This window comes from Treponema porcinum (genome assembly GCF_900167145.1).
In the GTDB taxonomy this organism is placed as follows: Bacteria; Spirochaetota; Spirochaetia; order Treponematales; family Treponemataceae; genus Treponema_D; species Treponema_D porcinum.
The window spans coordinates 1-57671 of sequence record NZ_FUWG01000013.1; the positions used below are offsets into that span (position 1 = coordinate 1).

Below are 57671 nucleotides of genomic sequence, written 5' to 3' on the forward strand. Positions count from 1 at the left end.
ACTTTTGTTGTCCCTTCAGTTTTCGATTTAATTGTAATTACTTTGTTAGCGTCAGGCGATTATAACCATTACGAGTCAGGAGAAAATCGCCAAAATTAGTCAAAAAGAAACAGCCACTATTATAATCAAACAAAAGTTCCTAAAATATGTGCTGACCAATAATGCACAGAAAAGGAGCTTATGAATGAAAATAATAGTGACAAACTAAGTTTACCACAGACACTGGATCTTATAAAGGACAGAGAAAAAGAAAGTTTCTGTCTGGAAAAAGTTAATCTTGCAGAACTGCAAAGGCTGACAGGCATTACAAGAGCAAAATTAAGACGCCTGCATTATTGGTTATTTTTCTTTGACTAAAATTGGTTAATTCTGCCTGACTCTAAATGGCGATTTCCTCCCGACTCTAACAACTTTATTCACAAGAACTGCGGTGGCTACCTCTGGATTATTTGATATGACTGAAGTAGCATTTATTCCTAGATTTTCAATATCTGCAGTGATTTCTTTAGTTTGACTTGTAAAAATATCTTCGATTTTATTTGTTTCTTTATTGTCAGGATTCTCAGATGAACTCGGAGTATCACAACCTATAAAAGAAATTGTAGTAATAAGGACAAACAGCAATGTTTCCAGTTTTATAATTTTTTTCATAAAATTCTCCAACGATTTTATTTTTTGATTTTGGGCGAAGTCGAGCGAAGCAAGACTTTGCCCAAAGGACTTTTTCAAGTCCTTTGGGTAGTGTACACTACCCAAATTTTTAGAGAAAAATGTTGGAGGATTTTCTTATTAACAATAAGCGCCCCAGTGCGCCATCCTGTGCCGTATAGAAAACATGTTGTTCTTCTGTACGGCATTTTTATTCGTGCGGAGGGTTTAATAGCTTTTAAGAACCAACATACCTCGATGCTTGCGGCGAGGTATGTTGATTTTTACTTACAAGGGAGGTGAAGGGACTTTTTTTTCTGATATCATATAAATTGAAGAAAAATGGATATATTTATATTATCACTTTTTGTAATATACTGTTGTAATTAGCTACATTAAGGGTTTAAAACAAACCCTTAAAACGGCTGAGTCAAGGCCTTGAATGAGCCGAAGGCGAATATGCCTTGACCAGACGTATTCAAGGTTAACACTGAAAAATCCTCAATAGGATTTATTCAGTATTTCCTTAGATTTGTGCGGAAGTTTGATTTCTTCCGGGCATCAGATTGTTCCCGGTTCTTTTGCCGGAACTGTTAATTTTTATGCAGGAGATTTTTATGAAAAAATCCGTATGTATGCAGATTGCGCTGTGCGCGGCGATGCTTTTTGCGTTTTCTTCCTGTTCGCAGAAAAAACAGGAACTCCACGTGTATTCAATCATTCACGAGGAAGAAACTAAGGCTCTTACCGATTTATTTACGAAGAAGACCGGCATTCCTGTTTCCTATCTTCGCGCTACTACAGGCGAGCTTGTAAACCGCGTCATTACAGAAAAAGATGACCCTAAGGCTGACGTCCTGCTTGGCGGTGCAACTTCTTACCATATACAGGCTGCTAAAGCCGGCGCGCTGGAACAGTATGTTTCTCCGAATGCGCAGGGAATTCCAGAGTATGCTCGCTCTTCTGATGGTACGTATACCGGCTTTTGCGTTCTTACGCTTGGTATAGGAGTAAATGCTGGAAGATTTGCGCGGAAATATCCGGGAAAAGCCGTGCCGAAAACATGGGATGATTTGATTGATGCTGATTTTTCCGGTGAAATAGTGATGACTAACCCGGTTGCTTCTTCCACCGCATACCTTTTTGTACAGAATCAGCTTCAGCGGCTCGGATGGGATAAAGGCTGGAAATATTTAACGGCGCTCTCTCAACTGGTAGGACAGTTCCCTGACAGCGGAAGTGCTCCGCCGAAACTTATCGGCACGGGAGAATATGCGCTTGGCATAGCATATCTTCACGGGCTTGCAAAATACAAGTCAGACGGTTTTGATATTCAGCTTGTTGCTCCTCCGCAGTCGGTAGGCGATGTTGACTGCATTGCCATTATGAAAAATGCAAAAAATCTTGAGTCGGCGCAGAAATTCGTTGACTTTATACTTTCTGCAGAAGCGCAGGAACTTATGAGTTCAATAGATTTTACCGTTCCTGTAAATCCTTCTGCAAAAGGAGCTGACGGCTGCATTCCGCTTTCTGAAATTGACCTTATTTCTTACGATGCAAAAAAAGCTTCTTCCCAAAAAGATGAAGTTCTTGCAAAATGGCACGAAATCGTAAAGTAAAATAAAATGGTGTCTTACTTAAAAAAACAGGGCGCGTCGTTCTGCATTCTGTGGGGTGCGTGCGCTTTGTTTTTTATCGTATGCATTGTTTTTCCTCTTTTCTGTACGCTGCTTTCGCCGCGACTTTCTGATTTTGTCAGAGTGTTTTCTACCGGGCGATACCGTACGGTAATTGTCAATACGGCAGTCGAATGTATCTGTTCCACCGTGTTTTCTGTCCTTCTTGGCTATTTGTATGCGTATGCCGTTGTGCGCGGTGAAATTCCGTTCGTGCGCTTTTTTTCGGTAGTACCGGTCATCCACATGGTAACTCCGCCCTTTGTAGGAGGACTTTCGTTCATTCTCCTTCTTGGACGACAGGGCTTTATTACAAAAACTCTTCTTGGTCTTGACGTTTCGCTTTACGGGCTTCCCGGAATTGTCATTTCACAGGTGCTGTGCTTTTTTCCCCTTGCATATCTTATGTGTGCGCAGACTTTGCGCGGAATAAATCCTTTGTATGAGCGTGCGGCGCGAGGAATGGGGGCTGGCAGACTCAAGGTTTTTATTTCAGTTACGCTTCCGCTTTCATTTCCGGGAATTCTGTCGTCCTTTCTGTTTATTGCCGTTTCCGTCCTGAGCGACTTTGGAAATCCTATGATTGTTGGCGGAAGGTTTAAGGTTCTTGCCGTAGAAATTTATACGCAGCTTACAGGCTGGATGAACGTATCTGTAAGCGTGGTTCTGGGAATAATTCTTGTAGTTCCTTCTATTATATTGTTTATTCTTCAACATAAGATTTTAAAAGATACTTCCGTACGGAGTGCTACGGTAGGAGGAAAGGAAGCCGCTGTCAGTGCAGAAAGACTATGCCTTTCTGTGCGTATTTTTCTTACATTGTTCTGCGCTTTTCTTTCCGGTGCAGTTCTGCTTCAATTTGCAGCTGTTCTTACAGGGAGTTTTCAGAAATTGTGGGGAATAGACACGCGTTTTACGGCGGAACATATACTTTCCGTGCATCGATACGGCGCAGAACTTCTTGATTCTGTACTTTTCGCCCTTTGTTCAGCTGTTCTTACAACGGCGCTTGCTTCGGTGACTGCGTTTTTTGTGCAGAAAACAGACTCTCCCTTCAGAAAAACGTTCGACACGTTCGCGCAGATTCCCTCTGCAATTCCCGGTTCGCTTTTAGGACTTGCGCTTTCCTTTGCCGCAAACAAAACTGACTTTTCGTTTTCGCCGGCGCTTATTGTTGTGGCAATGATAGTGTCGTTCCTCCCTTTTTCCTACAGGATTATTACGTCGTCGTATCTTCAGCAGAAAAATACGCTTGTGTACGGAGCGCAGTCGCTTGGTGCAGGAAAAATAACTGTATTCCGTTCTGTAACGGTTCCGCTTGCCGGTTCTGCCCTGTTTTCGTCGTTCGTTTATGTGTTTGTCCGCAGTATTGGTACGATGAGTGCCGTGATTTTCCTTGTTTCGTTTAAAACAAAACTTGCATCGATTGCAATTTTAAATCTTGCGGAGCAGGGGGACTGGGGAAAAGCCGCCGCGCTGGCCTCTGTCCTTACGTGCATTGCTTTTCTCGTGCTTGGCATTGGGCGTTTTGCATTGCGCAGGTTTTCCCGCTGATTTTTAATTTGCAGCTTTCGCTGGACGGTTTTCAGGAAGTGAAAAATGAATGATAAGAATGATATTGACGTTAAAAAAAATGCGGCAGCTCTTACCCTCAAAAACGTGTCTTTTTCCTATAAAAATACGCGCGTAATAACTGATTTTTCCCTTTCCGTTGCTCCCGGAAGTTTTACGACTCTTCTTGGTGCTTCCGGTTGCGGAAAGACGACGCTTCTAAAACTGATTTCAGGTTTTCTAGAGCCGGACTCCGGAGAAATACTGATAGACGGACGGAATGTCTGCGGAATTCCTTCTGAAAAGCGGAATGTGGGAATGGTGTTTCAGGACTATGCGCTTTTTCCTCATCTGACTGTTGCGCAGAACATTATGTACGGACTAAAACTTCTTCCGCGGGAAAAAGGCGTAACCCGAAGTCAGTTTTTTGAAATGAACAATGCGCTTGTTCATCAGACCGCACGGATTTTGGGGCTGGAAGGACTTTTAGAGCGTTATCCGCACGAACTTTCCGGCGGACAGCAGCAGCGTGTTGCACTCGGACGTTCACTTGTCCTTAAGCCGGGAGTTCTTCTTATGGATGAACCGCTTTCTTCCTTAGATGCAAAACTCCGTGCGCAGGTGCGTGACGAACTTAGGGAAATTCAGCAGCGTCTTGGAATTACTACGGTGTACGTAACGCATGATCAGGAAGAAGCTCTTTCGCTATCTGATTATGTTGCCGTCATAAATAAAGGAATTCTTCTTCAGTGCGCTTCTCCGGAAGAAATGTATTTTAAGCCGCGCGATGCATTTACCGCCGGCTTTACTGGTTCTGCCAATTTTATTGATGCGCCGGATGGAAGCGGCTCGTTTATAATACGTCCTGAATGGACAAAACTTGAAGCTGCACCACAGGAATTTTCCGAAAATAATGCCGTTTCGTTCGATGGAAAACCTGGCATCGCCCTGTACGGAACTGTTGCTTCCCGTTCATTTTTCGGTACGTCCGTACGCTATAAAATACGCCTTACCGGTTCGGATAAATTTTTCATTTCAGCCGTTCCTGCGCTCAGTGACCCGTCATTTTCTGCTGGTTCTCCGGTAAAGATTACAGTCCTTCATTCGTGGAAACTTCCGTCCGTCTGAATGAACGAACCTCTCCTTGCTAAGGTTTTGTTTTAACAATTAATGCAGTAAATTGTCCGTAAGTTAATGACTTACGGACAATTTGACAGGAAGTGCTGAGTAATCGCTTCAAGTGTTAATCAGCACTTACCTAATCAATTGCATAAATGCAGTTTAACCTTTATATTGTAGGATGTAAGATTTTCACTTTTTTATAGGTGGGTTAATGAGCGGAACAAAACAGAATGGTGCAGATATGCTGCCAGTCAGAATTGGAATTGACGTAGGATCGACAACTGTAAAGATTGCGGTTCTGGATGATAATGATAAATTAATTTACGGCGACTACCAGCGCCATCGTGCAGATATACGGAGTACGATTATTTCAGTTGTGTCAAAGGCATTTGATGAACTTGAAAAGAAATTTCCGGCAGGAGCAGGGCAGACTCTGAGCGTAAAGGTAACTGGTTCAGGCGGATTTTCTGTAAGCCAGTGGCTGAACATTCCGTTTATTCAGGAAGTCGTCGCCGCTACTACAGCAGTAAAAAAACTCATTCCTCAGACAGACGTTGTAATTGAACTTGGCGGAGAGGATGCAAAGATTACGTATTTTACAGGCGGCGTTGAGCAGCGTATGAACGGTACTTGCGCCGGCGGAACAGGTGCGTTCATTGACCAGATGGCGGCACTTTTGGAAACAGATGCAGCCGGACTGAACGTTCTTGCCAAGGATGCAACGACTATTTATCCGATTGCAGCACGCTGCGGTGTTTTTGCAAAGACGGACGTTCAGCCTCTTATAAACGAAGGTGCGCGCCGTGAGGATATTGCAGCTTCCATTTATCAGGCTGTAGTAAACCAGACGATTTCCGGTCTTGCCTGCGGAAAGCCAATCCGCGGACACGTTGCTTTTCTTGGCGGACCTCTTCACTTTATGGATCAGCTTCGCCGCCGCTTTATCGAAACGCTTAAACTCAAGGACGATGAAATTATCGTTCCTGAAGATTCACAGCTGTTTGTGGCGACTGGTTCTGCGTTCAGTGCAGATAGGACAGTCTGCTGTGACGGAAAGAAATTTCCTACGATTGCAGAATTCCGCGAAAACCTTAAAAATCTTGTGGGTGCAGAACTCAGCGAAGTTCAGCGTCTTGAACCTCTTTTTAACAATGCTACGGAACTTGACGAATTCCGTAAGCGCCATGCGTCTGAAATTGCAGCACGAGGCGACTTGAGCTTAACTCGTGGACCTGTATTCCTTGGTCTTGATTCCGGCTCCACTACTACAAAGGCTGTTCTTATCGACCAGAAAGGACGGATTATTTGGGATTTCTACGCGAACAATCAGGGAAATCCTGTTGACCTTGCGGCAAAAGTCCTTAAAGATTTGTACAAAAAATTACCTGAAGATGTATATATTGCGCGCGCCGTTTCTACCGGTTACGGAGAGGCGCTTTTCCAGGCTGCGTTCGGCGTAGATGCCGGCGAAGTTGAAACGATTACGCACTTCCGTGCGGCAGATTTTTTTGTGCCGGGCGTAGAGTTCCTGCTTGACATAGGCGGTCAGGATATGAAGTGCCTTCGGATGAAGGACGGTGCTATTGTTTCAATTCAGCTGAACGAAGCGTGTTCTTCCGGTTGCGGTTCATTCCTTGATAATTTTGCACGCACGATGGGAATGGATGTACGTGAATTCAGTCGTATTGCACTTCTTGCAGATAAGCCTGTTGACTTGGGAAGCCGATGTACCGTCTTTATGAACAGCCGCGTTAAGCAGGCGCAGAAAGAAGGCGCATCCGTTGCAGACATTTCTGCCGGTCTTTCATATTCCGTAATAAAGAATGCACTTTTTAAAGTAATAAAACTTAGGAAAGCAAGCGACATCGGAACAAAAGTTGTAGTTCAGGGAGGTACGTTTTTCAACGATGCCGTACTCCGTGCTTTTGAAAAAATTGCCGGCGTAAATGTATTCCGCCCTGACGTAGCAGGTCTTATGGGTGCATACGGTTCTGCCCTTATTGCATACGACCAGTGGGTAGACTTAACGGCACCTAAACCTGGACAGCCGCCTGTAGATCCTGCGACAGTCCGTTCGGGAATTGCTACGCTTAAAGACCTTGAGAATTTCCACGTTGAACTTGAATCGCGGCGTTGCGGAAAGTGCCAGAATAACTGTCTTCTTACTATTAATACATTCAGCACCGGAAGCGAAAAGCGCGTTTTCATTACAGGAAACCGTTGTGAGCGCGGTGCGGAAATTGAAGGAACGGTTATTGACGCAAGCAACAAGAAGAATACCGGCATAGAAGATACCGGCGAAAAAATGCCGAACTTGTTTGACTGGAAATACAGGCGTCTTTTCCATTACGTTCCGCTTAAAAAAGAAGATGCTCCTATGGGCGATGTCGGAATTCCGCGCGTCCTGAATATGTATGAAAATTATCCGATGTGGTTTACGTTTTTTACAAAGCTCGGATTCCGCGTGCGGTTGAGCCAGCGTTCGTCACGAAGCGTTTATGAAAAAGGAATTGAAACTATCCCGTCTGAATCGGTGTGCTATCCGGGAAAAATAAGTCACGGTCACCTTGTTTCGCTTCTTGAGCAGGGAATAAAATTTATTTTCTATCCGTGTGCTCCGTATGAAAAACAGGAAGATTCCGGCGCAGGAAATCACTATAACTGTCCGATTGTAACAAGCTATCCTGAAGTTTTGCGGAATAATGTTGATGAACTCAGGCAGAACAAAGATATTCTTTATATGGATCCGTTCCTTCCGATTTATGATAAGAAACGTCTTGCAGAGCGCCTGTGTGAAGAGATGCTTCCGAAATTCCCGTCGCTTACGGAAAAGCAGATAAAAGAAGCTGTTGAAGATGCATGGAACGAGCAGGAAAAATTCCGCGAAGACGTAAAGAAAGCCGGAGAAGAAGCTCTTGAAACGATGATTCGTGCAGGCGGAAACGGAATTGTCCTTTCCGGTCGTCCGTATCATCTTGATCCAGAGATAAATCACGGAATTCCGGAAATGATAAATGCACTCGGTCTTGCCGTATTTACTGAAGACAGCGTTGCGCAGTTCGGAAGCATTGAACGTCCTCTCCGCATTATTGACCAGTGGGTATATCATAACCGCCTGTACCGTGCCGCAGCTTTTGTAAGCGAAATGCCTAATCTTGAAATGCTTCAGCTTACAAGTTTTGGCTGCGGACTTGATGCGGTTACCGCCGATCAGGTTGACGAAATTATGCGCTCTAAGGGGCGTATGTATACGCTCATTAAGATTGACGAAGGCTCTAACCTTGGTGCTGTAAGAATAAGAATACGTTCTCTGATTGCGGCGGTAAAGGAACGCCAGCGTCATCACAGAACTCCTGTAGTAAAATCCGCCGCATACCAGAGACAGGTGTTTACGAAAGAGATGAAGTACAGCCACACGATTATCGGTCCGCAGATGTCGCCGATTCATTTCAAGCTTTTGCAAAAAGCATTCCAGTATTGCGGCTACAATTTTGTCATTCTTGATGCGGTTGATCCTAAGGCTGTTGAAGCAGGATTAAAATACGTAAACAACGATGCGTGCTATCCGTCAATTCTTGTTGCCGGACAGATGATTGCGGCGCTTGAGTCAGGAAAGTACGACATAAACAAAGTTTCGCTCATCATTACGCAGACAGGCGGCGGATGCCGTGCAACAAACTATATCGGCTTTATCCGGCGTGCTTTGAACGATGCAGGATGGGGGCAGGTTCCTGTTCTTTCTTTGAGTGCACAGGGGTTTGAAAAAAATCCGGGCTTTAAGATTACTCCTGTTCTTCTGCACCGTCTTGTAATGGGAATTATGGTAGGCGACCTTCTTATGCGAGTACTTTACCGCACTCGCCCGTACGAAGCTGTGCCGGGTTCGGCGGATGCATTGTATGAAAAATGGAACGCCCGCGCGGAAAAACAGCTTAAGTCGCTTTCTGTTTCCGGCTACCACAAGCTTATGAAGGGAATAGTAAAGGATTTTGACGAACTTCCGCTCAAGCCTATAAAGAAGCCGCGCGTCGGTGTAGTAGGCGAAATCCTTGTAAAGTTCCATCCGACGGCGAACAACAAAATTGTAGAAACAATAGAGCGCGAGGGAGCGGAGTGCGTTATGCCTGACCTTGCAGACTTCTTCTTCTATACGTTCGCAACGGGCATTTTCCGTCACGAAGAACTTGCGTTCCCTAAGAAAACGGAGCGGAACGCGCGGCTTTTCGTGTGGTTCCTTGAACTGTACCGCGGAAAAATGAAAAAATATCTGAACAAAAGCCGCCGCTTCGATGCGCCTTCGTCAATCTATGAACTTATGAAAGGCGTTGACGACATCGTTCAACTTGGAAACATTACCGGTGAAGGCTGGTTCCTTACGGCAGAAATGGTCGAACTTATAAAAGAAGGCTGCCCTAGCATTGCGTGCGTACAGCCATTCGCCTGTCTTCCTAATCACGTAACCGGAAAAGGTATGATAAAAGAACTGCGTCGCCGTTTCCCGGGGGCAAATATAAGCGCAATTGACTATGATCCGGGCAGTTCTGAGGTAAACCAGCTGAACCGCCTTAAGCTTCTGCTTTCAAATGCGCCTGCCGGTCGTCATCCTGATGAGAACGACGACGGTTTTATCGTGGGAAAAGACGGTGCTCTTATAAAACCGGAAATAAGGCTTGCAGAGGGAAGTACTGCGCTTACTGATACAGAGCCGGTTTCCCTGTCTTCTATGCCTGCTGCCGGTACGGAGTAGAGAATGAAAAAGCGTTCTGCCGTATTTTTAGGACTTCTGGTTCTTGCTCTGCATTCTGTTTTTGCAGACTATAACAAATCGGGCGTTGCGGATTCTTCCGAAATCCGGCGGAATCTTGTGGAAACGTGGTTTGAAGCGCCGTTGTCAGCAGTTCGTATGAACAGACCGGAAATAAGGACGAACAGTATCGGGCAGAAATTTCAGGTGCGTCTTGAGGAATCGGAAGATTTTTTCAGTATTTTTGTAGCGCCGTATGCGCGTATGGAAATCGACGTATATTCCGACAAGGGAAAATCTACTGAGATGCAGGAAGTTTATCCCGGAGATGCGCCCGGAAGCTGGGTGCTTGTTCGCGACAAGAAAAGCGGCGCACCTCTTCGTATCCGTTATTATTTTGCAAGTGATAGTGATGTATTCGTTCAGTTTTCACCGGTGAATAAAACAGGATGTGCGGATTTTGTCTGCTATAACTGTTATGCCGCACGCGGAGTGCCTACGGGACTTCCATTTGAAAGATTTTATACGGCTTCTTTTGCAGACATTCAGAAGTGGACGGCAAACATTCTTCCATGGCAATATACTCAGGTTTATAAGGATAACTATCATTCGTCGCTTCAGATGATTGAAGTTATCCGCGCGGCACTCCCTGACATTGTTTTTACTGATGACGCGATGTATGATGAAGACGGCGAGCCGGTTTATATTTCTTCCGGAAAAAAACGCACTGTTGATGAGGAAGATGCAGGAAAAATTACCGTAAGCGGCGCAGGATTTCTTAAATGGATTGCAGACGGAATTGTCCAGCCGCTTACCGGAACCCGTCTAAAACGCATTCCGCTTCTTACAGAAACTGTGCAGTATAAGAATACCGGCTTTCAGGGAGTCCTTTCGCAAAGTTATTCGCTTTCTTTTTCCCTTGACTGGATACGCAATATTGCAAGCGCAGTAATATCTGTAAGAACCAGAAAAAATTATCTGTATAATGAGTCTGGCGTTGATGTTTCAATAGAACCGTTTTCTGCAGAATTTACGGAGCGCGGTCTTGAAAGTACAGCCGGCTTTGTGCAGAATTCAGGCTATTCAGTACGTACTTTTAAACCGCTTTTGTATGTGCTTGCTGCTTCTGAACCGGAAACGTTCTACTTTGCGGCGATACGCTCTACGGACAGAAGAAGTCCTGAAGTAAAAGTATTTAATGAATGTGCAGTTATTTTTCCGTATTTTGATAATGACGGTCATTTTAAGTGCGTTCTTTTTAAGGACGGCGCGGAAATGAGTTTTGATGAATTTTACAGCCGGTATTGTATGGATTCTGTGTTTCTTACAAGAGCCGGCTGCACCGAGCAGTTTTTTCCTGAATGATGAAGTATGAAGTTACTTCGGGAAAATTGTGCGGTATTTTTTGAGAAGGTTTGAATAAGGTTTGTTATGAAAAAAGTTTTCGGTATATGTTTGCTTCTTTTTTCGGCAGGAATTGCGTGTGCCGCGCCGTTAGAAACTGACGTTTCGCTGTTTGCAGAACTTTCTTCCGCCTATAATTCCGGGTTTTATCCTGGAGCTGTGCAGTATGCGGAGCGGCTTGAAAAACAGTTTCCTGACTCTGCGGCGCTGGGCGAGGCGCTTCTTATAAAGGGTGAAAGCCTTGTCCGCCTTAATTTGTTTTTTGAGGCGGAAAATACGCTCCGCGCTGCCCGGAAATCTACCGAAACGGATACCGTTCTTTTGAATGACTGTAGTTACTGGCTTGCAAGGGCGTATGAGGGTCTTGGAAACAGCACCGAGGCGCTGAACTGGTATTACGATTATTGCGCCCATACGGCAGAAACTGTTGCTTCTGACGGCGGAAAACTGTCTTCCCGTAAAAAATATTATGCCGCAGCCTTGTGTGATTCAGGACGGATTTTCTATAATAAAGGCGAATATTCACGCGCCGTTCCGTTTCTTGAGTATGCAGTGCAGAACGGAGAAAAATACGATGCTTCTGTCTATGTAGATGCGCTTTTCAAACTGATGGACTCATACAGTCAGTCCGGGAATCCGGAAAAAGCCGTTCATTTGTACAAAACGATTTCCAGAAGTGATTTTGATGCGCTTTCTCAGGCGCCGTATACGTATCAGGTTTTTACGCTGTATGCCGGCGATGCATATCTGAAAAACGGTGAATACAAAAAGGCGTATGACTTGTACTGCGCCGTCCTTAAAAGCGGCGAAAAATCGCTTGCGGCAAATGCGCTGAAAAAAGCTTATAACGTTTCTTCCGCACACCGCGCGGAAGTCAGCGCAGAGCCGGGAACTGTTCTTTCTGACGCACAGAAATATCTTGCTGATTCTCCGGAACTTCTCGGGGAATTCTGGACGCGCCTTGGAGCAGATGCGTATGAGGCTGGCGATTATAAAAAAGCGCTTTCGTATTTTGACGAGGCGGAAAAGAATGTTTCCGTTGATTTGTTTTTATTCGCCGCGCTTTATCGTGCGCAGATTGCGGCAGGAACCAGGCCTACAGTAAAATCTTCTGCTGTTGCCGAAAATATGATTTTGAAAAGCCGCGGCATTCTTAATGAAGAGAACAGTTATATCCTTCTTCGCGAAACCAATATTCTTCTGTGCCGGTACGCGGCAATTCAGGAGCACTGGGAGGACGTAAAAAAATACGCCGCCGCCGTAGTTCCGCTTGATTTTGACACGCGCGAATATCTTGCGCTTGCCGAATACAGAACAGGAAATTATGCAGAGGCTTCTTCTCTTCTAAAAGGCGCGTATACAAATCTTCACGCCCTTTCGTTTGCGCGTCAGCAGGATTTTAAGAATGCGGCGCTTATCTATGCAGGAATTGAGGAAGCGCGCGGCCTTACCGATGAAGAACGGCTGAACTATGCAAAAGTCCTTCTTTATTCCGGGCGTTACAGGGAATCCCAGATTGAATCTGCCCGTTGCAGTCTGAACGAAGCAAAATATGTTCTTGGACTTGCGCAGTTCAATACCTGGTCCTGGCCTTATGCGGAAGAGAGTTTCAGTTCCTATTTGAATTCTTCTGCAAAAAAGGACGAAAAAAGCGTTTCATACGCGCAGTTTTATCTTGGCTACGCACAGTACAGGCAGGGAAAATCAAAAAAGGCGTATGCCGCTCTTTCTGATTTTGTAAAGAAATATCCGGGACACGAACTTTTCTGGAATGCTCAGATGGCAGCCGCAAACGCCGCCGTTCAGAATAACGAGCCGGAAAAAGCTGCGCTTCACGCGGAATCTGCCGTGCAGAATGCGTCCGGAGATGCGGAAACTGAAGAAGCCGTGCTTTTGTGCGCAGAAATATACACTGATTCCAAAAAATATAAAAAGGCTCTTGATTTGCTTGCGCCATATACAAAGCGTTCCGGCGAATTCAGCATGAAAAGCATATACAAGACCGGTCAGATTTATGAAAAGCAGCTTGATTTATCAAGTGCCGACGCGGCTTACAAAAGCCTTGTGCAGAAATTTCCAGGAGAAAAACTTGCAGAAGAGGCTATGTACCGCCGCGGCGAGATGTTCTTTTCTGCGGAAATGTATGACGATGCAATCAGCCGGTTCAATGAGTATGCAAAAAAATATCCGGCAGGGAATTTTGTGGATGCCGCCTGGTATTTTACGGCAGAAAGCTATGCACTTACCGGCAATTCTGAACGTGCAGTCCTTCAAAATCTTGCGCTTGTCAAAAAATTCCCGGAAAGCACGTATCTTTACAGTTCCTGCAAAAATCTGATTGAACTGTACCGTGAAAAAGGCGATTATCCTGCTGCGCTTGAATACGCACGCTTTTTAATTGAAAAATACGGCGAACAGGCGAAAAACGACGGAATTTCTGAAGTTTCTGCCGATTTGGAGAAACTTCACTCCGGGAAATCAGAGGAAATCGTCCGTAAAGAAGCGGAATTCAAGAAAAACGGTGAATTGGAAACTTACGCAGGAAGGACTACGGGAACTGAACTTGTTGCACTCTATGCGTCAACTACGTCATTTTCCCGGAATGCGGCCGTTCTTGCGGAAAAACTGCTGCCGCTCCAGAAAAAACATCTTCAGGAAGAAAGCCTGTACGCCGCGCAGAACGCTATGTTTTTGGGAAAAACGTACCGCCGGAACGAGCGCAATAAGAATGCGGCAGAAATGTATCTTCTTGCGGCGGAATATTTCAGGATGAATAATAAGGATGACGAGGCGGCGGCGGCTTTGTACGGTGCGTACGATTCGTTCCGCGCGGCAGGACTGTCCGGTGATGCTGACGAAACGGCGCGTATGCTGAAATCGCTGTATCCGCAGAGCCGCCAGGCAAAAAATATAAGGATTTGAAACTAGTAACGGAAAGGTAAAAAATATGAAAGCAAACAGACTGATACTTATGCTGGCGGCGGCTTTTTCAGGAGCTGTCGTAACGGCACAAAACGTAAACGATTCGGAGAATGCAGAAATCACTCTGCCTGATGTTTCTACCGTCATTTCCGGCGGTGCGCCGAAAGTCGGAAAAAGCGCCGTCCCTGATTTTTCTGCGGTTCTTCCCAAAACTGAAGGCACTGAAATTGTGCCGCGTATGCCGGAGGCCGGTTCTGCCGAGCAGACGTCATCTTCCGTGCTTTTAGCCGCCGCTCCCCTTGAAAAAACTATATACGCAGAAGGTGTTGCGGGGCTCGGACTTCCGGGATTTTTCACCGGGAATTTTTCAATTTATCGGCAGACCGGTGCCAATCCGTTTAAAATTACATTCGGTCATGAAACTGTAAACGGCTATGCAAATCATTCGCTGAATTCCGGCTATTTTGACAAAAATACGCATATCGATGCGGAAAAAACGTTCTCAACCAGAAAGACAACCCTGTTTCTGTACGGAGCGTATCATTCCGAAGACAACGGACTTCAGAATAAATCTGATTTTATAAGCGACGTTACAAAAGACCAGCTTGGAGCCGGCATTTCGTTTGACGTCCGCTTTACGGATGATGTTTCGCTGAAAACGTCGCTTAAAGGAGACTGGTATAAGCGTTACGGAACTGTTGCCGGTGATGCTTTGCTTGATGATTATGAAAAAAAAGCAAGCATTCTTGATTTTAATCCTGAAATTTTGTTTGAATGGGGAACTTTCGGCATTTATTCTGAGCTCGGAGTTTCTTATGAACTTGAATATGATGCCGGAAAATCTTTTGATGAACATAATGCAAACCGAGTTGATTTTTCCGTACTGTTCGGCTGGAAAAACGAAAATATTAATGTCTATGCACAGGCGGCGGTTGTTGTCGGAAATCATATCGGCGACAACGATGTTGTAGTTCCGTTTGAAGCAGGAGTTGATTTTGATATTCCTGTGCCGTTTTCTTCACGTGCGGTACGTCTTTCTGCCGCTGGCGGAATTGACTCGTATCTTCCTAAGGTAAGCGCACTCGAAAAAGCGTATGCATTTTCTGCATTGAACGTGCTTCCGGAAGAAACGTCAGACTGGTTCGGAAGTCTGAATGTGAATGTTCCTGTAAAAGACATACTTACGGTTACGCTTGACGGCGTATTCTGCACTACGGCCTTTGGCAACGGAACTGTGCAGCCGGTCTATAAGGAAACGTATTTTAAAAACGGACAGTATTTTTATTCCTCTGAGGATATGACTCAGGTAAACACAGATGCTGGCATTTCTTTCAGAAAAGGAATTGCGACTTTCTCTCTGAACTGGAAGTCGTTCTGGGGTGATCTTCCTGCAACGGAAGTTCCGAATAAAATTTCAGGCGGCGTATCATTGCAGGATAAAAAAGCGCGCGTTAATTTCAGTTCCGTAATTGCGTTCGAACTTGGTGATGATGCGGACAGCGTTCCTGTTGTTGATTTTGACTGTTCCGTAAAAGTTTCTTATGCGGTACGTCTTGCTGTAACTGGAAATGATATTGTAAAATTGATTTCGGGCAAGTCACGCGACTATGCCGGTGAGTATATTAGAAGAAGCGGTTATGCAGGAATTCTTGCAAAATTCTTTTTCTAAGGCGACAATTTAAGGAAGAGGAAGGAATTTATGTTTAGTGCTATCAGGGCCGGCGGATTTATTATGCTGCCGATTATTTTGTGCGGTATTGCTGCAACGTTTATCATCATTGAACGATGCTTTTATTTTTATGTTACAAAAAAACGTGATGTAAAGCTTATGTACGATTTGAACTCGTATCTTGACTCTGAAAATTATGATTCTGCTGCAATAAGCTGTGCCGAGGCTGATACTCCCTGCTCTCAGGTTGTGAAAAAGGCGCTTGACTGCCGCCGCTGGGATGAAAAGGATATGAAAGACGCTGTTGAGGCGGAAATGTCCGTTGTTGTTCCTCGTTTTGAGCATCTACTTACTCCGCTCGGCACAATTTCTAATATTGCTACGCTTCTCGGTCTTTTGGGAACTGTTACGGGAAACATCAAGGCGTTCGGCGTTCTTGGTGCAGGCGGAACAATGGGTGATCCTGCCATTCTTGCCGGTGCGATTGCAGAGGCGCTCGTTACTACTGTTGCCGGTCTTATTGTTTCAATTCCATCCGTTATTTTCTATAATTATTTTATTTCCCGCGTAAACCGCCGGATTGCAGAAATGGAAAATAACGTTACTAATGTCGTAATCAAGCTGACGGGAAGGGTAAAATAATGAAACTGAAAGCGCGCAGAAGTTCTGTTCACGCCTCGATAGATATGACGCCTATGCTTGACGTTGTGTTTCAGTTGATTATTTTCTTCCTTGTTTCTACGACGTTCGCCGTTCTTCCGGGGCTGAAACTTAATCTTCCGGAAAGCACGACTGCTGAAAGTACTTCAAATCTGGGAATTACTATTTCTGCCGATAAAAAAGGCGGCATCTGGTTCAATGACAAGCCTGTTTCCTACAAAACTCTGGAAGCGGAACTTGCCGCATTTGATACAAAAAAGATAAAGCGCAAGGATTTTCCTGTTACGATAGAAGCTGATTCCGACGTTACGAACGGAACGATTGTAAGACTGTTTGATGCAGTGCGGAAGGGCGGTTTTTCTATGGTAAGCCTGAGAACGACCGAGCGGAAACAGTAGCGGCATAATATATGAAAATAGATTTTGAACGTTTTGCAGAAGACTCAATTCAGAAAAATACGCTCCGGCTTTCCTTCTGGGGAACAGCCGTCGTCTGGTTTCTGCTGTTGATTTTCTTTGCGTTTGCTCCGGGTGTTCAAAAAAAAGAAGAATTCAAGACAATTCAGATTACGCTTGACGTTCCGCAGGAAAAACCTGAAGTTCAGAAAACCGATATTGCAAGTCAGGAAACGGCTGCATCAAAAAAAAAGCAGACTTCTCCTTCAAAAAGCGATGCCGCGCAGTCAGCACCTGCGTCCCAGAAAAAGCCGTCTGTACAGCAGCCTGCAAAAACGGCGCAGAAACAGGCGTCTTCTCCGGCGGCGGCAGCTTCACCTAAAACATCGTCGCCGGCACCAGTTGAAGCAAAATCAGCCCCGGCTAAGGCGAAAATTACCTATAAAAAAAGCGTCGACGAACTTCTTGCGGAACAGTCCGGGTCTGCAAAAAGTGCTCAGTGGGATGATTCAGTTTTCGGTGATGATACGGCGGCTGTTTCTTCTTCCAGCACGACAAATTCAACGGCTGTAAATAAAGGCGTTTCCGGAACGTCTGCACTTTCTGGAACGGCAGCATCAGCCGCTCTGGATACGGGAAAAGCAGTTGCAAAAACTGATTCAGCAGTAAAGACAGCTGCAACTTCCGCTACGCAGAATGCGCTCGGAAAAATTGCGGCGGCTACGTATACGATGTCTGCCGGTAACGGAGTAAGTTCTTCCGCTAAAGTAAATGTTGAAAAAAACGGCGACGGTTCTGTTTCCGTGTCGATGACGGACGGCTCTTCAAGAATTTTGCTTGATCCGAAAAAGCCTGTTATATTTATTTCCGAAGAAAATGCTGCCCTTATAGACAGCTCGCGGACTGTTACGGTTTCTTTCAAAGTTCTTGCCGGCGGAAACGTTCCTCTTTCGGGAATTGTTATTTCGCCGTCCTCCCTGCTTCCGATTCAGATTCAATCTGAGATACGGGAACAGATTTCTCAATGGCGTTTTAAGCCGGCTTCTTCCGATGGACAGGCACGCTTTGAGTATAGTATTATAAAAAAATAGGCAGATTCGCTTAAAATCGTTTTACGGTTTTGGCGTTCTTTAATAAAACGGCAGGCAAAATCGCCCTGTCACAGGAGTTGTAGTGTACGTTAAAGGTTTGGGAGAAATAGAAGCAGTTGCATTTGACATTGACGGAACGCTGTATCCTCAGTGGCGGCTTACAGTCCGCGCTCTGTTCAGGTATATAGCACACGGATTTTTCTTTCTGTTCTACGGTTTTGTGCGCAATGAAATGCACGCGCTTCCTCAGCACGATAATTTTCGTCAGGTTCAGGCAAAGAAAATGGCAGGATGGCTCAGGTGTTCGCCGGAAGAAGCGGAGCGCCGCCTGAATGATATTGTCTACAAAGGTCTTGAGCCGTATTTTGAACGGATTGCCTGCTATTCCTATGTGCCTGAAACATTCCGTAAATTAAAGGAAGCCGGTTTCAAGCTTGCGCTGCTGTCTGATTTTCCGCCGGAGCAGAAAGGAGATGTTTGGGGCGTAAGGCAGTATTGCAACGTCGTTCTTGGAACAGAACAGCTTGGTGCATTAAAGCCAGATCCGTATTCCTTTTTGAAAATGGCAGATGAACTTGGCGTTGAACCTTCCAGAATTTTGTACGTGGGAAACAGCCTGAAATATGACGTGCGCGGTTCTCATAATGCAGGAATGAAATGCGCGTATCTTCTTCCGTTCTGGCGCCGGATTTTCAATAAACCTTTAAAAGAAGCGGAGATTTCATTTTCAAACTATCGTCAATTACTGAATATTGTGCTAGAATAGAGAGAACGATACGATTTCGCTGATTAGAAAACGCATTTTTGGGTGGGGATTAAAAAATGTCAGTTATCACTATTATTATCGCTGCGGCTGTTGCAGCCGGAATTTCCTATGCTCTGCATATCTTTGACAAAGAGTCTAATTCTATGGAAAAAGTCAGGAAATACGCGGATAAGCGTCAGTCTGACTTTGATGCCTATTTTCAGGCGCAGGAAAAAAAGCTTTCTGCTGCGCAGACAGAAATTGACTCTCAGCAGATGCGCGCTGCTGCCGCTGTAAAACGTCTTGACCAGCAGATTTCTGATTTTCAAAAAATGACTGATAATTTAAAGTCAGACTCTGAGGCTGTACACAAAATAGAAGAAAGAATTTCTGCATACGATTCTCTTCTGAAAGAACTTCTGCAAATGACGGCGAGTGTTGAAGAAAATCTTGAAAAAGTAAAAAAAGAGTCTGTTATTATTGACCGGCTGAATTCAAAAGTGTCCGAACAGCAGGCGAAGGTAGATACGATTGAAAAGCGAATACCTATGATTTCTCAGGAATTTGCGCAGAAAAACGGCGAGCAGCTTAAAGCTGTTGGAAACCGTCTCCTTTCTGAATACGATGAACGCGGGCAGAAGATAAAGTCAGAATTTGCAAAAGTTGAAGAAAATGCGAAGGAAGCGTTGCAGTCATTCCAGAATGAAATATCCGGCGTTTATGAAATTGCTGCAAAGAAAGCGCAGTCGCTTGAAGATGCGGCATTCGAGCATTTGAGCCGCCAGGCACAGACAAGAAGCGATGCATACATCAAGCAGCTTGAGCAGGCGCATTCGGATTTGGAAAAACAGCTTGCAGAAAAAGTCGCTTCCGTTACTTCTTCACTTGGCGGACGCCTGTCTTCAGTAACCGGCGAAATGGAAGAAAAGCTTTCTGCTGTAAAAGGTTCGCTTGAGGAAAAAATGAAGTCCGTTCAGGAAAAATATGCATCGCTTATAGAAACGACCGGCGGAAAAAGCGATTCGCGCGTGCTTGCGCTTCAGCAGAAAATTGCAGAGAGCGACGAAAAATGCAGGCAGCGCCTGAATGAACTGAACGTAAAATTTGAAGGCGAAGTAGCCGGCATTCACGAAAAATATGAAGCGCAGCTTTCTTCCGTAGACAGCAAAAATGATGAACGCATTTCTGCTCTTGCAGAAAAAATTCAGGCGGCGGACGGAAAGGCTGCCGAAACGTATGCGGCGGCGCTGGAGAAGAACAATCAGAGAATTAGCGAACTCCAGCATAAAGTTGCAGAGGCATTTGAAAAGTGCAAGCAGCAGATTATTTCTTTGAATGATAATTATCAGAAGTCAGTTGCAGAGATAAAAGAAAATTACGAGCAGAAACTTTCTGATATAGATTCTGCCTATGATGAACTTAACCGGAAATATGCTTCTGCTACCGCCGGGCTTTCTCAGCAGATTGAGGCTGTTGAACGTTTATACAGCGAAAAAGAGGGCGGAATTCAGTCTGAAATCTTGCAGAAAATTGATGCGATGTCAGAAAATTATGCAGGCAGAATTGAAGGTTTGAGGCAGGAACTGACGGAGTCGCTTCATGCGGCTGAGCAGAATGCCCGTCAGGTTTCTGACTGTGTAGAACAGAGCCAGAAATCGTTTGAAGATGCAAAAGCACTCCTTGATGAAAAAATCGTTTCTGTTCAGGAACGCTATAACAGTATAATTGCAAGCGAAATTGCAAAGGCGGCAAAAGACGCTGAAAGTACGGTGGACAGAATAAAATCAGATTGTGAAGATGCGATGAAGCGTATTGCGCAGTTTGAGCCTGAGCTTGACGGCAAGATAGACGGAATGAACGACAGGATTGAATCATTTAAGGCTGAAGCTGCTGAAAAAATGCAAAATCTGAATATGGTTCTTGAGCAGTCATCGGAGCGGATAAAACTTGCGTGCGAACAGCAGGAATCAAAGGCGTTAAGCGGAGTTGATGAAAAGCTTTCTGCATATAAGAAAGATTTGGAGTACCGCCTTTCGCAGCTTGAAGCATCCGGAAGCGATGTTGATACGCTTGAGAAAACTCTTCGTGCTGCAATGGACGAAATTTCAAGGCGTGTTATGAATGACTTTGATTTCTTTACGGCGGAGCAGCAGAAAAAACACGAGCAGTTTGCATCGTCAATCAAGTCTGACTCCGAAGTCATTGAGCGTAATTTGCAACTTATAGAGCAGAAAATAGATGAACTTAAGTCAAATGCAATCGGCGCTATGAGCGAGAAGCTTAAAGGCTTTGAGGATGATTTTGACCGCAATCTGAAAACACGCGGCGATGAAATTAACGAGGAACTTTCTTCATGGAAGAGTGCGTTTGACGGAAAAATGACTTCCATTACGAATGAATTTATAGATGAACGCCGCGCTATTGAAACTGAGTACAATGATAATCTGCGTGAAAAACTTGCCGCACTTCAGGAAAAAAATGAAGAACAGCAAAATCGTGTTGAAATTCAGATTGCACAGGCGCAGAATTCAGTTCAAAATCAGATTAATGATATAAAATCTTCGGTTTCATCTTTTATGGCAGATATGAAAGATAAAATCTCTGCATCAGATTCCAGAACCGACGAATTTTTGAAGGAAACTGCTGAAAAAACGCAGAGTGCCGTTGCCGAACAGCTTGAAAAGGTAAAGTCGGAACTTATGGCAGACCTTCAGAAGTTTGAAGAAATCGTGCAGTCCCGCCAGGAAACAGGAACGTCATCCATTGATGCGGCTCTGGGTGAGTTCAATACGTGGAAACAGCAGCTGAAACACCAGCTTGATGAGTCAAAAGATCTTTTTGCGCAGGAACTTTCAGGATTGAAGGAACTTGCAATGAACAAGGTAAGCGATGCACAGAATTATCTTGATACTGAATACCGGCAGTTTATTGATCAGGCGGCAAAAAAAGTTTCCGAACTTAACGGGCACGCTGATGAGTCGCTTAGTAATTATGAGTCCCGCTCTAATGAGGTTGTTCAGCAGCTTCAGAAAATGTACGAGCAGATGCTTAATGATACGGAAGAACGCGTGCGTATGCAGAATACAGAGGCTTCCCGAAAACTTCAGGAACTGAACGCAGAAATTCAGAGTGTTTCTGAGAAAAACAGAAATGACCAGTCTGCTTTTGTTATGAAGATGCAGGGCGATTCAAATGCAATGCAGACTCAGATGAGCGAACTTGGAAAAGAACTTCAGGCTATAAAAACTCAGCTGTCAGTTTACGAGAAAGCCGAACAGATGAAAAAGCAGCTTGATGAAAAAATCGGCGGTCTGGAAGAAGATTTTGCGCGTCTTGAAAAGTTTAAGGCTGCTGCACTTGATTTAACCGGTCAGTACAACCAGATTCTTAGAATGAAAGATGAAGTTGAAAAACAGATTGGCAAATTTGAGGAAGATCAGACAAAAGTCGATACAATCGGACAGAAGTATGACAGGCTGATTACCTTGTCAAGTTCTATAGACGATAAAATCGACGGTCTTAATACAACGTATGACGAACTACAGAATATGGAAATTCAGGTTCGTGATTTTCAGGAAAATCTTGCAAATATTTCCGGCAGATATGACCGTCTGGAGCAGAAACAGGAAGTTATTGATCGCGTTATGAAGGACGTAAATACGTCTTTTGAAAATCTGAAAAATCTTGAAGACAGGTTAAAAGTCTGTTCCAGCAAGGCAGAAACGCTGCCTGATGAAATACGCGATGTTCAGCGAAATGTGGACGAACTTTTGAAAAACGGACCGAAAATCGGTGAAGCGGCGCAGAGACTGTCTTCACTTCAGGATTTGCTGAAAGATGCAGAAACTCGTATGGAAGAAATTAATTCTACACGGCAGGGAATTGGAAGAAGCGAACAGCGGCTTCTGGAACTGTCAAAAGAAGTTGATTCTAAATTCGAGCAGCTGGCAATACTGACGCGTGAGGATGTTGCAAAAAATCCGCCGGCAGATAATTCTCATATTACGCCGCAGCAGAGGGATCTCGTTCGCCAGCTGCGCCGGCAGGGCTGGGGAATCAATGAAATTGCAAAGAGCCTTAAGAGAACGCCTGCAGAAATTGAGCTGATTCTTGAACTTCCAAACGAATAGTTATGAATATCAAGGCATTTGTAAAAAAGGAGATTGTCTTTTGTGTTTCGGTATTTCTGGCAGTTGCTTCTTCTCTGATAACTTGTCCAACAGCACGGATGATGTTGTCATTTTGTGACTGGCGCGTAATTGTACTTCTATTCAGTCTTATGCTGGTGATTCAGGCATTTAAGTCTGAAAATGTGCTTGATAATGCTGCTGTCTGGATTCTGCGTTTATGTCCGTCTGTTCGTTCATTGTATTTTTCTTTTACGTTTCTTGTATTCTTCAGCTCAATGGCGGTTACAAATGACGTTGCGCTTTTGACATTCGTTCCTCTTTCTATTCTCGTATGTAAGATGGCGGATATTCCATCTGTTATGCTTGTAATTTTGGAGACAGTTGCAGCAAATCTTGGCTCCTGTGTAACTCCTATGGGAAATCCGCAGAATCTTTTTCTGTATTCATTTTACTCTATTCCTGTTGTAGATTTTTTCAAGACAACTCTTGTTATTGCAATTCCGTCTTTTATTTTGCTTTTTGTCTCGGTGATTCTTATTACTGCCGGTGAAAAAAATAAGCCGTTCTTTTTTAGCAAAAATGATTTTTCATTTCATCCGGTACGGAGGGTAAGAACATCTGTGTATTCTGTCGTTATGCTTGTTATTTTGCTTTCCGTGTTTCGTATTATTGATTACCGAATTGGTTTTATTTTTACTCTTATTTCAATTCTATTATGTAACAGGCATCTTTTAAAAAAAGTTGATTACTGTCTGCTTATGACATTCTGCGCATTTTTTGTTTTTACTAAAAACTGCACGTCTGTTCCGGGACTTTCCAGTACAATTTCTTCTGTACTGAAAAGTCCCGGAGTTGTGTTTGGAGTAAGTATTGCTGCAAGTCAAGTTATAAGTAACGTTCCGGCTGCTCTTTTGCTTTCTAATTTTACGGAAGAAACACATGCACTTCTTCTTGGAGTTAATGCAGGCGGATTAGGCACTCTTATTGCATCTCTTGCAAGCGTAATTTCATATAAATTGTATAATTCAGAGAATCCGAATACTTCCGGAATATATCTTCTTAAGTTTACTGTTGTTAATATTATCTTCATGATTCTGCTGATACCGCTCTGTCTTCTGTTTGTAAATCGTTGATTCCGTCTGCACAATATAAAACAGCAGTGTGTTTCTGAAAAATACTTATTGAATATCAGAACAAAAGCTACGTTTCAGACTGCATGAAATTTGAAAATGTCTTTCTATATTGTATCGCTTCAGCAATGTGCTGCTGTTTTATTTCTGCAGAAAGTTCCATATCGGCGATTGTCCTTCCGATTTTCAGAATGCTTGCCGTAGCACGCGGTGAAAATCCGTATCTGTTCTGCGCCTTTGTAAGCAGCATTCTTGTAGCCTCATCTATTTTGCAAAATGAAGCAGTTTCCGCCGGTGTAAGGCAGGCATTTTTCTTTGCCTGACGGTGGCGCTGGGTTTTTACTGCATTTGCAATTCCTATGCGCAGCAGTTCCGTTGTAAGCGGCGGTTCCTGTGCAGAAGAAGCCTCTGTTCCATCGCTTTCGTTTTTAACTGAAACACGTATATCGATTCTATCAAGAAGCGGCGCAGAAAATTTCTTCCAGTACATTTCAATTGCCCTGCTGCTGCACAGGCACATTTTTGTGTCCGAACCGAAATTTCCGCAGGGACACGGATTTGCTGCCATAAGCAGCTGAAAACGTGCCGGAAATTGCGTTGAACGTCCTGCACGTGCCAGGGTTATTCGCCCGGTTTCAAGAGGAACGCGAAGCATCTGCAATACCGACGTCTTGAATTCAGCCGCTTCGTCTAAAAACAGTACGCCGTTGTGCGCAAGGGATATTTCTCCGGGACGGCAGTTTATTCCGCCGCCACACATTCCTTCTATTGAAGCGGTTTGATGCGGCATTCTGAACGGCGGAGTACGCACAAGCGGCTGTGCAGGATGCAAAAGTCCTGCCAGTGACATAATTCTTGTAACGGGCTGTGCTTCTTCCGGCGTAAGGAGCGGCAGCAATGCAGGAAATTTCTGCATTGCCATAGTTTTTCCGCAACCGGGAGAACCGATTGCAACAACGTTGTGACCGCCTGCCGCCGCTATCTGAAGTCCGCGGATAAGCTGCCTTTGTCCGCGTATGTCTCCGAATTCATAGCCGTCCGTAATGCGCGGAAATAAAATTCCGTTTGTTTCAACGGCGTTTTTGTCAAAAATCTGTTTTGTTCCGGAAAAATGAGCGGCAGCTTCCGTAAAATTTTCAGGACTGCTCATTGCCGCAAACGCTTCTTCAAGCGTATCTGCACCAAAGACTTTCATTCCGTTTACTTCACGCGCTTCTTCCGCGTTTGCGGCCGGTACTATACAGCGGAATATTCCTCCTGCCGCCGCTGTTGCTGCCGCCGCGTGAACTCCGCGTACTGCGCGTATTTTCCCGGAAAGTTCAAGTTCTCCCATAATAAGAACAGGCGCAGAATCTCTTTCTCCTGCATCTGCACCGTTTCCTTTGTTTGCTTCGTTTGCGGCAAGCACGCCGAGTGCAATAGGAAGGTCAAAACCTGCGCCTTCTTTTTTCAAGTCAGCAGGGGAAAGGCTTATAAGTACGCGTTCAATTGGAAAATCAAGCCCTGAATTCCGTATTGCTGCCTGCATCCGCTCCCTTGATTCCTTTACGGCATTGTCCGCAAGTCCTACAATATCAATGGCTGGAATTCCGCGCCGTAAATCAACTTCTACAGTAACAAGTGCACCTTCGTAACCGAATGGTGAAAAAGAATAAATCTGCATTTTTGCCTCCACACATATATATCGAAGTCAGTGCTGAAAAAAGGCAAAAAATGCAGGAAAAATCTGAAAAAATTATCTTGAAGAACGTGCTTTTTCCAGTGCAGGCAGAAGTTCATCGTAGTAAAAACGATTTTCAATCTTCTTGCCGCCACAGGTAATGCCAGGATGCCTGTCAGCACGCACTTTTTCACCGTGAAAATCGCTTCCGGCAGTGACAAAAAGTCCGTTCCGGCGTGCCATCTCTTCAAGCCTCAGACATTCCGTTACACGCGCACCGGGATGAAACGCCTCTATTCCTGCAATGCCGCGTTCTTTAAAATCCTGAAGGACAGGCTCAAGTTTTGTCCAGGAAAGATAAAGCGAAAGCGGATGGGCAAGTACCGGTATTCCGCCGCTTTTGTAAATTGCTTCTATAGAGTCGTCTAAATCTGCGCCGACCCTCTCTACGAACCACGGGCGTCCGCGCGCAAGATATTTATCGAATGCGTCCTGCCGGTGCTTTACGATGCCGTGCTTTTCAAGCCAGGCTGCAAAATGAGGTCTTCCCAAAACATAACAGGAAAATTCGTTTTGCAAATCTTCCATTGTAATTTCAATTCCGCCGGCATTCATAAGGCTTATCATCTGTTCATTCCGTTCATTCCGGCTTTTTTGCAGAGAGCTGATTATCTTTTTCAGTTCAGGAGAAATTTCCTGAAGTCCAAGTCCAAGAAGGTGACATTCACAGTTCGGGCGTTCGATGTTCAGTTCTATTCCGCGAACGAACGTAATGCCGTATTTTTTTGCTTCAAATTCTCCTTCTTCAAGACCGTCTACAGTGTCGTGATCAGTTATTGCGATGACTTCTATATTTTTGTCCGCTGCTTTTTTAATAAACTCGGCAGGTGTATACTGTCCGTCAGAAAAAAGTGTGTGTATATGCAAATCTATCATAGAAAAACCATAGCACAAAAAAAATATTTGTGATATAATAAAAAACATAAAAGTCAGGGGGACTTTGAATGCCTAGATTCATGCAGTACACAAAGGGTTCAATTCCTTACTTTGCAGGAGACCAGGATGACAGGGTCTTTATTCTACAGAAAGGGATTGTAATTCTTACTAGTGTAGATATTGAGACCGGTAGCTCAGTGACTGATCAGGTGAAGCCTGGTGAATTTTTTGGCGTAAAATCTGCTTTAGGACATTTTCCTCGGGAAGAAACTGTAACGGTTCTTTCTGAAGCATCAGTTGTTGTCCTGACTGTAGTTGAATTTGAAAAATTGTTCAGCGGGAATAAGCAGCTTATTATGAAAATGCTTCGCGTATTTTCTAATCAGCTGCGGCAGATTCATAGAAAAATAGGCACTATCCTTAACGTAATTCCTGAAGATCAAACGACAGGAATGCTGGAGGTTGCCCAGAGTTTTTATGATGACGAGCAGTTCCGTTCCTGCTGTGATGTGTGCCTGAAAATTCTAAAAAGATTTCCTCGGTCACATATAAAGGACAAAGTTGCAAAGCTGTATGAAGATGCGCGTATCCGAAATGAAAAAATGTCGGCTCGTGTGTCTTTTGATGAAGTTTCTTCTGATACTTCAGACGGTTCTGCAAGTTGTTTTGATCTTCCTGCGTTTGAGCGTTTTGCGAAAACGTATGAGCCGGGACAGGTTATTATCTCTGAATTTGAGCCTGGAGATGCTTTTTATCTTATACAGACTGGAACTGTTCAGTTGATAAAATGTGTAAACGGAACGAAGAAAAACCTTGATATATTGAAAATGGGTGAGTTCTTCGGTGAAATGGCAATTCTTGACAATTCGCCGCGTTCTGCTACGTGTATGGCAAAGACGCGCGTGAAATGCCTTGAGTTCAGCAAAGAGAATTTTGAAGTTCTTATGACCGGAAATCCGCAGCTTGCGCTTAATTTGCTTAAGCTGTTCTGCAAGCGGATTTATGATCAGAAACGGCGTTTCAGAATTCTTGTTATAAAAGACCCTCAGGCGCGTCTGGCAAATGTATTCATTATGCTTAATGAAATGTATCCAAGCGCGAATCCTGACAGCCGCATCTGTAAGTTTAATGTAACTGTTGCAGATGTTGCACAGTGGGCTGGTCTTTCTCAGGATGTTACAAGAACGGAAATCAACCGTTTTGTTGAAAAACGGCGGATTGAAGTTTTTGATAATTATATTATCGTTTCCAATATCTCTGATATGAAACGAATTGCACGTGCTGCCGAAGTGGCACAGCATTAATTTTTTGCCAACTTAGCTCACCTGGTAGAGCAGCGCCCTCGTAACGCGCAGGTACTCGGTTCAAGTCCGGGAGTTGGCTCTAAAACGGCGGATACGTAATGTGTCCGCCGTTTTTTTTATGCGGAGGTTCTGTATGGAACGTAAAAAATGGTTTGAAACGGTGGATTTTTATGCGCTCACAGGATTGGTATGCCTTTGGGTGTCGTCCTGGCTTTTGATGTATCCGCACAGAATGCTTGTGGAAGTTCCGCTTTTTAATTCAGTATGGGGCGCATTTTTTAAGGCTTTCGGAGTTTCTGCAAAACATAATGCAGGCGTTCAGCAGCAGCCGGATTTACTGTGCGGAATTTCCGCCCTTGTTGTTATGACTATTATGCAGCTTCGCGGAATTTTCCGTGTGACGCTTTTTGACGGCGTTTCTTCCGGCGAAAACCAGAATCACCGGGCGCTGAAAATTGTCCTTAATCTTCTGAGCATAACCGTTCATACGCTGTTTTTTACAATGATTATAAAAGTATTTCTCTTCCCTGAAACGGGAATGTCCGCCTTTCCTTCTATCGAAAGAATGAAAACTGATTTTTTCCTTACGCTTTTTTCAGTTTTCTGCATTGCAGGAATGATTTTTAGCGTTCAGTCCATTGCAAAACTGCTTTTTGTCCTTCTTGTGGCTGTGGGAATTTTCAGGAATATTTCCGTTGTGAGCAGTTTTATGGGTGTGACGGGTTTTGCCGCCATTCTTTTTGCTGCTGCCGGTTTTTACCTTGAATTCTGTACGGACGGATTTAATGCGGAAAAGCTGCGCGTAGATTTTTACGTGCTTTCGGGAAAATATGATGCACTTTTGAAAGAGGCGCAGGATGAAGCTGGACGGCTTTCTTCGCTTGCCGGAAAAAATAAAAAAAACTTTCTTGACGGGAGAAACGTATGACGGAACGAAAATCGCAGGTTTTTATCTGCATGCTGGCGGCTGTTTTTGTCCTTGTTCCGGTTTTTGTAATAAAGAAAACGGTTGACTTGCAGAGCGGCTGGAATGGTCTTGCCTGGGAAAGTACGCAGGACGAAGTGAAAGAATGGGTCAAAAAAAATAACACGAATTATTCTTATTCGCCGTGCAGTCAGAGTCATTTTGACGTATCGTGCTTTAAGCTTTCGTGGAAAAATACGGAACATTCTCCGTTTGAATACATTGAATTTCAATTTAAGGACGGACTTCTATGCGCGGTAATTGAAACCGGAAAACCAGTTTTTTCTGATCCTGCGGTTTCTCTTGGATTGGGAAGTCCTGAATCAGGCAGGGATCTTCGTTATTTTTTTCAGAAAGAAAAAGGAATAAAATATAAGTATACGGAACGTGTGTTCTATTATACGCCGACCGAAAAACGGAAGTCTTCTGGAAAATATCAGGCTGTCTGCCGGCTTGTTCGTAACATTCCGTCAGATCCGTCGTTTGCAGACGAAAACGTATTGTTCCGCCTGACAACAGTTTCCTGTAAAAACACATCTTTTGATATTTTCGAAAATGTTTTTTTCCCGCCTTTTGTGCCGTAAAGGCAATAAAATGACGGACGAGAAATAATTTTTTCAGATTACTGATTTTTTTCTGCAAAAACTGCACTTTTTTTTCATTCTGCTTCGATTATACATTGGAGGATTTTTAGAAAACTATTCGGAGCAAAGAATGAGGATACTTTTTGTCTTTTCAGATTATCTTTTGGACTGGTACGGTGGCTTTTCTTCCGTGCTGTTTGATTTTATTTCAGAACTTCGCCGGCGGTGCGATGTAAGGTGCGTATTTCTGGCATATAAACACCGTAACGTTTCTTTTCCGCCGGGAATTGTAGATGCCGTTTTTTCTCCTGAATGCGTGTTTGAGGCGTTTTCCACCGATGCGCGGATTTTGGAGTGTGCTGCTTCTGTCCGTGCCGGCTGCGATGAATTTGTGCGTACGTTTATGCCGGATATCATCCATTGCAATGACAGGCAGAGTTTTCTTCCGTTCCGGTTTGACAGGCACGTTCTGTATTCTTCCCGAATGATTTTTCAGGACAGTGTTTTATCTTCTGTCATTACCGACATAGATTTTTATGAGGAAAAACTTGAACGGTGCGCGGTAGGGAATTGCGATGTTCTGTGCGTGAGTTCTCCGGCGGCGGCAAATCTTGCGGAACGTCTTTCCGGCGGACAGTGCGTTCCTGTTGTAGTTCCGCCCGGAATTTCATACGGAAAAAGTGCATTGTACAGAACCGGCTGTGAGTCTGAATGCCTGTATGTTGGGCAGAAAGAGTTTTACGGCGGAAGCAGTTCTGGCAGGAAAAAAATAAATTCCGTGAAGAAGAATTCAGGCAGTGGACGGACGGTTCATGTGGGCTTTTTCTGCGGAAACGGCGGTTCTGGTTTGGCAGAGCGTTTTGTGTCTGCGGTAAGGCGTTTGGGCGGAGATTTTAAACGGCAGTATAAGCCAGAATATTTTTTATACGCTGTATATGGAACTTCGGAGAAAACTCACCCTTTGCTTTATGATTTTCCGCATTTTGATGACGTTACTGTAATCCAGAATGATTTTTCGGAAGACGCGTACGGTCATTCTGATATTGCGGTTATTTCTTCTGCCTGTTCTCCTCTTGATGCCGCCGGTCTTTTTGCGATGAGAACTGGGTGTCTTGTGCTTATCCTTTCCGGCGGTGAATTGCCTTTGTATGCAAAACCCGGCTGGAACTGCATTCTGGTTACGGATGATGCCGGAGCGCTTTCGGAAACCGTAAGGGATGCCGTGCAGAACTTTGAAAAATACCGTTTTGTCAGGGAGAATGCAGTCCGTACGGCATTATTCTGGTCTGTGGAGCGCAGTGCTTCTGCACAGCATTTTGTGTACAGACAGCTTTATCTTGACAGGGTTTCGTTTTTGAATTCAGCGTATCGCGCGGAGGAACGTATGCTTCTGGAAAAGTACCGCCGTTCTGACGATGCAGAAAAGGCAATTTGCGCTCAGAGGGAGCTTTTTCTTTGTTCCGGGATTGTCGATTTTCTTCTAAAACAACGTAAGTACAGGAAAATTCTTCTCCTTACCGGTGCCTGTTCTCCGGAAAAGGTTCAGTTTCCTTCGCAGGTGGAAAGTTTTTCTGTCCTTAATGAAAGCGATTATGGTTTTGTAGTGCGCCCGGAATGCCTGCCTTTTGATGACGGAGAATTTGACGCCGTCGTTTCTGCCGGAAGCTGGGAAACGGTGATTGAGCCGTGCGGCGCACTTGTTGAAATGCAGCGCGTGGGGAGGAAAACTGTCGTCATTCTGTACAATTCTGGCTGTCCTCATTCCTGGCAGACATTCCGTATGGATGATGAAAAAGATTTTTCCGTTCTTTCAGGCACTGGCTGGGAGATGGTTTCTGCTCCGCCGGATATTTCTTGTATTGCAGGTGATTTATACCGTCCTGTTGTTTTTGAAGAAAAATCGTCCGTTTCTTGTTTTCATAATGCGGAATTTCAGTCCGAAACGCAATGAAGTGAAACGCAATTGTACATTATTCAGTTTTGTGGTATGTTTTCAGTTATATCTAAATGACGCATTCCAGCGTTTATATAGGAGTTTTTATGGCAAACGATACACACAAGTGTACATTGGACAAAATCATCAGTCTTTGCAAAAGACGCGGTTTTGTTTATCAGTCCTCAGAAATTTACGGAGGTCAGGCAGGAGCGTGGGATTACGGTCCGTTAGGCGTTGACTTCAAGAGAAATATTCAGAATGCGTGGTGGAAAGAAATGACGCAGCTGCACGATGACGTAGTAGGTCTTGACGGCGCTATTTTTATGCACCACACCACTTGGGAGGCTTCAGGTCATGTTGGTCATTTTTCTGATCCGATGATTGACTGTATGGAATGTAAGGCGCGTTTCCGGGCAGACCAGCTTATCGAGGATTACTGTGCTTCTCACAATGAAAATACGGAAAAGCCGGTTGATACGATGAGTCACGAGGAAATGAAAGCCTTTATCGACGGAAAAATCAACTGTCCTACTTGCGGCAAACATTCCTGGACTGACGTACGCGAATTCAACCTTATGTTCAAGACTCATCTTGGACCTGTTGCAACAGATTCGTCCCTTGTTTACCTTCGCCCTGAAACCTGCCAGTCAATTTTCGTAGACTTTAAGAACATAGTTCAGTCTAACCGTATGAAAGTACCGTTCGGCGTTGCTCAGGTAGGAAAATCTTTCCGCAATGAGATTATTTTCAAAAACTTTATTTTCCGTACCTGCGAATTCGAGCAGATGGAAATGGAATACTTCTGCAAGCCGGGCACTGAGGACGAAACGTTTGAGCGCTGGCGTAAAGACCGCTGGAATTTCTACCTGAAATACGGTATTTCCGAAAAAAATCTTAAGTGGCATCATCACGACAAGCTTGCGCACTATGCAAAGGATGCGTACGACGTTACTTACAATTTCCCGATTGGATTTGAGGAAATTGAGGGTATTCACAGCCGTACGGACTTTGACCTTTCGCAGCATATGAAATATTCCAAGAAAGATATGAACTATATCGATCAGGAAGACGGAAACAAGCGCTATGTTCCGTACGTTATCGAAACGTCTGCCGGATTGAACCGCAATTTCCTTATGTTCCTGTGCGAAGCATACGAAGAACAGAATGTTGCGCCTGCCGGTGAGCCGGAAGATTACCGTACTGTCCTTCACCTTGATCCGCGTCTTGCACCGATTACAGTTGCCGTTCTTCCGCTTATGAAGAAAGACGGTCTTGCAGAACTTGCAAAGGAAATTCAGCACGAACTGAAAGAAGATTTTGTAACTGACTACGATGTTTCCGGCACAATCGGAAAACGCTACCGCCGTCAGGATGAAGTCGGAACTCCGTTCTGCGTTACTATTGACCACGATACGCTGGAGAATGGTACTGTAACAATCCGCTTCCGCGATTCTATGGAGCAGATACGTGTGAACCGCGCTGATCTTGTTTCCGAACTTCAGAAAGCAATAAAATCATACAAACCGGTTGAGAAAAAAGACTAAACGCATTTTGGGCAGAAAATATACATTTCCTGCCCTGCTGTATTTTAAATTAAGGAAAGTATGGAATACGTCAGACTTGGAAAATCGAACCTTATGATTAGCCGTGTGGCTATGGGCGCAATGTCCCTTTCAAAAATCGGAGATGAGGAGTCTGCGGTAGCGCTTGTCCGCACTGCATATCAGCAGGGAATAAATTTTTTCGATACGTCACGAAACTGCGAAGGCTGTGAAAAACTGCTCGGCGATGCTGTAGGCGACATCCGTGCAAGCGTCGTCCTTGCGTCAAAGACAAGCGGGCAGAGCGGTGCAGAAATTTTGAGCGATCTGGAAACGAGCCTTGCCGTTATGCATACGGATTACATTGATTTGTACCAGTATGAATCTGACGGTTTTCTGCCGGAAAAAGACTCGCCGGACGGCATATACAATGCTTTTTTGCGAATGAAGGAAACTGGAAAAATCAAGGCAATCGGCCTTGCAACGCAGGAACTTGACATTGCGGAAAAAGCGATTTATTCCGGGCTGTATGATACAATTCAGTTTCCGTTGAGTATGCTGAGTGCAGACGCATCTATTGCGCTTGTAAAACTGTGCGAGGAAAATGACGTCGGTTTTGTTGCAATGCAGCCGCTGTGCGGCGGACTTGTAGAGAACATTCCGCTTGCATTCGGATTTCTTCATCAGTATGAGAATGTCATTCCTTTATGGGGCGTACAAACGAACGAGGAACTGGAGCAGATTTTGTATTTTAACGAGCATCCGCCTGTCGTTGATGAAAAATTCCACGAAGACGTTGAGCGTATAAGAATGTTCTTCAACTGATTTCAGACAGATGAAAAATCAGTCAAACGCACTTAAATCTACAGAGGAGAAGCCGTTTTCGGCTTCTCTTTCTTTTTTCAGTCCGTTCATATATTCATTTCCAAGACTGTTTTCCTGTGTGATTTTTTGTTTTTTCTGCTTTTCACGTTCTTTTTCTGCTTCTGTCTGAAGCTGAATGCTTTTTATTACGTCCGCCTGTTCTTCTTTTGAAAGTACGCGGATTATTTTGTTAGAACCGTCATCCGTCTGGATTGTTTTAGGCGAACCGTCGGAATCTTTTTCGTTGATAAGCTGAACCATCGGATTTTTCGGATTGTTAGGCGTTACGTCAGTTACAAGACCGATTTTTCCGTTGTTCAGATAGACGTATGCGCCGATAGGGTAGAGCGAGAGGTTGTAGAGCAGCGCCTTGATGACTGTTACATCATACTGGTTGTTCGGATTTTTCAGCATTTCCACCATTGCGTCAAAAGTCGTCCGTTCCGTTTTGTATGCGCGTGGAGCTGTAATTGCTTCAAATGAGCAGGCTACTGAGATTATTTTTGCATAGGTAGATATTTTTTCACCGGAAAGATGGCGCGGGTATCCCTGACCGTTTTCTTTTTCGTGGTGTTCAAGAACTCCCAGCTGAATGCTCAGAGGAAAATTCTGCTCTTTCAGAATGTTGCAGCTGAAAAGCGGATGCATTGAAATCTGCGCTTTTTCTGCGACGGAAAGGGGTTTGTCCGTCATATACAGCTGCGGAGGCAGACGGAGCATTCCTATTTCGTGAAGGATACACGTTATGCCGAGTTCTATCAGTTTTGAAAGCGCAAGGTGAAGTTCAAGTCCTATAGTGATTGCGAGTACGGTGGAACGCATTGAGTGAATGACAAGGAAATTCTTATTGCGCGCCTCTGCAGACGGCGAAATGCGCAGGACATACCGCTTGTTTTCCCTGATAAATATGCACAGGTCTTTTACAGTTTCCGTCATCTCATCAAGTGAGATCTTCTTGTGGGTGGCGTAGTGGGTGTAAACGGAATTTATATATTTCATATATTCCTGATACACTTCCTGGACGGATTCAAGTCGCGTCCTGTCGCTGTCCTCAACGGTTTCAGACTTAATGTTTTCCAGTGCAGTTTTTACGGAGTCTGTTACTGTAGGAGTGGCTGTTTTTGTTTCAGAATCTTCCTGTGGTTTTGCTTCTACACCGATGTCACCGCCAAGGCTTATGCCGCTTTCGCACTGGAATTCCGTAAAGTTCCATTCTTTCAGTGCTTTTATCAGTTCCGGAGTTACAGAGACTGTAACAGGGAGCAGGACAAATTCATTGTCGAGCATTAAGTCGCTTTTAAAAGTGAGATTTTCTTTCAATTCTTCAAATGTAATCGTTGTACTCATCGCAATAGGACTCCACTATCATTATCGGAAAGAACCGCAAACTTCTTTAATCCAGGGAGCATAAAACAGTACTGGAATGATGAAACGTTTCGTGTTGGGCATTGACATTGCCAATGAATAAAGATACATTTTGATGTATAAATATTCATAAAGAAATCTACCGGTTCTGAAAAGTTCCGGCAACTCTAATGTAATTTTATATGAGGTATGAATTATGGCAAAAGACAAGGTTGTTTTAGCGTATTCCGGCGGTCTTGATACAACAGTTATCATTCCGTGGCTTAAGGAAAATTACGATTATGATGTTATCGCAGTTTGTATTGATGTAGGTCAGGGTGATGACTGGGCGGCAATCAAGTCACGCGCTTTAAAGACAGGCGCTTCTGCCTGCTATGTTGTTGATGCGCGCAAAGAATATATAGAAGAATACATCTGGCCTGCATTGAAGGCAAATGCAGTCTACGAGGACGAATATCTTTTGGGAACATCTACAGCCCGTCCGCTCATCGGAAAAATTCTTGTAGAATATGCACGTCAAGAAGGTGCCGTTGCAATCTGTCACGGTGCAACAGGAAAAGGAAACGATCAGGTTCGCTTTGAGCTTGCAATAAAGGCGTTTGCACCGGATTTGAAAGTAATCGCTGCCTGGCGCGATGACAAATGGAATATGGACAGCCGCGAGGCAGAAATTGCGTATCTTGAAAAGCGCGGTCTTGAAGTTCCGATGAAAAAAGACCAGTCATATTCACGCGACGAGAATATCTGGCACTTGAGCCACGAAGGACTTGAGCTTGAAAAAACTGAAAACGAACCGAACTATAAGCATATGCTAAAAAATACTGTCGTGCCGGAAGAAGCTCCTGCTGAAGGCGAATATGTAACAATCGACTTTGAAAAAGGCATTCCGGTAGGCTTGAACGGCAAGAAAATGGATGCACTTTCGCTCCTTACGGAACTGAATAAAATCGGCGGACGCAACGGTGTAGGACTTGTTGACATCTGCGAAAACCGCTGTGTCGGAATGAAATCTCGCGGTGTGTATGAAACTCCTGGCGGAGCAATTCTGTATTTTGCGCACCGTATGATGGATCATCTTTGCCTTGACCGTGATACTTATCATTACAAACAGCAGCTTTCCATCAAGGTTGCAGAGTTGATTTATGACGGAAAATGGTTTACAACGCTGTTCGATTCCTGTATGGCATTTGTAGACAAGACTGAAGAAACTGTAACCGGATGGGCAAAAGTAAAACTGTGCAAGGGCGCAATCCGAGGCGCAGGTTCTGGTTCTAAGTACAGTCTGTACAACGAAAGCATTGCATCATTTACGACAGGTGACTTGTATGACCACAAAGACGCTCAGGGATTTATCACTCTGTTCGGTCTTCCTTTGAAAGTGCGTGCTATGATGGAGCAGAACGTAGGCGAGGGACAGGCGATTATCGAAAGCAAGAGCTTTAAGAAACGTCCGACTGAGTAAGTTCTGTTTTATTCGTTAGATTATAAAAAATGCGGTAGAAGAAAAATCTTCTGCCGCATTTTTTTGCATGAAAATCCGTTATTTTTTGTCTTTTGCCTGCGTGTTTTTCGGAGACATACTTGCGCTTACGTACAGTTCGTCCTGATACCAGTCGAAGCGCAGTGAAAAAATTTCATCGTTGTAGCCGTCCGCCGAAAATTTGAATTTCCACACCGTATTGCTCAGTATCTTTTCTTTTGGAACATCGTTAAGCGGAACCCAGAAACCGTTGTAGCTTACTTTTACGGTTGTCTGTGCGGAAATGTCGCTTCCGGTAACGGAATCAACGGCATTCGGAATTACTTTTATCGGACGGCGCATATCTTTAAGGAACTGGCAGTCAAGAACGCAGTCCTCTTTTCCTACGGAAAATGATTTCCACCATACATACGGACCGGCAACTAGTTTTACACGGTATGCTCCCGGCGTAAGGAATACGTCTTTTGCGATAAGCTGCTTGTATTTTGAAGAATTTTCCGCGTTTTTCTTTGACGGCGCAGAAAGAACCCTTCGCGTGTTCGGAACTTCTGGAATTTCGTTTCCGTCATTTTCAAAGAAAAACGCGCATACAGGAAGGTCAAGCGTTGCGGATGATGTGCTTGGCATCTGGATTTCAATTTTTACGGGGGTGAACCAATGACGGAGGATGGAACGGTGAATCCACCCTTGATGCCAGCAGGTTGCAAAAACAGCCGCCGCCGCCGCGCAGGAAACTGCAATCCGCATAATCTTTCTGCGTTTTAAATCTTTCTGAACATACGCCGGTTCCTGAACCATATTCTGGCTTGCTATCATTTTTGCAAGCTGTACGCGGATTGCGTGAGTGTCGTAATGTTTCAGATAGCGCTTTATGATTTTGAGTATCGGCGCCGTCGTCTGGAAGCGCTGCTTTGCCTTAGGCTTAAGCATTTTTCTTATCAGGCGGCAGACAACAGGGGGAACGGTCTTGTCAATCTTCCGCGGAGAAATGTATTTTCCCTTTTTGATTGTATTCAGCGTTTCAATGGAAAGCGTACCCGGATACGGCTTTGAGCCGGTTACCATTTCGTACAGCATAATGCCTAGTGCGTAGATGTCCGCGCGTTGGTCTACCGCTGCGCTGTCTTCAAACTGTTCCGGCGGCATATATGCAGGAGTTCCCAAGGCAACACCGCTTTGCGTAAGCGAATCATCCCCCTGTTCCTTGTCGCTTGCAATTCCAAAGTCGGCAAGCTTTATTTCTGCGCGTTTTGAAATAAGGATGTTTCCTGGCTTTATGTCTCGGTGAACGATGTCTTTTGAGTGTGCGTATTTAAGGGCGAAACAGGCATCCTGCAGGATAAGGAGTGCAAGTTGAGGACTTAAGACAGTCTGTTTCTGCAGAAGCTTGTCTACTGCCATCCCGTCAACAAGTTCTTCCACCATATAACGGTATCCGCCCTCCGTAAAATAATCGAACAGGTGGACAATATACGGACTTTGCAGGTCAAGAAGAATTTGTGCCTCACGCTTAAAGCGTTCTACATTGGAGGAATTGCGCCGTGCCGTCATTTTTTTTATGACGACGTACCGCTTTAGGGAAGGGTGAATTGCTTTGTAGACAACGCCCATACCGCCTTTTGCGATGATTCCCTGCACTTTGTATTTTCCTATGAATTCCGGGAATGAATCTGCCATACTGTTTCTCCAAAAACGTTACGTATTTCCCTATTCGACACAAACAATGTCTTTTTCGGGATTAAAAACCCTGTCCGCGTGAACAAGGGCAATATTCTGTCTGTCAGGATTGTGAATTTGAACGAAATATCCGTTCTGTCTGAGCGCATAATTTTCTTTTACAGGTCGGTGACCGGCGATGTATCGCGCATTCAGAAAGTCTTTTCTTCCTGTAAGAGTGCACAGCATCGCTTCTACTCCGCCGGCTTTAGCTTTGTTGTTTTCTGTCCAGGTAAGACCCTTTACGGTTTCTCCGTTTTTAAGTCCGTCTATAATTTCCTGCCGCGAAAATGCACGGAGCGGCTCTGCGTGGGAAATTATGCATTCCGGAAAGGCTGCTGCAAGCGGAAGTGATTTTTCAAAGCAGGAGATAACGTAAAGTACCTCATCTCCGTATTTTTCTTCCATAAAGAGTTTTACCATTTCACCTTCGTTTGCAAATTTGCAGAACGAAAAATCGCCGTTCCCTGTTTTGTTCAGAATGTTCTCGTGGTTTCCTTTAAGGACGTGGAAGAATTCCGGGAAGGCACATTTCAGTTCCATTGTCATACAGAGAAGCGAAAGTCCTTCCATCATTTCCTGTGTCATCGCCGGACCGCTTGTGTTTCCGCGTAAAAATTCGTTCCACGCTTCAATCCACCGCTCCCTGCCGCGAAGTTCGGAATGCAGTAAATCTCCTGCACAGACAACGCGCAGTTTTTTCTGTTCGAGCGCCTGGATTATCGTACGCTGTTTTCCGTCTGCAAGAAAATCTGCCGGAAGGGTAAAACTCAGTATGTTATATAGAAAAAATGCCCGCGCATGTAAATCAGGAACGACAATTACAGGAAGTTTCTGCGGTTCTCCTCCGGTAAAGTCAATAAGACCGCCCGGAACCTTGCTTTTGGAAAGCGGACGGTACGCTGGATTTTCAGTTTCCAGTACGGAGCAGACATTGTCTGAAAGCTCCATAAGATAACTGTATTCCGGTAGCGAACTTCCGAGCGAAAGAGTATGTAGTTTTTCTAAAAATAATGAATCCAAATGTCAGTCCGGTTTTAGGAAATCACAAGACTTGTTGTGCCGATTGTAATTTTATCACCTGCATACAGGCGGACGTATTTTCCTTCCGGAATTTTCCTGCCGTTTACAAATGTACCGTTCGTGCTGTTTTCGTCTTTTATGAAGTACGCATCGCGTATCTTCTGAATGACGGCGTGATGGCGGCTTGCAAGCTTGCTGTCTACCACAACATTGTTGTCGTATTCGCGTCCGATAGTGATTTTTGCTACCAGCTCTATCTTCCGCTTGTCGAACATCAGGTAAGATGCCGGCGTTGATTCTGCTATTTTATCAAGATGCTGTCCTACAGGGCTGTCTGTAATAATTGTTGTATTTTCCATAAATACAATTATATAACGTGAATTGATTTTTAGCAAATTGAGCAGTAATTCAGGTGCTGCACATGCAGACTGTTCAATCTGTTCTGGCAGTGCTGAATCCGTTTTTGTTCAGAAGCCTAAATGTCATTTTTATCCCTGAAGAGGCTTTTTTCTTCTTCAAAGCCGTCCGGGTATCTTTTTTTTAGTTTTTCGATGTTTTGATCCATTACTTCCTCAAAAGTAACATCCAGTGCCGAACAGGCTTCTGCAATCATCCAGAGACAGTCCCCGAGTTCCTTTACGATGTGATTTTTATCAAATTTATGACCCTGAAAAACTTTCTGCATTATGCCTGAAACTTCTCCGGCTTCTGAACATAATCCGAATACTGCATGGTTAAGATTAGGACTCCGGCAGGTTCTCATTGCCGATTTTTGATATTCATTTCCTGTCATATAACTGTAATAAACTCCTTGAAAACGGCAGATTTTATATGTCAGCAGGATAATCTGATTCGGATTTGCTGACAAAAAAAGCGTCCCGGAAAAACCGTACGCTTTTGTCCTGTAATAGAATTGTAGTTTTGTATGCGGAATAGTGGATTCGAACCACCGACCCCCACGATGTCAACGTGATGCTCTAACCAACTGAGCTAACTCCGCATTAATTTTTATGATGTTCTAGCACTATATCAAAAGCTTTGCTGAAAGTCAATTAACAAATTAAAATAAGTCAATAATTTGTTTGTAATATCACGTAAAATGTGTTATTTTTAATATATCTTTTTGGAGGTTTATTTTAATGAAAAAACTTATTTTTGCTGCGGCTGTTACCCTTGCGTTTGCCGGATGTGCGTCAAACAAAGTTCAGAAAGCTGCTGATAAAGTTCCTGCCGTTATTGGTGCAGAAGGTGTCGAACGTCCGCAGTGGGTGCTCAGCGGAATGGAATCTGATGACGGAATTTATGCTGTTGGGTCAGGAAAAATGAGTACTCGTGCCAATTCTTTGAAGGTTGCGCAGACAAACGGACGCGCAGAACTTACGAGAACTGTTCAGGTAACGCTGAAGAACGTTATTACGACTTATGCAGAGGACACAGGCGTTAAGGACGATGTGCTGAATTATATGGAAGAAGCGACTGTTCAGCGTGCTGCAGGAATTCTAAGCGGTTCAAAACAGGCTGATTATTGGGTTGATGCAGATGAAACTGTATTTGTCCTGATGTATCTTCCGTACAATGCTGTTACTCCGGCTGCAAACGATATTGTAACCGAGTACAGCGTAGACAAGAAAACTGAAATCACCGAAGCAAAAGTTGCAGAAGCATTGAAAAAATACAATCTGCTTAACTCTGCGTCTGAGTAGTGCTGGAGTATAGAATGGCAAAACAAATTCTTACGATTGCCGCTGTTTCTGCGGCGTTGATTTTCAGTTCTTGCGCTTCAAATAATGTGTCGCGCGTAAGTTCCGAAACTGTTACCGACTTGAGCGGCTACTGGAATGACACAGACGTTCGCCTTGTTGCAGGCGAGATTATAGACGGATGCCTTGCTTCTCCGCGGATTGCTCTGTATCCTTCTCAGCACGGCGGAAAACTCCCTGTTGTAATTGTAGGTTCATACCGCAACAAGAGCGATGAGCATATCGACACGGAAATTCTTACTAAAAAGCTTGAGGCTGCTCTTGTGAACAGCGGAAAGGTTGAATTCGTTGCATCAAGTGCAGAACGCAATGAACTGCGTGCAGAACGCATTGACCAGCAGACGAATGCCAGCGAGTCTACGGCAAAAAGTCTTGGCAATGAAACTGGCGCAGACTTTATGCTTCAGGGTTCTGTAAAGACAATCGTTGATTCCGACGGCAAGACGATGGCGCGAAGCTATTTTGTTACTACGGAAATGATTGATATTGAAACGAACAAGAAAATCTGGATGGACGATAATTCCAGTATAAAAAAAGTCATAAAGCGTTCTTCTACAAGAATGTAGTAATAGCAAAATGAAGAAGTCCGCCTGGACTTCTTTATTTTTTTAGGGCGGTGTTTATATGAAAAAATTGATTTCCGGGCGTGCAGACGCTTTTTGTTCCAGGACTCTGCACCGTGCTGTGCCTGTCATACTGCTTGTCTTTACTGCCGCCGGTGCGTTTGCAAGGAAAGCGCCTGCGTGGATAGACAATCCCTATTCCGGATATGACGAAAAGTCTTATATCTGTGCGGTAGGAACAGGACTTAAATCTGATGATGCGGACAAAAAGGCGCTCTCTGATGTTGCAGCAGTCCTTCAGCAGAATATCAGTTCCGTTGAGAGAGTGCAGCAGGCGGCTTCTTCTGAAGGTCTGAACCTTTCTTCCTATCTTGTAGACGTAACTACGCAGTCTGACATAAAGAATATTTCGGGGCTTTCCATAAAAGAGCGTTATAAAGACAAGAAAAACGGATGCTATTCCCTTGCCGTACTTGATAAGGGTGTTGCGTCAAAGTCATATTCGCTTCTTTTGAATAAGAATTCGCTTGAAATTGAGTCACTTCTTGACCTTGCGGAGCAAAAGTCCGGTTCTCTTGACGAGTGCAGGAATTTAATTCAGGCATATAAAATTGCAAGGGAAAACGACTATTATGCAGCGCTTCTTGCGGTTCTTAAACCGGCGGCGCATCATTCATTTTCCTACGGTTCTAGCGGCGAGATTTCTGCGCGCATAAAAAAGGCGTTCGGGAAAATTACCGTTTCTGTTCTGGTGAACGGAGATTCTGACGGAAGGATTAACGCTGCTGCTGGTGAAGCGATAAACGGATTCGGGTTCAGGACGCAGGATGGTGCGGCGGCTAGGAATGCGGCATATTCGTTTACGGCGGATGTTTCGTTCGAAGATATTGAAAAGTCCGCTTCGTCTGACATTTACTTTACCAGGTGCATCGTTTCCTGGTCGCTTAAGGAAGCATCTTCAGGCAATACTGTTCTTGCAAGTTCAGGAAACAGCCGGCAGGGAAAACTGTCGCGCGCAGAGGCAAGGCAGAGTGCCGTAAGGACTGCGGAAATGTTTGTAAAAGAAAATTTTTCTTCCCAGATAACGCAGTTTTTTGAAAAATAAACTTGCGGAACGGAATGCAGTTTTGCTTTTTTTCAGTTTTATGTCCTGATATGTTTGTCAGGACATATTTATTCTTGCCGTTTTTATAATCTGTGGGTATATTTTTAATATGAGCGAAAACGATAAAGACAACAAAATTAATTTTGATGAAGATTTTAAAAAACTGCTTGATGAAATAAAAGACGAAGCCGTTACTTTTTTCAATAAAAACGAGAAAACTGAAGAAGACGGAGCGGATGAGGATAAAAAAACTAAGCCGCGTTCACGGCGAAAAAAGGCTGAGCCTGAAAAAAAAGGTGAGATTGTTCCTGCCGACAAAATGCTTCCTCCTAAACTTTCGATTATTCCACTTCAGGGACGCCCTATTTTTCCGGGGATTTTTACACCGCTTATGATTACGACGGCGGAAGACACAAAAGTCGTTGAACAGGCTTATAATTCTGACGGCTATATCGGAATTGTTATGCTTAATAACGAATCTGAGTCGCCGTCTGCAGCCGATTTGTACAAAGTCGGAACTGCCGCAAGAATCATAAAAAAAATCAATCTTCCTGACGGCGGAATAAATGTGTTTATTTCTACGATAAAGCGTTTCCGCATACGAAAGCCGCTTCATTCTTCTTCTCCGATAGTTGCGGCGGTGGAGTATCTTGAAGATGAAGAAGACGATACTTTTGAGGTGAAGGCGCTGACGCGTGCGCTTATCAGCGAAATGAAGGAAGTTTCCGAGAACAATCCGCTGTTTTCGGAGGAAATGCGCCTTAATATGGTGAACATTGACCATCCTGGAAAAATTGCAGATTTCATCGCTTCAATTCTGAACATTGAAAAGACGGAACAGCAGAAAGTTCTGGAGATGCTAAATGTGCGTCAGCGAATGGAACAGGTTCTTGTTTACATAAAAAAGGAGCAGGAACTTCTGCGCGTTCAGAAAAAAATCCAGAACGAACTGAACGAAAAAGTCGAGAAAAACCAGCGCGAGTATTTTCTACGTGAAGAAATGCGTTCCATTCAGGAGGAACTTGGCACTGACGCAGAGGGAAACGAAACTGACTACATAAAATTCAAGAAAAAGATTGAATCGTTTCATTTTGAAGGCGAAATAAAGGAATCTGTTGATAGCGAACTTGAAAAATTCTTTCTGATGGAACCTAATTCGCCTGAATATATTGTTTCCCGGAATTTTCTGGAACTGGTAACACAGCTTCCGTGGAATGAAGAATTCTCCGAAAACTACAATCTTGAGAATGCAAAAAAAATCCTTGAGGCAGACCATTACGGACTTGATGACGTAAAAAAGCGCATTATGGAATATCTTTCCGTGCGAAAACTCAAAAAAGATAATAAAGGTTCAATTCTTATTCTGGTAGGACCTCCGGGCGTAGGAAAAACGTCAGTAGGGCGCTCCATTGCAAATGCGATGAACAAGCCGTTCTACCGTTTTTCCGTTGGCGGAATGCGGGATGAGGCGGAGATAAAAGGGCACCGCCGTACATATATAGGTTCTATGTGCGGAAAAATCATTCAGGGAATAAAGATAACGCATACAAAAGCGCCGGTCTTTATGATTGACGAAGTTGACAAAATGAGTTCCGGACCACAAGGAGATCCTGCAAGCGCGCTTCTTGAGGTTCTTGATCCGGAGCAGAATGTTTCTTTCCGCGATAATTATCTTGATTTGCCGTTCGACGTTTCCAATGTGTTCTTTATTCTTACGGCGAATACTCTTGATTCTGTTCCTGAACCACTGCTTGACCGCGCTGAAATTATCCAGCTTTCCGGATACATTGATCAGGAAAAACTTGAGATTGCAAAAAAATATCTTATTCCAAAAAATCTTGAGAAGAACGGTCTGAAAAAAGGTCAAGTAAAATATACTAAGGCGGCGCTTTTTAGGATTGCGGAAGAATATGCTCGCGAGGCAGGCGTTCGTAACTACGAGCGTAACCTTGATAAAATTCACCGTAAAATAGTTACGGAAGTAATGCTTGAGGCGGACAAAAAGTACAACGAGGCAGTAAAGGCTGCAAAGGCGGAAAAGAAACCTGCAAAGGAAATCGAGGCTCTTCGTATTGAAAATTTCCTTGATCCTGAAAAGATTTTTTCACTTGATGCGCCTGATCTGGAAAAATATCTTGGAAAGCCTGTGTTTGACGAAAGCGAAATAAAAAAGGCTGACATTCCGGGAACGGCAATTGGTCTTGCCTGGACAAGTATGGGTGGCGATACGCTCTTGATAGAGGCGTCTTCTTTTGCTGGAAAGGGCGGACTTGTGCTTACTGGTCAGATGGGCGATGTAATGAAAGAATCTTGCAGCATTGCGTTTGACTGGGCGCGGAAATTCGTTCTTGACCGTAAAATCAAGAAGCCAGAATGGTTTGAAAAAAACTGCGTTCATCTTCATATACCGGAAGGCGCAACTCCTAAAGACGGACCGAGCGCCGGAATTACTATGGCTACGACGTTCATTTCGCTTCTTGCGCATAAAACGATAAAGCGCCAGCTTGCAATGACAGGCGAACTTTCGCTTACGGGGCAGGTTCTTCCAATCGGCGGATTGCGTGAAAAAACAGTTGCGGCAAAACGCAATAAAATCAAGACGATTTTAATTCCTAAGGCAAACGAACGTGATCTGGCGGATATTCCGGAAAATGTAAAGGATGGAATAACGTTTGTGCCGGTAAAACGCGTTGAAGAAGTAATTGATTTTGTTTTCGGAGGAAAAATAAAGTAGTGCCGTAACTTACCTGTGTAGGCACTTTGCAAAAGCCTGTGAATATTGATTTTCAGTATTCACAGGCTTTTTTTTTGAGATGTTATTTGTTATTCCGTTTTTTTGCGTATGGACTCTTTGATTGATTCAAGGATTTTTAGCGTGCTTATTCCTGTTTGCAAGGTAGAACGAAGGGGCGCTTTTCCGTCAAGAAAATCAACGGCGTTTTGAACCATATTTGAAAAATACCGGGTTTTTGACGGACGGCGTATCGTTTTGTCTTTTGCAAGCGAATAAAATCCTGTGTACAGTTTTGATTCTTCCCGTTTGTAAAGTTCGAAAATGCCGTTTCCTATTCTTATTCGTCCTTCGCTTCCGATTATGTCTGTTTCAAAGCCGAAGTAGCGGCTTTTTCCGGAGAATGCCAGCGTTATGTCGGTACATTTTGTGCTTTCAAAATGAACGCTCACATTTCGGACGACAGAAGGTTTTTCCTCATCATATACAATGTCCGTTATTTTTTGATTGAATAGGATTTCTTTTTCGGAAGGGCTGTCCTCAAGCAGGTATTGTACGCAGTCTGCAAGATGAGTTCCGTCGTGAAGCAGGCTGTACGCGCCGGATGATTCTGCTTCCGGATTGTAGACGTACAGACCAGAATCAAGCCGTGCGTTTATGCTCAAAATCGTTCCGATTGAACTCATATATTCTTTTGCAATCCGGTAATCGTCTGCGAACCGCCGCTCGTGGTTTACAAGAACCGGAACGCCGTAGTGTTCTGCTTCTTCCTGAAGTTTGAGTGCGTCCTGTACTGTTAGGGCAACCGGTTTTTCCAGAATGATGATTTTTGGAAGTGCGTGAATTGCGGCAAGGCATACCTGAAGGTGAAATTCCTCGTTTACGGCGATGACTATAATTTCCGGTTTTGAGGAGGTGAATAAATGGGCATAAGAAGAATATGCGGCGGATTTTTTATTGAACTTGTGCCAGTATTCCAGTCGTGTAGCATCGCTGTCGCAACCGGATTCAATGCGGATTCTGCAGTTTGCCTTAAGCGCCATTGTGTGGCTTGCAGGCTGTTCCCGCTTTCTGTCAAAGCCTAGTGAAAAACCAATCCGCCCTGTTCCTATTAAAGCTGCTGAATATCTCTTCTTGCCCATTCGTTCACCCTCTGAACCCTCTGATTTTTCAGCCCTTAAAATTCAGTGCACTTACAACAGCCGCAATTCCGGCTCTTCCTACATTCGAGCTTTTTCCTACGCCCCAAACCTGAGAACCGTCTTCCTTTGTTATCTGAACATACGACATTGCATACGTATCAGAGCCGGTTCCTACGCTGTGTTCGTGGAAAGACGTGATGTTGAATTTCGGTGCAGGCGTTTGTTTCATTGCAGAAACGAAAGCATCAAGCGGACCGTTACCGTTTGCTGCAATTGCATAGCGTTTTCCGTTCCATTCGATCGTGAGCATTGTGGCAACCTGTTCCGGAACATTTGAACCGCGTTCTCCTTCTAGATGACGCTCGCTGATTTCGATGATATTCAGCGGCGATTTCGTTTTTATCCAGGTATTTTCAAATACGTCGAAAATTTCTGCCGGCTGAAGCTCGCGCTGTGCCTTGTCTGCGGCTTCCTTTACAAGGTTTCCGAATACAGGCTGCATTGCCTTAGGCATACTTATTCCGTAGTCCTGTTCCATAATGAAAGCCGCGCCGCCTTTTCCGCTCTGGCTGTTGATTCTTATGATTCCTTCGTACTGCCTGCCTACATCGTGCGGATCAATCGGAAGATACGGAACATCCCAGTATTCGTTATCCGCTTTTCCTACGCGCGCGGCCATTCCCTTACGGATTGCGTCCTGATGAGAGCCGCTGAACGCAGTGTATACAAGTTCGCCTACATACGGCGTGCGCGGATGAATTTCCATTCCCGTAAAGCGCTTATAGTCCTCGGCGATTGCCTGAATGTCGGAAAAATCAAGCTGCGGATCTACGCCCTGCGTATACATATTCAGCGCAACGTTTACGATGTCAAGGTTTCCTGTCCGTTCGCCGTTTCCAAAAAGGCACCCTTCTACGCGGTCAGCACCGGCAAGCAGTCCAAGTTCGCACTGCGCTACGCCTTCTCCGCGGTCATTGTGGTTGTGAAGGCTTATAATTACTTCGTCCCTGTTGCTTATATGTTGGCAGAAATATTCAATTGAATCAGCAAACTGATTTGGAAGCGCGCACTCAACCGTTGTAGGAAGGTTCAGGATAATCTTGTTTTCACGGGAAGTTCCCCATTCCTTCTTTACCGCTTCGCATATTTCCAGTGCGTAGTCAATTTCTGTGGTGGAAAAACTTTCCGGAGAGTATTCAAGACGGATATTCGTTCCTTCTGAAAGTGAAAGACAGCTCTTTACGCAGCGTATTCCGTCTATGGCAATCTGCTTGATTTCTTCTTTTGATTTGTTGAACGTATATTTTCTTTGTGCAGGAGATGTTGAGTTGTACAGGTGGAAGATTGCGTTCCTGCATCCTTTAAGCGATTCAAACGTACGTTTTATAAGATGTTCGCGCGCCTGACACAAAACCTGAAGCGTTACGTCTTCAGGAACGTGATTTTCTTCTATGAGGCGGCGCATAAAATTGAATTCTGTGTCGGAGGCACTCGGAAAACCTACTTCTATTTCCTTGAAGCCGATTTTTACAAGCAGGTCAAAGAATTCGAGTTTCTGCTCTACGCTCATCGGATTTACAAGCGCCTGATTTCCGTCGCGAAGGTCTACGGAACACCATAACGGTGCTTTTGTAATTGTTTTTGTAGGCCAGGTTCTGTTTGTAATCGGGATTGGCTCAAATGGTCTGTACTTTCCGTTAGGATTCATATAAAACTCCTTGCTGCAGATTATGTGCTTACGGCATTTATCTTTTTTTCATTCAGTATAAAAAAAGACCTGCCGCTCAGCGACAGGTCTGTAATTTGCTCAAAAATATTACACAGTCTATCTACCTTAAGCGGTTACTTTGAGAAGAGTAGAAAGTAGTAGTAGCAGTGTGTATTTCATATCACCAAGATACACTATTTCGTTTTTTTTGTAAAGTGCCTGAATTGTTTTGACGGCAGGTGCATTATTCCGCGAGCCTGCAAATAATGTCTGCGCAGTTTTCTATGCCAAGCGAAGACGTACTCAGGCAGATGTCGTAGTTATCCGCAAGTCCGAATTCCTGTTTTGTATAATATGAACAGAATTTACGGCGTGCCTTGTCTATGTTTTTTATATGCTCTTCAATTTTCTGCTCCGGCATCTCGGGCATTTTTTCTTTCTTCAGGCGGCGTAGACGCCAGCTGACGTCTGCATAGATGAATACGTGCAGTGAATTGTCAAATTCCTTTAGAATGGAGTTTGCGTTTCTTCCTACGATTACGCAGCTTCCGTGTTCGCCTATGCGGCGGATAATCTCTTTCTGTTTGTCGTAGACTTTTTCTTCTATCGGAGCGTTGTACAGGTCAAAAAGGCTTTGCGTAAAACCGAACAGAACCGGCACTTTTTCATCAGGATTGAAATACCGGGTCATATCTATATGGGTATCTCGGGCAGCCTGAATTACAAGTTCCTTGTCTACATATTCGTAGCCAAGTCGTTTTGCAACAAGCTGACCTATAGTTCCGCCTGCAGCACCGAATTCACGGCTTATTGTAATAATTTTTTTCATTTCATTGCCTCCAGTTAATTACGCATCTTCCCGTGTGCGCCCTGTGCCGGACGCTTCGATTTTGCTACAGAACTTTGTTCAAGAAAGTGATAGTCCGTTCCTGCTTCGGGTGTTTAAGGACTTCGTCAGGCGTTCCTTCTTCAATAATATATCCGCCGTCCATAAAAACAATTCTGTCTGCAACTTCGCGTGCAAATCCCATTTCGTGCGTAACTACGACCATTGTCATTCCGCCCTTGGCAAGTTCCTGCATTACATTAAGGACTTCGCCTACCATTTCCGGGTCAAGCGCGCTTGTCGGTTCGTCAAACAGCATAATCGAAGGATTCATTGCAAGCGCCCTTGCAATTGCTACGCGCTGTTTCTGACCGCCGGAAAGCTGCTGCGGATAAACGTCTGCCTTTTCTTCAAGTCCTACGCGCGTAAGGAGTTTCATTCCTGCTTCTTTTGCCTGCTCTTTCGTCATTTTTTTTAATTTTACCGGCGCAAGCATAATGTTCTGCAGGACTGTCATATTCGGGAACAGGTTAAAGTGCTGGAACACCATTCCGATGTTTTCGCGTACCTGATTTATATTGATGTGTTTGTCGCTAATGTCATTTCCGTTTATGATGATTTCACCGCCTGTTGCAATTTCAAGACGGTTCAGGCATCGGAGAAAAGTTGATTTTCCGCTTCCTGACGGACCTATTACGACGACGACTTCGCCTTCGTGAATGTCTATATTTATGTCCTTCAGGATTCTCAGTTTTCCAAAGTCTTTCTGTAAGTTCCTTACCTTTATTTTTACGTTGTCAGCCATAGTCTGTCCTTATTTATCCTCAATCTTTATTTTCTGCTCTATTCTTTTTGCGATTTTACTGAGCGTTATGATTACTATCATATATAAAATTCCGATGATTGCCCACGTCTGAAGGCTTTTGAAAGTATTGCCGGAAATTGTTTTTCCCATATTCGTAAGTTCCGGGTAGCCGATGACGGACAGAATTGACGTGTCCTTCAGCGTGATGATGAACTGGTTTATGATTGATGGAACCATTACGCGGAATGCCTGCGGTAGGATTACGCATTTCATTGTAGTGGAGTAGGAAAGGCCGAGGCTTCTGCTTGCTTCCATCTGACCTTTATCTATGCTCTGTATTCCTGCGCGGAAAATTTCTGCCATATATGCGCCGCAGTTCATAGAAAGCGCAATTGTTCCTGCCTGAAGCGCGGGAAGGCGGAAATTGTTTATTCCAAGAAGGCGGAATGCCTGCGGAATGCCAAAATAAATAAAAAACGCAAGAACGATTAAAGGAACTCCGCGGATGGCATCTACATATATTGTACCCAGAATATTCAGGACTTTTATTCTGCTTACGTTACAAAGCGCAAAAATCAGTCCGATTATCATTGCAAAAACAAGTGCCAGAACAGTGAGTATAAGAGTATAGCCCAGTGATCTGAGAAGCATTATTGAATATGTCTGTAAAATAGAAATCATCCGGAGAACTCCTTTTTTGCAGAGATGTTGTACTGCTTTTGTATATGTGGAAAAACCGGAGCGGACGTCATTTTCAGGACAGACCGCTTCGGTTTGTAAAAGCAGCAGCTTATTTCAAGTATTTGTCAAGAATTTTCTGGTAAGTTCCGTTTTCGCGGATGTTTTTAAGTCCGGCATTGAACATATCCAGAAGTTCCTGATTTGCAGGATTCATAATTGCAAAACCGTAAGGTGCGCCTTCGCTTTCCATTCCCTCCGGGATTTTAAGTGCGAGTCCGCCTGTCTTGATGTTGTCTGCCATAATCGGAGTGTCCTCACAGCAGGCAGCGCTGTTTCCAAGAATTACGTCCTGATACATTGTAGGAGAATCTTCAAAGACAATTACTTTAAATCCGTACTTGTCTTTAAGGCTGTTTGCAAAATCCATGCCGGCAGTTCCGTTCTTTACGGCAACTGTTTTTCCGCGCAAATCTTCATAAGAAGAAATCGTGCTGTCTTTTGCAACGACAAAAGTCTGTGTTGCGTTGTAGTAGCCGTCACTGAAAATCCATCCTGATTCAATGCGTGACTGCTTGATTGTAGCTCCTGCAATGAGTGCGTCTGCCTGTCCTACCTGAACAGCGGCAACACCTGCATCCCAGCCGAGTGACTGAAGGTCATATTTGAAGCCCTGATTTTCTGCGACTGCAGCAAGAATATCAACGTCGATTCCGACGAATTCATTTTTTTCGTTTGTGTACTCAAACGGTCTGAATACAGTGTCCGTTGCTACAACCCATACTTTTCCGTCTGCTTTTTTTCCTTTGCAGGAAACAAGGGAGAACAGCATAAGGGCGGAAGCCAGCGTTAACATAATCTTTTTCATAGAATATTCCTCGCTTTATAAGAATTTTATGTTATTTTATAGAAGAATTAGCTGTAGCGCAACATTCATATCTTTCTTTTCAACGTTTTTTCTGCATTGCCAACCGTTTTTTCTGTAATTGAATGTATTTAGCGTTTGTGCTACTATTCTGAAGTAAAAAGCACTAGTTCGCGATGATTCTGCGGCGCTTTTTACTAAATCAATATCTTTATTCTGCGATGATTCTGCAGAAAAGAGGCGTACAATGAATGTTGTTGTAATGGGTGCCCAGTGGGGTGATGAAGGAAAAGGTAAGATTGTTGATTACCTTGCGCAGGACGCAAAATATGTCTGCCGTTTTGCAGGCGGTGCTAATGCAGGTCACACGATTGTCGTTGACGGCAAGAAATATGCACTGCATCAGGTTCCGTCCGGAATTCTGTACCCAGGAAAAACTGTTTTTCTCGGCTCGGGAATGGTTATTGACCCGGAGGCTTTGTTTGCCGAACTGAAAATGCTTTCAGACAACGGAATTGACTGGGAAGGGCGTGTATTTATTTCTGACCGTGCTCACATTGTTCTTCCTGGCTACCGAGAAATGGATAAAAAACGCGATGCTGCACGAAAGCGCCCTATTGGAACGACTGGCAGGGGAATCGGAACTACATATTCCCAGAAGTCAGAGCGCGACGGAATCCGTCTTGCAGATCTTGACTGGGAAGAAAAAATGAATGACGTTGACCAGGCGGATAAAGATTTTCTTGCACCATATATGGAAAGGCTTCTTTCAATGCGGATAGATATTGCTGCAAAAATGTGGGAAATAAGAAACGAAAATATATTGTTTGAAGGTGCTCAGGGTGCTATGCTCGACATTGACTCCGGTACGTATCCTTATGTTTCTTCCGGTGCATCAGGAAGTTACGGGGCTTCAAGCGGCTCTGGAATCGGTCCTAGAAATCTTGATAAAATATACGGCGTTTTTAAGGCGTATGAAACGCGTGTTGGAAACGGTCCTATGCCTACGGAATTCAATGCTGATTCTGAGGGCGAACTTTGCGATTACGTGCGCAAGACCGGCAATGAGTTCGGTGTAACTACAGGTCGCGCACGGCGCTGCGGTTATCTGGATTTGGTTGCGCTCCGCTATGCATGCCACGTAAATTCAATTGATTCTCTTGTCCTTACTCACCTTGACGTGTACGATGATATGGAAGAAATTGAAGCCTGCGTTGCCTACGATATCGACGGCGAACTTGTTACTGATTTTCCGACAAGCATTCCTGCTTTGAACAAGGCAAAACCTGTTCTTCAGAAATTTGCCGGCTGGAAACAGTCTATAAAAAATCTTTCAAAATACAGCCAGCTTCCTAAGAATGCAAAGGCGTATGTTGATTTTATAGAGGATTACACCGGTACAAAAGTCGGAATCGTTTCTGTTGGTCCTGACAGAAACCAGACGTTTAACCGCGAAAAAATCTGGAAAAAATAAAAGAGGGTGAAAACTTGAACAAGCTGCTTTTTCAGAAAAAATGTGCCTGAAAGCAGCTTGTTTTATTATAGTGAGGTATGCTATGAAAAAATTACTGATTGGTGCTGCTGTTGCGGCATTGGCTGCTTTTGGTGCTTCGGCACAGGTTATGCCTGCTTCCGGTGTTGAAAATACGCTGTGGACAGGACTTGGTTCTCCGTTCTCTGGAGATGCAAAGTATTTTGGTTTTGTTGATACGCTTCAGGCTCGTGTTGACGTAGGCAAGTTCACCGTTGAAGGAATGCTGAACTGGGGCGCGCTTTCTTATTGGGATGTTGATGACGATTTTGACAGATTGAAATTTGAAAATACATCAACAAATGCTCTGAACCGTCATTATAATGATAAAGATAATGATGGTGAGTATAAAAACACTCTAAATTATAAAAATTATTCCAATGCCATAAAATCACAGACAGAGCAGGATTCCTACTATGTAAATTTCCTGTGGCATCCGGTCAATAATTTTGACTTTGGAATGGGAACAAAACTCAACTGGCGCGTAGGTCCTGCTCCTACTTACGGTTCGTGGGTATGGGGAAGCGATGCGCATATCCGTCAGGGCGGATTCAGTACGGCATATAACGACAAGCCGGGAGAGGCTTACAAGCATTTTACGCCGGATGCTCCTGGTTCTGCGGACGTCGTAGGATTTGTTCACTACGCAAACACTTATGCAAAAAAAGCAATCGGTGCACGCTATAACTATCAGGGAGATTTCGGTCTTCAGATTGGTGCGGCAATTCCTGACGGCGCTGACACGGACAGTCCTGTTATGAATCTTGGCGTTGAACTTCGCCCTGTTGACTGGCTTTCTATTGCAACTGCGTATGAGGGACTTCTTCAGAAAAGAGGCGATTTCTATGCCGGCGTGACTGTAGGTGCAAAATCGTTTATTCTTGATGCATATTTTGCCTGTGACAATATTGCAAGCGATTATGACGATGATATGGCGTTCGGTACAGGTGCAGGCATTACATTTGCATTCCCTAAAGTTGGAATTACAATACGCCCTGAAGCTGGCTTGAACTGGTTTGAGAATTCCAGCTGGACTCCAGCATGGTATGCCGGCGGACTTTTTAAATTCGACATAAATGAAAAGATGATTCTTCAGGCATGGACTTCGTTTGCAGTCGGTTCAAAAGACAAAGACTGGGATGATTATGATGCAACGGAAGACTGGAACGGCGGTCATATTTTTGACATCCGCCCTGAATTTACGTTCTGCCTGAACAAAAATAATTCGCTTTCTGCATACATTGATATTGAATCAAGAAAATCATTCGACGGAAAGACCCGTGACTGCTGGACGACAGGTTTCTTCTGGACATATAAAATGTACACAGGAAAACTTACTGTTGCAAAAAAGCGGTAGAATAATCTGGCGGAAGATTTTTTCTGCCTGAAAAGAAAACGGCGCAGCGTGCAGAAATGCAGGCTGCGCCGTTTTTTTATATAAGAAGCACATTCAATAAATGTGTGAGGGAGAGTTTTTTTTTTTTTTTTGGGGGGGGGGTAGTGCTATTTATTGTATAAAAGCAGTTCCGGGTGATATTCAAAATGCATATTATCCCAGACAATCCACTTTCCGCCCCAGATAAATCCTTCATCTTCAAAAATGTCTATGATTTCCTGCGGAGGCGTCCACCGTGACTCAAGCGGCGTGTTCCACCAGGTTTCAGGGTGAAGCTGTTTTTGCCAGCCCCAGTAAATGATTTTCTGGTAATATCCGCGCGGAAGAATATCTATCGCAAGACCTATGCTGTGAAACGAGCGCGACTGCGTATCTCGGACGGAACGCCAGTTAAATCCGTCTGTTCGTGAAAGTGTTGAAAAAAAATGTTCCAGTTCTGCTGTTTTAGGAAGTGCCATAATACGTTCGGAAACGCGCGTAAGCGGCGCTTCAATTTTTTCGTGGACATTTACCGTTCTTCCGTCCAGAAAAGGCACTTTTTTTATGTGGCTTTCCGTATGCGCGCGGTCTGAAACATCGTATATTGCATTGAATAAAAACGGAGGATCTACAGCACTTTTCTGCCTGTTCTCCCTGGACGTAAATTCCGCTATATGCGCAATCTGCTCTTCCGTAAAATTCCGGGGATCTGGAACGTTTTTCGGGTAGGTGTAGAGCATCGGGCGGTAGGTTTCTTTTTCTGCAAGTTTTTCTTTAGGCAGAAAACGGCTTTCGCACCAGTAAAGCGCAGTGTCCGTTTTTTTTTCGCCCGATTCTTCCGTAATGACGTGGATGCACCAGTCGTTTGCGTCCTTGTCGAACAATGAAATGAATTCTACGTCAGGATATGCTTTTCTGAATACGGAAAGCCCCTGCGGTTCCCACCATTTTGAAAACGGCAGCGTTATTTCCGGCGAAGAAAATCTTTCTGGAATAATAAGAATAAAAAGTACGGCGCAGATGTGTTTAAGTTTTGTTCTCATTTAATTTCCTGTCAGATGAATGTTTTTTTTACTTCCGCCATAAATGTATTTCCGCGGTCAAATTCGTTCCTGAACATTCCGAAACTCGTAGCTCCCGGCGAGAATACGATAATTTCTTCCGTGCCGGCGCTTTCTTTTTCAGAACCGCTGTCGATGTCTGTTTTTAACGCAGAAAGAAGTGCAGAAAGATTTTCGTACGGCTTTTCATACGGAATGCCGCGTTCAGAAAGTCCTTTCGTAAGCTTGTCCGTTCCTGTTCCTGCAAGCAGATAAAGTTTTTTTACGGGAATTATGCCGTTTTTTGCAGAAAGCGTTTCTATAAGCGGCTCAAACGAAAGTCCTTTGTCAGTTCCGCCTGTAATCAGAATTACCGGTTTTCCGAATGCCTGACTTGCCGCGCCTGCCGCTTCCGGAACTGTTGCGCAGGAATCATTGTAGAATTTGAAATTTCTGTATGTATGGAAGAACTGCAGCCGGTGGTCAATTCCCTGCCAGCTTCCGAGAATTTCTGCAATGTCGCCGGACGGAACGTGCATCAGGAATAAAACAAGCGCAGCATTAAGTACGTTTACGCGCATATGCTCTCCTGGAACGCTAAGGTTTCGCAGAATTATCTCCGGTTCGTCCATTCCCGGAAGAAAAACTTTTCCGCAGAACGAACCGTCATCGTTTTTTTCCTGAAATACGCCGTAATTTCCGTCGAGAGAGTTTTTCCTTGTGTACCTGAGGACAGTACCTTTTGTTTCTTTTGCAAAAAGATTACCCCAGCTTCCGCCTGATGAAGGACCTGTTCCCGGTTCGTCTGCATCCATATCAACGATTGTGTAGCAGCCTTTGTCCTGATCTTTGTATATCAGCCGTTTGTCTGCAACATAGTCTTCCATGGTGCCGTACCAGTTCTGGTGGTCGGGAACAATTTTCGTGATAAGCGAAATGTATGGACGGAGCTCTTTTCTTCCTCGTAAATCCGCAAGCTGCCAGCTTGAAAGTTCAAGGACAACGGGCGTATCTTCTGTTGTTTTGTCAAGGAATGTCAGCGGACTTACGGTGATGTTTCCGCCTAGAAACGATGTATACCCGGCTTTGTTCAGACCGTAGTTTATTGCGCTTACCGTACTTGATTTTCCCTTGCTTCCGGTAACTGCAATTACAGGTGATTTTGTAAAATGAAGAAAAATGCTGATGTCGCTTTCAACGGCACGTGCAAGGGAAAGATACTTGTTTCCTTCGATTTTTACGCCTGGATTTTTTATAACGCAGTCGGCATTTATAAAATCTTCTTCTCGGTGTTTACCTAGGATATATTTAAGGTGCGACAAATCAAGCGTATTGTCTGCGTTCAGCGATTCAATTGTAGGCTTCAGCTGTTCTTCCGTCTTCATATCGGTTACGGTTACAAATGCGCCGTGCTTCAGAAAAAAGCGCACGCACGCTTCTCCGCCGCCGTTCAGCCCAAGCCCCATAACAGTAACGTGTTTTCCGGCGATGTCTTCAATTGTGCTGAATGTACAGCCCTGCGAATATATATGCATTGTTTCCTCCGCTTTCAGCGCAAATCGTTATCTGCTTGTCTGGAGCTTTGATTTTTCCGAATGGCGCGAAACTGCTTCGTCAATCAGAAGGTTAGTCAGCTGCGGAAAATCAAGTCCTGCTTCGCCACACATTTTTGGGAACATACTGATTGGTGTAAAGCCAGGCATTGTGTTTATTTCATTAAAGTAAAGTTCGTTCGTGTCCCTGTCTATAAAAAAATCGACGCGGCTAAGACCCGAACCGTCCATTGCCTTGTAGATTTTAACCGCAGTTGAGCGGACTGTTTCTATCATATCGGCGGAAATGTCTGCCGGAATTTTAAGTTTTGCGCCGTCAGGATCGTTGTATTTTGCGTCAAAATCATAGAACGTATGAGTCGGGAGAATTTCACCCGGAATGTATGCTTTCACAGAATCAGTTTCGCTTCCGGTAGCCGCAGTTACGGAATTTCCAGTTACGCTGCATTCAACTTCCTTTGCGTTTATTGCTTTTTCAATAAGAACTTTGTCGTCCCAGCTGAATGCTTCCATAAGCGCAAATGAAAATTCTTTTGGAGTCTGCGCCTTTGAGCCTCCGTTTGAAGAGCCTGCGCAGCACGGTTTTATAAAAAGCGGAAATCCCAGCGTGTCGATTGCGCGCTGGAACATTTCGTCATAGCGCTGGCTGTCGTTAAGGTCACAGCGTTTCATGCAGATATATGGAACGACTTTGATGCCGGACGCTTCTGCTACAAGCTTTGTCTTTTC

Annotated in this window: 44 protein-coding genes and 2 tRNA genes (1 of these 46 running past the window's edge); 28 read left to right on the forward strand and 18 right to left on the reverse strand. The window is 44.2% G+C overall.

Annotated elements, in window-relative coordinates:
- Nucleotides 1-180 precede the first annotated feature (180 nt).
- Nucleotides 181-357, forward strand: a complete 177-nt coding sequence (locus B5D55_RS11625) for a hypothetical protein (protein WP_159446140.1) — start codon at nucleotides 181-183, stop codon at nucleotides 355-357.
- 6 nt (nucleotides 358-363) lie between these two features.
- On the opposite strand, the gene B5D55_RS08655 is transcribed toward B5D55_RS11625, so the two are convergent.
- Nucleotides 364-651 (reverse strand): hypothetical protein, encoded by a 288-nt coding sequence (locus B5D55_RS08655; protein ID WP_078933618.1) that lies wholly within the window; start codon nucleotides 649-651, stop codon nucleotides 364-366.
- Between the two features lie 614 nt (nucleotides 652-1265).
- Between B5D55_RS08655 and B5D55_RS08660 the strand changes: the two genes are divergently transcribed.
- The 13 genes from B5D55_RS08660 (at nucleotide 1266) to B5D55_RS08720 (ending at nucleotide 23890) form a co-directional block, all read left to right on the forward strand.
- A complete protein-coding gene (locus B5D55_RS08660) occupies nucleotides 1266-2267 on the forward strand; it encodes an ABC transporter substrate-binding protein (RefSeq protein ID WP_078933702.1) in 1002 nt (333 codons plus the stop codon).
- A gap of 6 nt (nucleotides 2268-2273) precedes the next feature.
- Entirely contained in the window at nucleotides 2274-3878 is a 1605-nt protein-coding gene (locus tag B5D55_RS08665; RefSeq protein WP_078933619.1) for an ABC transporter permease, read from the forward strand.
- A 45-nt stretch (nucleotides 3879-3923) separates the two neighbouring features.
- Nucleotides 3924-5003, forward strand: a complete 1080-nt coding sequence (locus B5D55_RS08670; protein WP_078933620.1) for an ABC transporter ATP-binding protein — start codon at nucleotides 3924-3926, stop codon at nucleotides 5001-5003.
- A gap of 205 nt (nucleotides 5004-5208) precedes the next feature.
- Nucleotides 5209-9744 carry a 2-hydroxyacyl-CoA dehydratase gene (locus B5D55_RS08675; RefSeq protein ID WP_078933621.1) on the forward strand — a complete coding sequence of 1512 codons (4536 nt, stop codon included), beginning with the start codon at nucleotides 5209-5211 and terminating at the stop codon, nucleotides 9742-9744.
- Nucleotides 9745-9747: 3 nt separating this feature from the next.
- Entirely contained in the window at nucleotides 9748-11106 is a 1359-nt protein-coding gene (locus tag B5D55_RS08680) for a hypothetical protein (protein WP_078933622.1), read from the forward strand.
- 66 nt (nucleotides 11107-11172) lie between these two features.
- Nucleotides 11173-14067 carry a tetratricopeptide repeat protein gene (locus B5D55_RS08685; protein ID WP_078933623.1) on the forward strand — a complete coding sequence of 965 codons (2895 nt, stop codon included), beginning with the start codon at nucleotides 11173-11175 and terminating at the stop codon, nucleotides 14065-14067.
- Between the two features lie 25 nt (nucleotides 14068-14092).
- Nucleotides 14093-15736 carry a hypothetical protein gene (locus B5D55_RS08690; RefSeq protein WP_078933624.1) on the forward strand — a complete coding sequence of 548 codons (1644 nt, stop codon included), beginning with the start codon at nucleotides 14093-14095 and terminating at the stop codon, nucleotides 15734-15736.
- A gap of 30 nt (nucleotides 15737-15766) precedes the next feature.
- Complete coding sequence (locus B5D55_RS08695) at nucleotides 15767-16378, forward strand: MotA/TolQ/ExbB proton channel family protein (protein WP_078933625.1); 612 nt, start codon at nucleotides 15767-15769, stop codon at nucleotides 16376-16378.
- Nucleotides 16378-16794, forward strand: coding sequence for an ExbD/TolR family protein (locus B5D55_RS08700; RefSeq protein WP_078933626.1), 417 nt, complete (start codon nucleotides 16378-16380; stop codon nucleotides 16792-16794). Before B5D55_RS08695 ends, B5D55_RS08700 begins: the two co-directional genes overlap by 1 nt.
- A gap of 11 nt (nucleotides 16795-16805) precedes the next feature.
- The gene (locus B5D55_RS08705) at nucleotides 16806-17882 is read left to right on the forward strand and encodes a hypothetical protein (RefSeq protein ID WP_078933627.1); all 1077 of its coding nucleotides are present in this window, start codon (nucleotides 16806-16808) and stop codon (nucleotides 17880-17882) included.
- An 82-nt stretch (nucleotides 17883-17964) separates the two neighbouring features.
- Entirely contained in the window at nucleotides 17965-18648 is a 684-nt protein-coding gene (locus tag B5D55_RS08710; RefSeq protein WP_078933628.1) for an HAD family hydrolase, read from the forward strand.
- 56 nt (nucleotides 18649-18704) lie between these two features.
- Nucleotides 18705-22757 carry a SpiroCoCo family coiled-coil protein gene (locus B5D55_RS08715; RefSeq protein WP_078933629.1) on the forward strand — a complete coding sequence of 1351 codons (4053 nt, stop codon included), beginning with the start codon at nucleotides 18705-18707 and terminating at the stop codon, nucleotides 22755-22757.
- A 2-nt stretch (nucleotides 22758-22759) separates the two neighbouring features.
- Nucleotides 22760-23890, forward strand: coding sequence for an SLC13 family permease (locus B5D55_RS08720; RefSeq protein WP_078933630.1), 1131 nt, complete (start codon nucleotides 22760-22762; stop codon nucleotides 23888-23890).
- Between the two features lie 67 nt (nucleotides 23891-23957).
- Here B5D55_RS08720 and B5D55_RS08725 read toward each other — a convergent pair whose 3' ends face one another.
- The gene (locus tag B5D55_RS08725; RefSeq protein WP_078933631.1) at nucleotides 23958-25550 is read right to left on the reverse strand and encodes a YifB family Mg chelatase-like AAA ATPase; all 1593 of its coding nucleotides are present in this window, start codon (nucleotides 25548-25550) and stop codon (nucleotides 23958-23960) included.
- Nucleotides 25551-25622: 72 nt separating this feature from the next.
- Complete coding sequence (locus tag B5D55_RS08730; RefSeq protein WP_078933632.1) at nucleotides 25623-26483, reverse strand: PHP domain-containing protein; 861 nt, start codon at nucleotides 26481-26483, stop codon at nucleotides 25623-25625.
- Between the two features lie 68 nt (nucleotides 26484-26551).
- Between B5D55_RS08730 and B5D55_RS08735 the strand changes: the two genes are divergently transcribed.
- The 7 genes from B5D55_RS08735 to B5D55_RS08765 all read left to right on the forward strand — a co-directional run bounded on the left by B5D55_RS08735 (nucleotide 26552) and on the right by B5D55_RS08765 (nucleotide 33637).
- Nucleotides 26552-27787, forward strand: a complete 1236-nt coding sequence (locus tag B5D55_RS08735) for a Crp/Fnr family transcriptional regulator (protein WP_078933633.1) — start codon at nucleotides 26552-26554, stop codon at nucleotides 27785-27787.
- A gap of 6 nt (nucleotides 27788-27793) precedes the next feature.
- Nucleotides 27794-27866: transfer RNA gene (locus tag B5D55_RS08740), tRNA-Thr, on the forward strand.
- Nucleotides 27867-27920: 54 nt separating this feature from the next.
- Complete coding sequence (locus B5D55_RS08745) at nucleotides 27921-28715, forward strand: hypothetical protein (protein WP_078933634.1); 795 nt, start codon at nucleotides 27921-27923, stop codon at nucleotides 28713-28715.
- Nucleotides 28712-29335: a hypothetical protein gene (locus B5D55_RS08750; RefSeq protein WP_078933635.1), complete on the forward strand. Its 624-nt coding sequence runs from the start codon at nucleotides 28712-28714 to the stop codon at nucleotides 29333-29335. Before B5D55_RS08745 ends, B5D55_RS08750 begins: the two co-directional genes overlap by 4 nt.
- Before the next feature lie 130 nt (nucleotides 29336-29465).
- A complete protein-coding gene (locus tag B5D55_RS08755; RefSeq protein ID WP_078933636.1) occupies nucleotides 29466-31286 on the forward strand; it encodes a hypothetical protein in 1821 nt (606 codons plus the stop codon).
- An 89-nt stretch (nucleotides 31287-31375) separates the two neighbouring features.
- The gene (locus tag B5D55_RS08760) at nucleotides 31376-32815 is read left to right on the forward strand and encodes a glycine--tRNA ligase (RefSeq protein ID WP_078933703.1); all 1440 of its coding nucleotides are present in this window, start codon (nucleotides 31376-31378) and stop codon (nucleotides 32813-32815) included.
- A gap of 60 nt (nucleotides 32816-32875) precedes the next feature.
- Nucleotides 32876-33637 (forward strand): aldo/keto reductase, encoded by a 762-nt coding sequence (locus tag B5D55_RS08765; RefSeq protein WP_078933637.1) that lies wholly within the window; start codon nucleotides 32876-32878, stop codon nucleotides 33635-33637.
- An 18-nt stretch (nucleotides 33638-33655) separates the two neighbouring features.
- On the opposite strand, the gene B5D55_RS08770 is transcribed toward B5D55_RS08765, so the two are convergent.
- Nucleotides 33656-35023, reverse strand: coding sequence for an HD domain-containing phosphohydrolase (locus tag B5D55_RS08770; RefSeq protein ID WP_078933638.1), 1368 nt, complete (start codon nucleotides 35021-35023; stop codon nucleotides 33656-33658).
- Between the two features lie 214 nt (nucleotides 35024-35237).
- On the opposite strand from B5D55_RS08770, the gene B5D55_RS08775 reads away from it, so the two are divergent.
- The gene (locus B5D55_RS08775; protein ID WP_078933639.1) at nucleotides 35238-36503 is read left to right on the forward strand and encodes an argininosuccinate synthase; all 1266 of its coding nucleotides are present in this window, start codon (nucleotides 35238-35240) and stop codon (nucleotides 36501-36503) included.
- Between the two features lie 78 nt (nucleotides 36504-36581).
- Here the strand turns inward: B5D55_RS08775 and B5D55_RS08780 are convergent, their stop codons facing one another.
- From B5D55_RS08780 to B5D55_RS08800, 5 genes are all read right to left on the reverse strand, one after another.
- Complete coding sequence (locus tag B5D55_RS08780; RefSeq protein WP_078933640.1) at nucleotides 36582-38198, reverse strand: serine/threonine-protein kinase; 1617 nt, start codon at nucleotides 38196-38198, stop codon at nucleotides 36582-36584.
- Between the two features lie 30 nt (nucleotides 38199-38228).
- Entirely contained in the window at nucleotides 38229-39260 is a 1032-nt protein-coding gene (locus B5D55_RS08785) for a metallophosphoesterase family protein (RefSeq protein WP_143593303.1), read from the reverse strand.
- 14 nt (nucleotides 39261-39274) lie between these two features.
- Nucleotides 39275-39619, reverse strand: a complete 345-nt coding sequence (locus tag B5D55_RS08790) for an FHA domain-containing protein (protein WP_078933704.1) — start codon at nucleotides 39617-39619, stop codon at nucleotides 39275-39277.
- Between the two features lie 116 nt (nucleotides 39620-39735).
- Nucleotides 39736-40053, reverse strand: coding sequence for a nucleoside triphosphate pyrophosphohydrolase family protein (locus B5D55_RS08795; protein ID WP_078933705.1), 318 nt, complete (start codon nucleotides 40051-40053; stop codon nucleotides 39736-39738).
- A 133-nt stretch (nucleotides 40054-40186) separates the two neighbouring features.
- Nucleotides 40187-40260: transfer RNA gene (locus B5D55_RS08800), tRNA-Val, on the reverse strand.
- A 139-nt stretch (nucleotides 40261-40399) separates the two neighbouring features.
- On the opposite strand from B5D55_RS08800, the gene B5D55_RS08805 reads away from it, so the two are divergent.
- From B5D55_RS08805 to lon, 4 genes are all read left to right on the forward strand, one after another.
- Nucleotides 40400-40963, forward strand: coding sequence for an LPP20 family lipoprotein (locus B5D55_RS08805; protein WP_078933642.1), 564 nt, complete (start codon nucleotides 40400-40402; stop codon nucleotides 40961-40963).
- Nucleotides 40964-40977: 14 nt separating this feature from the next.
- Nucleotides 40978-41586 (forward strand): penicillin-binding protein activator LpoB, encoded by a 609-nt coding sequence (locus tag B5D55_RS08810; protein ID WP_078933643.1) that lies wholly within the window; start codon nucleotides 40978-40980, stop codon nucleotides 41584-41586.
- 58 nt (nucleotides 41587-41644) lie between these two features.
- Complete coding sequence (locus B5D55_RS08815) at nucleotides 41645-42688, forward strand: LPP20 family lipoprotein (RefSeq protein ID WP_078933644.1); 1044 nt, start codon at nucleotides 41645-41647, stop codon at nucleotides 42686-42688.
- A 109-nt stretch (nucleotides 42689-42797) separates the two neighbouring features.
- Complete coding sequence (lon, locus tag B5D55_RS08820) at nucleotides 42798-45422, forward strand: endopeptidase La (RefSeq protein ID WP_078933645.1); 2625 nt, start codon at nucleotides 42798-42800, stop codon at nucleotides 45420-45422.
- An 89-nt stretch (nucleotides 45423-45511) separates the two neighbouring features.
- On the opposite strand, the gene B5D55_RS08825 is transcribed toward lon, so the two are convergent.
- The 6 genes from B5D55_RS08825 to B5D55_RS08850 form a co-directional block, all read right to left on the reverse strand.
- Entirely contained in the window at nucleotides 45512-46561 is a 1050-nt protein-coding gene (locus tag B5D55_RS08825; RefSeq protein WP_078933646.1) for a Gfo/Idh/MocA family protein, read from the reverse strand.
- 28 nt (nucleotides 46562-46589) lie between these two features.
- Nucleotides 46590-48269, reverse strand: coding sequence for a 2-isopropylmalate synthase (gene leuA, locus B5D55_RS08830; RefSeq protein WP_078933647.1), 1680 nt, complete (start codon nucleotides 48267-48269; stop codon nucleotides 46590-46592).
- Between the two features lie 244 nt (nucleotides 48270-48513).
- Nucleotides 48514-49098: a cytidylate kinase-like family protein gene (locus B5D55_RS08835; protein WP_078933648.1), complete on the reverse strand. Its 585-nt coding sequence runs from the start codon at nucleotides 49096-49098 to the stop codon at nucleotides 48514-48516.
- 64 nt (nucleotides 49099-49162) lie between these two features.
- On the reverse strand, nucleotides 49163-49900 hold the full coding sequence (locus tag B5D55_RS08840; protein WP_078933649.1) for an amino acid ABC transporter ATP-binding protein: 738 nt from the start codon (nucleotides 49898-49900) through the stop codon (nucleotides 49163-49165).
- A 9-nt stretch (nucleotides 49901-49909) separates the two neighbouring features.
- Nucleotides 49910-50581, reverse strand: coding sequence for an amino acid ABC transporter permease (locus tag B5D55_RS08845; protein WP_078933650.1), 672 nt, complete (start codon nucleotides 50579-50581; stop codon nucleotides 49910-49912).
- A 109-nt stretch (nucleotides 50582-50690) separates the two neighbouring features.
- Entirely contained in the window at nucleotides 50691-51446 is a 756-nt protein-coding gene (locus tag B5D55_RS08850) for a transporter substrate-binding domain-containing protein (protein WP_078933651.1), read from the reverse strand.
- Between the two features lie 244 nt (nucleotides 51447-51690).
- Between B5D55_RS08850 and purA the strand changes: the two genes are divergently transcribed.
- The gene (purA, locus tag B5D55_RS08855; protein ID WP_078933652.1) at nucleotides 51691-52917 is read left to right on the forward strand and encodes an adenylosuccinate synthase; all 1227 of its coding nucleotides are present in this window, start codon (nucleotides 51691-51693) and stop codon (nucleotides 52915-52917) included.
- Nucleotides 52918-52999: 82 nt separating this feature from the next.
- The gene (locus tag B5D55_RS08860; protein ID WP_078933653.1) at nucleotides 53000-54331 is read left to right on the forward strand and encodes a hypothetical protein; all 1332 of its coding nucleotides are present in this window, start codon (nucleotides 53000-53002) and stop codon (nucleotides 54329-54331) included.
- A 146-nt stretch (nucleotides 54332-54477) separates the two neighbouring features.
- On the opposite strand, the gene B5D55_RS08865 is transcribed toward B5D55_RS08860, so the two are convergent.
- The 3 genes in view from B5D55_RS08865 to B5D55_RS08875 are tightly spaced (at most 27 nt apart) and all read right to left on the reverse strand, a layout consistent with a single transcriptional unit that may run on beyond the window.
- On the reverse strand, nucleotides 54478-55392 hold the full coding sequence (locus B5D55_RS08865; RefSeq protein WP_078933654.1) for a M15 family metallopeptidase: 915 nt from the start codon (nucleotides 55390-55392) through the stop codon (nucleotides 54478-54480).
- A gap of 11 nt (nucleotides 55393-55403) precedes the next feature.
- Nucleotides 55404-56924: a UDP-N-acetylmuramoyl-L-alanine--D-glutamate ligase gene (murD, locus tag B5D55_RS08870; protein ID WP_078933655.1), complete on the reverse strand. Its 1521-nt coding sequence runs from the start codon at nucleotides 56922-56924 to the stop codon at nucleotides 55404-55406.
- Nucleotides 56925-56951: 27 nt separating this feature from the next.
- Nucleotides 56952-57671: the 3' portion of a D-alanine--D-alanine ligase family protein gene (locus B5D55_RS08875; RefSeq protein ID WP_078933706.1), read on the reverse strand. Its footprint extends 408 nt past the window's final position; 720 of the gene's 1128 nt are visible here — the last part of the coding sequence; its start codon lies off the right edge, out of view; its stop codon occupies nucleotides 56952-56954.

Excerpts from the sequence above, each read along its gene's own strand:
- B5D55_RS11625 (WP_159446140.1), top strand. The coding sequence starts at position 181 with ATGAATGAAAATAATAGTGACAAACTAAGTTTACCACAGACACTGGAT.
- B5D55_RS08655 (WP_078933618.1), bottom strand. The coding sequence starts at position 651 with ATGAAAAAAATTATAAAACTGGAAACATTGCTGTTTGTCCTTATTACT.
- B5D55_RS08660 (WP_078933702.1), top strand. The coding sequence starts at position 1,266 with ATGAAAAAATCCGTATGTATGCAGATTGCGCTGTGCGCGGCGATGCTT.
- B5D55_RS08665 (WP_078933619.1), top strand. The coding sequence starts at position 2,274 with ATGGTGTCTTACTTAAAAAAACAGGGCGCGTCGTTCTGCATTCTGTGG.
- B5D55_RS08670 (WP_078933620.1), top strand. The coding sequence starts at position 3,924 with ATGAATGATAAGAATGATATTGACGTTAAAAAAAATGCGGCAGCTCTT.
- B5D55_RS08675 (WP_078933621.1), top strand. The coding sequence starts at position 5,209 with ATGAGCGGAACAAAACAGAATGGTGCAGATATGCTGCCAGTCAGAATT.
- B5D55_RS08680 (WP_078933622.1), top strand. The coding sequence starts at position 9,748 with ATGAAAAAGCGTTCTGCCGTATTTTTAGGACTTCTGGTTCTTGCTCTG.
- B5D55_RS08685 (WP_078933623.1), top strand. The coding sequence starts at position 11,173 with ATGAAAAAAGTTTTCGGTATATGTTTGCTTCTTTTTTCGGCAGGAATT.
- B5D55_RS08690 (WP_078933624.1), top strand. The coding sequence starts at position 14,093 with ATGAAAGCAAACAGACTGATACTTATGCTGGCGGCGGCTTTTTCAGGA.
- B5D55_RS08695 (WP_078933625.1), top strand. The coding sequence starts at position 15,767 with ATGTTTAGTGCTATCAGGGCCGGCGGATTTATTATGCTGCCGATTATT.
- B5D55_RS08700 (WP_078933626.1), top strand. The coding sequence starts at position 16,378 with ATGAAACTGAAAGCGCGCAGAAGTTCTGTTCACGCCTCGATAGATATG.
- B5D55_RS08705 (WP_078933627.1), top strand. The coding sequence starts at position 16,806 with ATGAAAATAGATTTTGAACGTTTTGCAGAAGACTCAATTCAGAAAAAT.
- B5D55_RS08715 (WP_078933629.1), top strand. The coding sequence starts at position 18,705 with ATGTCAGTTATCACTATTATTATCGCTGCGGCTGTTGCAGCCGGAATT.
- B5D55_RS08720 (WP_078933630.1), top strand. The coding sequence starts at position 22,760 with ATGAATATCAAGGCATTTGTAAAAAAGGAGATTGTCTTTTGTGTTTCG.
- B5D55_RS08725 (WP_078933631.1), bottom strand. The coding sequence starts at position 25,550 with ATGCAGATTTATTCTTTTTCACCATTCGGTTACGAAGGTGCACTTGTT.
- B5D55_RS08730 (WP_078933632.1), bottom strand. The coding sequence starts at position 26,483 with ATGATAGATTTGCATATACACACACTTTTTTCTGACGGACAGTATACA.
- B5D55_RS08735 (WP_078933633.1), top strand. The coding sequence starts at position 26,552 with ATGCCTAGATTCATGCAGTACACAAAGGGTTCAATTCCTTACTTTGCA.
- B5D55_RS08745 (WP_078933634.1), top strand. The coding sequence starts at position 27,921 with ATGGAACGTAAAAAATGGTTTGAAACGGTGGATTTTTATGCGCTCACA.
- B5D55_RS08750 (WP_078933635.1), top strand. The coding sequence starts at position 28,712 with ATGACGGAACGAAAATCGCAGGTTTTTATCTGCATGCTGGCGGCTGTT.
- B5D55_RS08755 (WP_078933636.1), top strand. The coding sequence starts at position 29,466 with ATGAGGATACTTTTTGTCTTTTCAGATTATCTTTTGGACTGGTACGGT.
- B5D55_RS08760 (WP_078933703.1), top strand. The coding sequence starts at position 31,376 with ATGGCAAACGATACACACAAGTGTACATTGGACAAAATCATCAGTCTT.
- B5D55_RS08765 (WP_078933637.1), top strand. The coding sequence starts at position 32,876 with ATGGAATACGTCAGACTTGGAAAATCGAACCTTATGATTAGCCGTGTG.
- B5D55_RS08770 (WP_078933638.1), bottom strand. The coding sequence starts at position 35,023 with ATGAGTACAACGATTACATTTGAAGAATTGAAAGAAAATCTCACTTTT.
- B5D55_RS08775 (WP_078933639.1), top strand. The coding sequence starts at position 35,238 with ATGGCAAAAGACAAGGTTGTTTTAGCGTATTCCGGCGGTCTTGATACA.
- B5D55_RS08780 (WP_078933640.1), bottom strand. The coding sequence starts at position 38,198 with ATGGCAGATTCATTCCCGGAATTCATAGGAAAATACAAAGTGCAGGGA.
- B5D55_RS08790 (WP_078933704.1), bottom strand. The coding sequence starts at position 39,619 with ATGGAAAATACAACAATTATTACAGACAGCCCTGTAGGACAGCATCTT.
- B5D55_RS08795 (WP_078933705.1), bottom strand. The coding sequence starts at position 40,053 with ATGACAGGAAATGAATATCAAAAATCGGCAATGAGAACCTGCCGGAGT.
- B5D55_RS08805 (WP_078933642.1), top strand. The coding sequence starts at position 40,400 with ATGAAAAAACTTATTTTTGCTGCGGCTGTTACCCTTGCGTTTGCCGGA.
- B5D55_RS08810 (WP_078933643.1), top strand. The coding sequence starts at position 40,978 with ATGGCAAAACAAATTCTTACGATTGCCGCTGTTTCTGCGGCGTTGATT.
- B5D55_RS08815 (WP_078933644.1), top strand. The coding sequence starts at position 41,645 with ATGAAAAAATTGATTTCCGGGCGTGCAGACGCTTTTTGTTCCAGGACT.
- lon (WP_078933645.1), top strand. The coding sequence starts at position 42,798 with ATGAGCGAAAACGATAAAGACAACAAAATTAATTTTGATGAAGATTTT.
- B5D55_RS08825 (WP_078933646.1), bottom strand. The coding sequence starts at position 46,561 with ATGGGCAAGAAGAGATATTCAGCAGCTTTAATAGGAACAGGGCGGATT.
- leuA (WP_078933647.1), bottom strand. The coding sequence starts at position 48,269 with ATGAATCCTAACGGAAAGTACAGACCATTTGAGCCAATCCCGATTACA.
- B5D55_RS08835 (WP_078933648.1), bottom strand. The coding sequence starts at position 49,098 with ATGAAAAAAATTATTACAATAAGCCGTGAATTCGGTGCTGCAGGCGGA.
- B5D55_RS08840 (WP_078933649.1), bottom strand. The coding sequence starts at position 49,900 with ATGGCTGACAACGTAAAAATAAAGGTAAGGAACTTACAGAAAGACTTT.
- B5D55_RS08845 (WP_078933650.1), bottom strand. The coding sequence starts at position 50,581 with ATGATTTCTATTTTACAGACATATTCAATAATGCTTCTCAGATCACTG.
- B5D55_RS08850 (WP_078933651.1), bottom strand. The coding sequence starts at position 51,446 with ATGAAAAAGATTATGTTAACGCTGGCTTCCGCCCTTATGCTGTTCTCC.
- purA (WP_078933652.1), top strand. The coding sequence starts at position 51,691 with ATGAATGTTGTTGTAATGGGTGCCCAGTGGGGTGATGAAGGAAAAGGT.
- B5D55_RS08860 (WP_078933653.1), top strand. The coding sequence starts at position 53,000 with ATGAAAAAATTACTGATTGGTGCTGCTGTTGCGGCATTGGCTGCTTTT.
- B5D55_RS08865 (WP_078933654.1), bottom strand. The coding sequence starts at position 55,392 with ATGAGAACAAAACTTAAACACATCTGCGCCGTACTTTTTATTCTTATT.
- murD (WP_078933655.1), bottom strand. The coding sequence starts at position 56,924 with ATGCATATATATTCGCAGGGCTGTACATTCAGCACAATTGAAGACATC.